Origin of the sequence: Pseudomonas sp. LLC-1 (genome assembly GCF_002992185.1) — a bacterium.
Lineage (GTDB): Bacteria > Pseudomonadota > Gammaproteobacteria > Pseudomonadales > Pseudomonadaceae > Aquipseudomonas > Aquipseudomonas monteilii.
In genome coordinates this window covers 284,604-341,179 of sequence record NZ_LUVY01000006.1, presented here as the reverse complement: position 1 = coordinate 341,179, position 56,576 = coordinate 284,604, and the positions used below count along the sequence as shown (strand labels likewise).

At 62.9% G+C, this 56,576-nt stretch carries 51 protein-coding genes and 1 tRNA gene (2 of these 52 cut by a window edge); 33 read left to right on the top strand and 19 right to left on the bottom strand.

Translation table 11 applies throughout. The annotated features are described in order from the left end of the window. Positions 1-917, top strand: partial view of a folate-binding protein YgfZ gene (locus A0O30_RS05365; protein WP_105945814.1) — the 3' portion only. Its footprint begins 25 nt before the window's first position; 917 of the gene's 942 nt are visible here — the last part of the coding sequence; the start codon falls outside the window, past its left edge; the stop codon is at positions 915-917. A 55-nt stretch (positions 918-972) separates the two neighbouring features. Next, entirely contained in the window at positions 973-1,779 is an 807-nt protein-coding gene (locus tag A0O30_RS05360; RefSeq protein WP_105945813.1) for an HDOD domain-containing protein, read from the top strand. 126 nt (positions 1,780-1,905) lie between these two features. Here A0O30_RS05360 and A0O30_RS05355 read toward each other — a convergent pair whose 3' ends face one another. Further along, positions 1,906-3,285 carry a sensor histidine kinase gene (locus A0O30_RS05355; protein ID WP_060497929.1) on the bottom strand — a complete coding sequence of 460 codons (1,380 nt, stop codon included), beginning with the start codon at positions 3,283-3,285 and terminating at the stop codon, positions 1,906-1,908. Continuing rightward, complete coding sequence (locus A0O30_RS05350) at positions 3,278-3,949, bottom strand: response regulator (RefSeq protein WP_016713688.1); 672 nt, start codon at positions 3,947-3,949, stop codon at positions 3,278-3,280. Before A0O30_RS05350 ends, A0O30_RS05355 begins: the two co-directional genes overlap by 8 nt. A gap of 201 nt (positions 3,950-4,150) precedes the next feature. Here A0O30_RS05350 and A0O30_RS05345 point away from each other — a divergent pair, with 201 nt between their 5' ends. From A0O30_RS05345 to A0O30_RS05325, 5 genes are all read left to right on the top strand, one after another. After that, positions 4,151-5,440 (top strand): OprD family porin, encoded by a 1,290-nt coding sequence (locus tag A0O30_RS05345; protein WP_016713687.1) that lies wholly within the window; start codon positions 4,151-4,153, stop codon positions 5,438-5,440. Between the two features lie 32 nt (positions 5,441-5,472). Then, positions 5,473-6,453 (top strand): tripartite tricarboxylate transporter substrate binding protein, encoded by a 981-nt coding sequence (locus A0O30_RS05340; protein ID WP_003252023.1) that lies wholly within the window; start codon positions 5,473-5,475, stop codon positions 6,451-6,453. Positions 6,454-6,630: 177 nt separating this feature from the next. Continuing rightward, positions 6,631-7,089 carry a tripartite tricarboxylate transporter TctB family protein gene (locus tag A0O30_RS05335; protein ID WP_060497932.1) on the top strand — a complete coding sequence of 153 codons (459 nt, stop codon included), beginning with the start codon at positions 6,631-6,633 and terminating at the stop codon, positions 7,087-7,089. A gap of 3 nt (positions 7,090-7,092) precedes the next feature. Next, positions 7,093-8,607, top strand: a complete 1,515-nt coding sequence (locus A0O30_RS05330) for a tripartite tricarboxylate transporter permease (RefSeq protein WP_105945812.1) — start codon at positions 7,093-7,095, stop codon at positions 8,605-8,607. Continuing rightward, the gene (locus A0O30_RS05325) at positions 8,600-9,631 is read left to right on the top strand and encodes an AbrB family transcriptional regulator (RefSeq protein ID WP_105945811.1); all 1,032 of its coding nucleotides are present in this window, start codon (positions 8,600-8,602) and stop codon (positions 9,629-9,631) included. Before A0O30_RS05330 ends, A0O30_RS05325 begins: the two co-directional genes overlap by 8 nt. 120 nt (positions 9,632-9,751) lie before the next feature. Here A0O30_RS05325 and ung read toward each other — a convergent pair whose 3' ends face one another. Continuing rightward, a complete protein-coding gene (gene ung, locus A0O30_RS05320; RefSeq protein ID WP_105945810.1) occupies positions 9,752-10,444 on the bottom strand; it encodes a uracil-DNA glycosylase in 693 nt (230 codons plus the stop codon). Positions 10,445-10,570: 126 nt separating this feature from the next. On the opposite strand from ung, the gene A0O30_RS05315 reads away from it, so the two are divergent. Further along, positions 10,571-11,677 (top strand): enoyl-CoA hydratase/isomerase family protein, encoded by a 1,107-nt coding sequence (locus A0O30_RS05315; protein WP_105945809.1) that lies wholly within the window; start codon positions 10,571-10,573, stop codon positions 11,675-11,677. A 129-nt stretch (positions 11,678-11,806) separates the two neighbouring features. Here A0O30_RS05315 and A0O30_RS05310 read toward each other — a convergent pair whose 3' ends face one another. Beyond that, positions 11,807-12,256, bottom strand: a complete 450-nt coding sequence (locus tag A0O30_RS05310; protein WP_105945808.1) for a hypothetical protein — start codon at positions 12,254-12,256, stop codon at positions 11,807-11,809. 212 nt (positions 12,257-12,468) lie between these two features. On the opposite strand from A0O30_RS05310, the gene A0O30_RS05305 reads away from it, so the two are divergent. The 8 genes from A0O30_RS05305 (at position 12,469) to A0O30_RS05265 (ending at position 19,810) form a co-directional block, all read left to right on the top strand. Next, complete coding sequence (locus A0O30_RS05305; protein WP_105945807.1) at positions 12,469-13,950, top strand: sensor domain-containing diguanylate cyclase; 1,482 nt, start codon at positions 12,469-12,471, stop codon at positions 13,948-13,950. Beyond that, positions 13,943-14,155 carry a cysteine-rich CWC family protein gene (locus A0O30_RS05300; protein WP_060497939.1) on the top strand — a complete coding sequence of 71 codons (213 nt, stop codon included), beginning with the start codon at positions 13,943-13,945 and terminating at the stop codon, positions 14,153-14,155. Before A0O30_RS05305 ends, A0O30_RS05300 begins: the two co-directional genes overlap by 8 nt. Before the next feature lie 9 nt (positions 14,156-14,164). Next, positions 14,165-14,857 (top strand): pseudouridine synthase, encoded by a 693-nt coding sequence (locus A0O30_RS05295; protein WP_105945806.1) that lies wholly within the window; start codon positions 14,165-14,167, stop codon positions 14,855-14,857. A 345-nt stretch (positions 14,858-15,202) separates the two neighbouring features. Then, positions 15,203-16,090: a (R)-3-hydroxydecanoyl-ACP:CoA transacylase gene (gene phaG / locus A0O30_RS05290; protein ID WP_105945805.1), complete on the top strand. Its 888-nt coding sequence runs from the start codon at positions 15,203-15,205 to the stop codon at positions 16,088-16,090. A 110-nt stretch (positions 16,091-16,200) separates the two neighbouring features. After that, a tRNA-Gly gene (locus tag A0O30_RS05285) sits at positions 16,201-16,274 on the top strand. A gap of 165 nt (positions 16,275-16,439) precedes the next feature. Beyond that, the gene (locus tag A0O30_RS05275) at positions 16,440-18,146 is read left to right on the top strand and encodes a SulP family inorganic anion transporter (protein ID WP_105945803.1); all 1,707 of its coding nucleotides are present in this window, start codon (positions 16,440-16,442) and stop codon (positions 18,144-18,146) included. Positions 18,147-18,432: 286 nt separating this feature from the next. Continuing rightward, positions 18,433-18,720: a NadS family protein gene (gene nadS, locus A0O30_RS05270; protein ID WP_025754594.1), complete on the top strand. Its 288-nt coding sequence runs from the start codon at positions 18,433-18,435 to the stop codon at positions 18,718-18,720. A 79-nt stretch (positions 18,721-18,799) separates the two neighbouring features. After that, positions 18,800-19,810, top strand: coding sequence for a DUF4917 family protein (locus A0O30_RS05265; protein ID WP_105945802.1), 1,011 nt, complete (start codon positions 18,800-18,802; stop codon positions 19,808-19,810). Positions 19,811-19,856: 46 nt separating this feature from the next. Here A0O30_RS05265 and A0O30_RS05260 read toward each other — a convergent pair whose 3' ends face one another. Continuing rightward, complete coding sequence (locus A0O30_RS05260) at positions 19,857-21,071, bottom strand: SAM-dependent methyltransferase (protein WP_105945801.1); 1,215 nt, start codon at positions 21,069-21,071, stop codon at positions 19,857-19,859. A gap of 56 nt (positions 21,072-21,127) precedes the next feature. Further along, on the bottom strand, positions 21,128-21,745 hold the full coding sequence (locus A0O30_RS05255; protein WP_105945800.1) for a TPM domain-containing protein: 618 nt from the start codon (positions 21,743-21,745) through the stop codon (positions 21,128-21,130). A 187-nt stretch (positions 21,746-21,932) separates the two neighbouring features. On the opposite strand from A0O30_RS05255, the gene bglX reads away from it, so the two are divergent. The 5 genes from bglX to A0O30_RS05230 all read left to right on the top strand — a co-directional run bounded on the left by bglX (position 21,933) and on the right by A0O30_RS05230 (position 30,304). Continuing rightward, positions 21,933-24,224, top strand: coding sequence for a beta-glucosidase BglX (gene bglX, locus A0O30_RS05250; RefSeq protein ID WP_105945799.1), 2,292 nt, complete (start codon positions 21,933-21,935; stop codon positions 24,222-24,224). An 87-nt stretch (positions 24,225-24,311) separates the two neighbouring features. Beyond that, complete coding sequence (locus A0O30_RS05245) at positions 24,312-26,069, top strand: ATP-binding protein (protein ID WP_105945798.1); 1,758 nt, start codon at positions 24,312-24,314, stop codon at positions 26,067-26,069. Next, complete coding sequence (locus A0O30_RS05240) at positions 26,063-27,397, top strand: sigma-54 dependent transcriptional regulator (protein WP_105945797.1); 1,335 nt, start codon at positions 26,063-26,065, stop codon at positions 27,395-27,397. The genes A0O30_RS05245 and A0O30_RS05240 overlap by 7 nt, the downstream gene beginning before the upstream one ends. A gap of 255 nt (positions 27,398-27,652) precedes the next feature. Then, positions 27,653-28,972, top strand: coding sequence for an MFS transporter (locus A0O30_RS05235; RefSeq protein WP_060498004.1), 1,320 nt, complete (start codon positions 27,653-27,655; stop codon positions 28,970-28,972). Positions 28,973-29,164: 192 nt separating this feature from the next. Further along, entirely contained in the window at positions 29,165-30,304 is a 1,140-nt protein-coding gene (locus tag A0O30_RS05230) for a Fic family protein (protein WP_105945796.1), read from the top strand. Here A0O30_RS05230 and A0O30_RS05225 read toward each other — a convergent pair. Next, positions 30,283-31,035, bottom strand: coding sequence for a membrane protein (locus tag A0O30_RS05225; RefSeq protein ID WP_019097251.1), 753 nt, complete (start codon positions 31,033-31,035; stop codon positions 30,283-30,285). The two genes, A0O30_RS05230 and A0O30_RS05225, sit on opposite strands and share 22 nt — an antisense overlap. Before the next feature lie 342 nt (positions 31,036-31,377). Here A0O30_RS05225 and A0O30_RS05220 point away from each other — a divergent pair, with 342 nt between their 5' ends. Together A0O30_RS05220 and A0O30_RS05215 are read left to right on the top strand one after the other, a co-directional pair. After that, positions 31,378-31,743 (top strand): hypothetical protein, encoded by a 366-nt coding sequence (locus A0O30_RS05220; protein WP_028698581.1) that lies wholly within the window; start codon positions 31,378-31,380, stop codon positions 31,741-31,743. Between the two features lie 117 nt (positions 31,744-31,860). After that, a complete protein-coding gene (locus tag A0O30_RS05215) occupies positions 31,861-32,466 on the top strand; it encodes a flavin reductase family protein (protein ID WP_016713656.1) in 606 nt (201 codons plus the stop codon). Here A0O30_RS05215 and A0O30_RS05210 read toward each other — a convergent pair whose 3' ends face one another. Then, positions 32,467-32,733, bottom strand: coding sequence for a hypothetical protein (locus A0O30_RS05210; protein ID WP_016713655.1), 267 nt, complete (start codon positions 32,731-32,733; stop codon positions 32,467-32,469). It abuts the gene before it with no gap. A 16-nt stretch (positions 32,734-32,749) separates the two neighbouring features. Continuing rightward, entirely contained in the window at positions 32,750-33,043 is a 294-nt protein-coding gene (locus A0O30_RS05205) for a putative quinol monooxygenase (protein ID WP_016713654.1), read from the bottom strand. 202 nt (positions 33,044-33,245) lie between these two features. On the opposite strand from A0O30_RS05205, the gene A0O30_RS05200 reads away from it, so the two are divergent. Then, positions 33,246-34,166 (top strand): AraC family transcriptional regulator, encoded by a 921-nt coding sequence (locus A0O30_RS05200; protein WP_105945795.1) that lies wholly within the window; start codon positions 33,246-33,248, stop codon positions 34,164-34,166. A 71-nt stretch (positions 34,167-34,237) separates the two neighbouring features. Here A0O30_RS05200 and A0O30_RS05195 read toward each other — a convergent pair whose 3' ends face one another. After that, positions 34,238-35,875 (bottom strand): 5-guanidino-2-oxopentanoate decarboxylase, encoded by a 1,638-nt coding sequence (locus tag A0O30_RS05195; protein ID WP_105945794.1) that lies wholly within the window; start codon positions 35,873-35,875, stop codon positions 34,238-34,240. Between the two features lie 114 nt (positions 35,876-35,989). Between A0O30_RS05195 and A0O30_RS05190 the strand changes: the two genes are divergently transcribed. Continuing rightward, positions 35,990-36,865: a LysR substrate-binding domain-containing protein gene (locus A0O30_RS05190; RefSeq protein ID WP_105945793.1), complete on the top strand. Its 876-nt coding sequence runs from the start codon at positions 35,990-35,992 to the stop codon at positions 36,863-36,865. A 36-nt stretch (positions 36,866-36,901) separates the two neighbouring features. Here the strand turns inward: A0O30_RS05190 and A0O30_RS05185 are convergent, their stop codons facing one another. Continuing rightward, a complete protein-coding gene (locus tag A0O30_RS05185) occupies positions 36,902-37,516 on the bottom strand; it encodes an NAD(P)-dependent oxidoreductase (RefSeq protein ID WP_105945792.1) in 615 nt (204 codons plus the stop codon). A 27-nt stretch (positions 37,517-37,543) separates the two neighbouring features. Beyond that, complete coding sequence (locus A0O30_RS05180) at positions 37,544-38,419, bottom strand: MBL fold metallo-hydrolase (protein WP_105945791.1); 876 nt, start codon at positions 38,417-38,419, stop codon at positions 37,544-37,546. A gap of 101 nt (positions 38,420-38,520) precedes the next feature. Between A0O30_RS05180 and A0O30_RS05175 the strand changes: the two genes are divergently transcribed. Further along, a complete protein-coding gene (locus A0O30_RS05175; RefSeq protein ID WP_105945790.1) occupies positions 38,521-39,426 on the top strand; it encodes a LysR family transcriptional regulator in 906 nt (301 codons plus the stop codon). Positions 39,427-39,683: 257 nt separating this feature from the next. Here A0O30_RS05175 and A0O30_RS05170 read toward each other — a convergent pair whose 3' ends face one another. After that, positions 39,684-40,553 carry an oxaloacetate decarboxylase gene (locus A0O30_RS05170; protein ID WP_016713647.1) on the bottom strand — a complete coding sequence of 290 codons (870 nt, stop codon included), beginning with the start codon at positions 40,551-40,553 and terminating at the stop codon, positions 39,684-39,686. A gap of 363 nt (positions 40,554-40,916) precedes the next feature. Between A0O30_RS05170 and A0O30_RS05165 the strand changes: the two genes are divergently transcribed. Beyond that, complete coding sequence (locus A0O30_RS05165) at positions 40,917-42,368, top strand: MDR family MFS transporter (protein ID WP_105945789.1); 1,452 nt, start codon at positions 40,917-40,919, stop codon at positions 42,366-42,368. 83 nt (positions 42,369-42,451) lie between these two features. Here the strand turns inward: A0O30_RS05165 and ttgR are convergent, their stop codons facing one another. Then, a complete protein-coding gene (ttgR, locus tag A0O30_RS05160; RefSeq protein ID WP_021785779.1) occupies positions 42,452-43,084 on the bottom strand; it encodes an efflux transport transcriptional regulator TtgR in 633 nt (210 codons plus the stop codon). Between the two features lie 257 nt (positions 43,085-43,341). Between ttgR and ttgA the strand changes: the two genes are divergently transcribed. The 6 genes from ttgA (at position 43,342) to A0O30_RS05125 (ending at position 52,327) form a co-directional block, all read left to right on the top strand. Continuing rightward, entirely contained in the window at positions 43,342-44,496 is a 1,155-nt protein-coding gene (gene ttgA, locus A0O30_RS05155; RefSeq protein ID WP_105945788.1) for a toluene efflux RND transporter periplasmic adaptor subunit TtgA, read from the top strand. Between the two features lie 3 nt (positions 44,497-44,499). Continuing rightward, positions 44,500-47,652 (top strand): multidrug efflux RND transporter permease subunit TtgB, encoded by a 3,153-nt coding sequence (ttgB, locus tag A0O30_RS05150; protein WP_060497965.1) that lies wholly within the window; start codon positions 44,500-44,502, stop codon positions 47,650-47,652. Next, positions 47,649-49,103: an AdeC/AdeK/OprM family multidrug efflux complex outer membrane factor gene (locus tag A0O30_RS05145; protein WP_105945787.1), complete on the top strand. Its 1,455-nt coding sequence runs from the start codon at positions 47,649-47,651 to the stop codon at positions 49,101-49,103. Before ttgB ends, A0O30_RS05145 begins: the two co-directional genes overlap by 4 nt. A 250-nt stretch (positions 49,104-49,353) precedes the next feature. Then, on the top strand, positions 49,354-50,607 hold the full coding sequence (locus tag A0O30_RS05140; protein ID WP_019097260.1) for an OprD family porin: 1,254 nt from the start codon (positions 49,354-49,356) through the stop codon (positions 50,605-50,607). A gap of 212 nt (positions 50,608-50,819) precedes the next feature. Then, a complete protein-coding gene (locus A0O30_RS05130) occupies positions 50,820-51,743 on the top strand; it encodes a LysR family transcriptional regulator (protein WP_105945785.1) in 924 nt (307 codons plus the stop codon). 74 nt (positions 51,744-51,817) lie between these two features. After that, positions 51,818-52,327, top strand: a complete 510-nt coding sequence (locus A0O30_RS05125; protein ID WP_060497969.1) for a DUF962 domain-containing protein — start codon at positions 51,818-51,820, stop codon at positions 52,325-52,327. Positions 52,328-52,330: 3 nt separating this feature from the next. Here the strand turns inward: A0O30_RS05125 and pcaC are convergent, their stop codons facing one another. From pcaC to pcaF, 5 genes are all read right to left on the bottom strand, one after another. After that, positions 52,331-52,723 (bottom strand): 4-carboxymuconolactone decarboxylase, encoded by a 393-nt coding sequence (pcaC, locus tag A0O30_RS05120; protein ID WP_003251949.1) that lies wholly within the window; start codon positions 52,721-52,723, stop codon positions 52,331-52,333. Between the two features lie 10 nt (positions 52,724-52,733). After that, entirely contained in the window at positions 52,734-53,525 is a 792-nt protein-coding gene (pcaD, locus tag A0O30_RS05115) for a 3-oxoadipate enol-lactonase (protein ID WP_105945784.1), read from the bottom strand. 11 nt (positions 53,526-53,536) lie between these two features. Then, complete coding sequence (locus A0O30_RS05110) at positions 53,537-54,889, bottom strand: 3-carboxy-cis,cis-muconate cycloisomerase (protein WP_016713637.1); 1,353 nt, start codon at positions 54,887-54,889, stop codon at positions 53,537-53,539. Between the two features lie 9 nt (positions 54,890-54,898). Continuing rightward, positions 54,899-56,188, bottom strand: a complete 1,290-nt coding sequence (locus A0O30_RS05105) for an MFS family transporter (protein ID WP_025753926.1) — start codon at positions 56,186-56,188, stop codon at positions 54,899-54,901. A 201-nt stretch (positions 56,189-56,389) separates the two neighbouring features. Then, on the bottom strand, positions 56,390-56,576 hold the 3' portion of the coding sequence (gene pcaF, locus A0O30_RS05100) for a 3-oxoadipyl-CoA thiolase (RefSeq protein ID WP_105945783.1). The gene runs 1,016 nt beyond the window's last position; the window shows 187 of its 1,203 coding nt (coding positions 1,017-1,203); its start codon lies beyond the right edge, outside the window; its stop codon occupies positions 56,390-56,392.

The window sequence follows — 56,576 nt, the reverse complement described above, 5'->3', positions numbered from 1 at the left end:
CCCTGTCCCACGAGGGCATCCTCGCCGTCCGCGGCTCCGATGCAGGCAAGTTCCTGCAAGGCCAGCTGACTTGCAACATCAACTACCTCAGCCAGGAACACGCCAGCCTCGGCGCCCGCTGCATGGTCAAGGGGCGCATGCAGTCCAGCTTCCGCATCCTGCCCGAAGGCAACGGCTACCTGCTGGCCATGGCCAGTGAACTGCTCGATGCGCAACTGGCCGACCTGAAGAAGTACGCCGTGTTCTCCAAGGCCACGCTGACCGACGAAAGCGCCGTCTGGGCACGCTTTGGCCTGCAAGGTGGTGACGCTGCGCTGCAGGCGCTAGGGCTCGACGTGCCCGCAGCTGCCGGCAGCACCGTGCGCCATGAGGGCCTGATTGCCATTGCCGTTTCTGCAGGCCGCGTAGAACTGTGGGTGCCGGCAGACAACGCCGATACCGTGCGCCAGGCCCTCGTCGGCGCCCTGCCCGAGGGCAGTCTCAACGACTGGCTGCTTGGGCAGGTTCGCGCCGGTATCGGCCAGGTCATGGGGCCGACCCGTGAGCTGTTCATCCCGCAGATGATCAACCTGCAAGCCGTCGATGGTGTCAGCTTCAAGAAAGGCTGCTACACCGGCCAGGAAATCGTCGCCCGCATGCAGTACCTGGGCAAGCTCAAGCGTCGCCAGTACCGCCTGGCACTGGACCAGCAGGCCATTCCGGCCCCGGGTGCCGAGATATTCTCGCCCACCCATGGTTCGTCGGTCGGTGAAGTGGTCATTGCTGCTGGCAACGGTGCAGGCTGTGAACTGCTTGCGGTGCTCAGCGCCGAGGCAGTGGAAGACGACAACCTGCACCTGGGCAGCCTGGAAGGCCCGCGCCTGCAAGTGCTGACCCTGCCTTACGAACTGGACCGCGACCGGGAAATCCAGCGCTGACCAGCCTGCCCCGCCGCTGTGGCGGGGCCGCACCACCACTGCGGTAGACACGCCCATGAACAAGCTGGCCGAGATGGTTCAAGCACAGTTGCTCGATGCCATCGAAAAGGATGACCTGGTCCTGCCGACCCTGCCCGAGGTTGCCTTGAGCATCCGTGAGGCTGCGGAAGACAGCGAGATCAGCGTAGCGGCCCTGAGCAAGGTGATCGGTCGCGACGCGGCCCTTTCAGCGCGCCTGATCAAGGTCGTCAACAGCCCGCTGCTGCGTGCAGCGGTCGAGGTCACCGACCTGCACACTGCCATCACGCGGTTGGGTATCAATTACAGCTGCAACCTGGCCATTGGCCTGGTGATCGAGCAGATTTTCCATGCCCGCGCGCCGGCCGTTGAACAAAAACTGCGCGACATCTGGGCCAATAGCCTGGAAGTTGCGGGTATCAGCTACGAAATCTGCAGGCGCTACACGCACCTCAAGCCCGACCAGGCTACCTTGGGTGGGCTGGTCAACCAGATTGGCGCACTGCCGGTACTCATCTACGCCGAAGAGCACAACGAACTGCTGTCCGACCCGGTTTGCCTGCATTACGTGATCGAGCAGATCCAGCCGGTGCTGGGGGACAAGATCCTCAAGGCCTGGGAGTTTCCGGAGCAACTGGTCAACCTGCCCAGCCAGGTTCAGGACCTGGACCGGCAGACTGACAAGGTCGATTACATCGATATCGTGCAGATCGCCCGCTGCATCAGCCAGCGCGGGCGCCATCGGCCATTGGCGGCGCTGCCGGCATACCGCCACCTGGGGTTGCCGTTTGGTACTGAACTGGAAGTGGATGAGCTGCTTGAAGCGCGGAGCATGTTGCGCTGACTTGCTTCAGCCTGTTCTGGCCCTATCGCCGGCATGCCAGCTCCCACAGGTGCTGCACAGGTCTCAAGGCCTGTGGTGATCTTGTGGGAGCCGGCTTGCCGGCGATAGGGCCAGAACAGCAACACATCAATCTGCGATAAAACTCACCCGCACCCGCAGCCCGCCGTTCTCGCCATCATGCAGGCTCACCTGCGCCAGGTGCGCCCGGCAGATCTCGCCGACAATCGCCAGCCCAAGCCCGCTCCCTTGCGCACTGCGCCGGTAGAACCGCTCGAACACCCGCTCACGCTCAGCCTCGGGAATGCCCGGCCCGTCGTCTTCCACCTCCAGCACCGCCGGCGCCACCACCCGCAAGATCACATTGCCACCTTCTGGCGTGTGCGCCAGGGCATTGTCCACCAGGTTGCTCAACAGCTCGTTGAGCAGCGTCGGCTCACCCTTCAGCCACACAGGTGCCTCGGCCTCCAGGGCCAGCGCAACGCCGCGTTTGTGTGCCAACGGGGCCATGGCCATGCCCAACTCACGGGCCAGCTGGCTCAGGTCCAGGCGCTGCGCACCGCCCTCGGCAATTGCCCGTGCTCCGTTCTCCACCCGTGCCAACGACAACAGCTGGTTAGCCAGGTGGGTCAGGCGGTCAGTGCCCTGCGCCGCAGATTCCAGCGTCTGCCGCCACTCTTGCGGCTCGGACGAGCGAAGGCCCAGCTCCACCCGCGCCTTCAAGGCAGCCAGCGGCGTACGCAATTCATGGGCGGCATCGGCAATGAACTGCGCCTGGCGCTCGAACTGGCCGCGCAGGCGCTCGGTAAAGTGGTTCAAGGCCCGCACCAGCGGGCCGAGCTCACGCTGCACCTGCACCACCGGCAAGGCCCGCAAGTCATCTGGCTGGCGCTCTTCCACCGCCGTGCGCAAGCGCTCCAGGGGCCGCAACGCCGCACTCACGGCAAACCACACCATCACCAACGCACCCAGCGCCAGCATACCCAGGCGCAGCAGGGTGTCGGCCATCAGCCCACGGGCCATGCGCACCCGTGCCTCCTCCGTCTCGGCCACGCGGATTTCCGCCATGCCGTTCATGTTCGGCTCGGTCACTGCCTTCAGTAGGCTGACCACCCGAACGTCCTGGCCCAGGTAGGTGGCGTTGTAGAACCGCGCAAGCGCCGGGTAATCGTCAGTGCGCGGCGTACCGGGCGGCGGCGGCGGCAGGTTCTCGTAGCCGGAAATCAGCCGCTGCTTGATGTCCAGCACCTGGTAGTAAATGCGCCCGGCGCTGTCGTAGGCGAACGTGTCCAAAGCCACGTAAGGCACATCCGCGCTCAGCGAGCCGTCACGCTGCGACAGGCCAGCGGCGATGGTGCGCGCCGAGGCCAGCAGGGTGCGGTCGTAGGCGGTATCGGCGGCCTCACGGCCATTCCAGTAGGCGCTCAGGCCGCTGGCCAGCATCAGCACCACCAGCAGCAGGGCCAGGTTGCCCAGCAGGCGCCCGCGCAAACTGCCGTTGTCACGCATCGCGGTGCTCTAGCAGGTAACCCAGCCCACGGAAGGTGACAATGGCCACTGGGTGGCCGTCGAGTTTTTTGCGCAGCCGGTGGATATAGATTTCGATGGCATCCGGGCTGGCTTCTTCATCCAGGCCGAACACCTGGGCAGCCAGTTGCTCCTTGCTCATCACCCGACCAGGGCGTGCGATCAGCGCTTCCAGCACGCTTTGCTCGCGCGACGTCAGGGTCAGGTTGTCGTCGCCAAGGGCAAAGCGCCGGGTATCCAGGTCGTAGACCAGCGGCCCGCAACGTTGCTGGCGCTCGCCACCGAGCACACTGCGGCGCAGCAACGCCTTTACCCGCGCTTCCAGCTCGGTCAGCTCGAACGGTTTGGCCAGGTAGTCGTCTGCCCCCAGGTTCAGGCCATGAACCCGGTCCTTGACGTCGCTGCGCGCGGTTAGCATCAGCACCGGGACAGTCTTGCCACGGCCGCGCAGGCGCGCCAGCACCTCGAAGCCATCCATGCGCGGCAAGCCGACATCCAGCACGGCCACGGCGTATTCCTCGCTGGCCAGGGCCAGGTCGGCAGCCACGCCGTCATGCAGCACATCCACGGTCAGGCCGTGGCTTTTCAAGGCCTGGGCCACGCTTTCGGCCAGTTGCAGATGGTCTTCGACCAGCAGCACACGCATCGGATTCTCCCTGCTCGGGTGGGGCGGTTGGCGCGGAGTGTACCGCTGTCGCCAAGCCTGTGAAGCCCCTCGTAACAAACCTTTCACGCTGAAAGGTTAGCGAAAGGTTCGTTACCTAGCATCGCACCACGGTCGCCCTTCGCGCCGAAAAAAGCACCAGCAAGGTGCAACGAATAAGAACAATAAACGGAGTCATCGACGATGCTGTCATCGCAGCCGCAGGCGTTCGCGCCTACCCGTTCCTTTGCCGCACGCCCCTCCGCCATCGCCAGCGCCCTTGCGCTTGCCGGTGTCGCCCCGATGAGCCAGGCCGCCTTCTTCGAAGACAGCACGGCCACCTTCGAAACCCGCAACATGTACTTCAACCGCGACTTCCGCGACGGCACCAGCGCGCAGCAATCCAAGCGCGACGAGTGGGCCCAGGGCTTCATCCTCAACTTCGAGTCCGGCTACACCGATGGCACCGTAGGCTTTGGCCTGGATGCACTGGGCATGCTCGGCATCAAGCTCGATTCCAGCCCCGACCGCACCGACACCGGCCTGTTGCCGACCCACGATGATGGCAAGGCCGCCGATGAATATTCCAAACTCGGCCTGACCGGCAAGGTGAAGATTTCCCAGACCGAACTGAAGATCGGCACCCTGATCCCCGAGCTGCCAACCCTGCAGCCCAACGACGGGCGCATCCTGCCGCAAACGTTCGAAGGCGGCCTGCTCACCTCGAAGGAAATCAAGGGCCTGACCTTCACTGGCGGTCGCCTGGACAAGGCCAAGGACCGCAACGACACCAACTGGGAAGACCTGGCGCTGAACAACAAGAACGGCCGCTTCGGTGGCAGCTTCAGCGCCGACAACCTGGCCCTGGGCGGGCTGGACTACCAGTTCACCGACCGCATCACCGGCAGCTATCACTTCGCCCAGCTCGACGACATCTACCGCCAGCACTTCATTGGCATGGTCGCCACCCAGCCGTGGGGCCCGGGCACCTTCGGCGCCGACCTGCGCCTGGCCGTGAGTGACGACGCCGGTGCGGCCAAGGCGGGCAACATCGACAACACCACCGTCAACGGCATGCTCAGCTACGCCTTGGGCGGGCACAAGGTCAGCGCCGCCTGGCAGCAGCTGTCTGGGGACAGCGCCTTCCCGTATGTCGATGGTGCCGACCCTTACCTGGTCAACTTCGTCCAGATCAACGACTTCGCCGGCGCCGACGAGCGCTCCTGGCAAGCGCGCTACGACTACAACTTCGCTGCACTCGGCGTGCCCGGCCTGACCTTCATGACCCGCTACATCAGCGGCGACAACGTCAGCCGCGCCGCCGGCGGCGAGGGCAAGGAGTGGGAACGCAACACCGAGCTCAAGTACGTGGTACAAAGCGGCCCGTTGAAGAACGTCGCCGTGCGCCTGCGCAACGCCACCTTCCGCTCCAACTTCGCCCGTGACGCGGACGAAGTGCGGCTGCTGGTGAGCTACAGCGTCGCCCTGTGGTAACCCAATAACAACAACGCTCACGGAGATAGACGATGACCTTTTCACTGCGCCGCCTCGTCCTCGCTACCGGCTGCCTGCTGTTGGCCGGCAATGCCCTCGCTGCCGAACCGAAACGCCCCGAATGCATCGCCCCCGCCTCGCCCGGCGGTGGCTTCGACCTGACCTGCAAACTGGTGCAAAGCGCCCTGGTGCAGGAAAAGATCCTCAGCAAGCCGATGCGCGTCACCTACATGCCCGGCGGTGTCGGCGCGGTGGCCTACAACGCCGTGGTCGCCCAGCGCCCGGCCGATGCCGGCACCCTGGTGGCCTGGTCCAGTGGTTCGCTGCTGAACCTGGCACAAGGCAAGTTCGGCCGCTTTGACGAGAACGCGGTGAAATGGCTGGCCGCTGTCGGTACCAGCTATGGCGCCATCGCGGTGAAAAGCGACTCCCCTTACAAAACCCTCGACGACCTGGTCGCCGCGCTGAAGAAAGACCCGAGCAAAGTGGTGATCGGCTCTGGCGGCACCGTGGGCAGCCAGGACTGGATGCAGACCGCCCTGATCGCCAAGGCTGCCGGCATCAACCCGCGTGACCTGCGCTACGTGGCCCTGGAAGGCGGTGGCGAAATTGCCACGGCGTTGCTGGGTGGCCATATCCAGGTTGGCTCGACCGACATCTCCGACTCCATGCCGCATATCCAGAGCGGCAACATGCGCATCCTTGCGGTGTTCTCGGAAAACCGCCTGGACGAACCCGAGATGAAAGACATCCCCACGGCCAAGGAACAGGGCTACGACATCGTCTGGCCGGTGGTACGCGGCTTCTACCTGGGGCCAAAGGTGAGCGACGAGGACTACGCCTGGTGGAAAGCGTCGTTCGACAAGATGCTGGCCTCGGAAGACTTCGCCAAGCTGCGTGACCAGCGCGAGCTGTTCCCGTTCGCCATGACCGGCGAAGAGCTGGACGGCTATGTGAAGAAGCAAGTGGCTGACTACAAGGCATTGGCCAAGGAATTTGGCCTGATTCAGTAAGCCTTAACACCATTCGCTTTTTGTAGGAGCGGCCTTGTGTCGCGAACGGGCTGCGCAGCAGCCCCGGCAATCTGTGCAGCGAAGCTGAAATCCTGGGGCCGCTTCGCGCCCCTTTCGCGACACAAGGCCGCTCCTACAAGGATCTGCGTCATGCTGACGAACAACGAGGATTCCCCAATGATCCTGCAACGCATCTTCGCCCTGGCCCTGCTGGCGGTGTGCGCCGCCCTGGCCGTGATGGCCTTGCCCTACCAGGCGGCGTTTTCCTATGAGCCGGTCGGCCCACGCGCCTACCCGCTGCTGATGCTCGGCCTGATGAGCCTTGGCCTGCTGTACCTGGTGTTTCGCCCTACGCCCATCGTGCGCAAGGACGACGAGCCGGAACTGGACCGCGAAACCCTGACCAAGATTGCCGCCTGTGTCGGCCTGCTGGTTGTTTTCGCCGCCACCTTCGAGCCTTTGGGCTTCATTCTCAGCGCCATGCTGGTCGGTGTGCCCATGGCCCGACTGTACGGCGGTCGCTGGCTGCACAGTGCCATCGTGGTGGTCGGCATGAGCGTCTTTCTCTACTGGCTGTTCGACCGCGTAATGGACGTGCCCCTGCCCCTTGGCCTGCTGAGCGTACTGGAGAACTGACACATGGATACCTTGAGCTACCTGGGCCAGGGCTTCGGCGTCGCCCTGTCCCCCTACAACCTGGTCACCGCCCTCTCCGGCACCCTGATCGGCACCGTGGTCGGCCTGCTGCCAGGCCTGGGCCCGATCAACGGCGTGGCCCTGCTGATTCCCATCGCCTTCGCCCTGGGCCTGCCACCGGAGTCGGCGCTGATCCTGCTGGCAGCGGTGTACCTGGGCTGCGAATACGGTGGGCGTATCAGCTCGATCCTGCTGAACATCCCGGGCGAGGCCTCGACCGTGATGACCACCCTCGACGGTTACCCGATGGCCCGCCAGGGCCTGGCCGGCGTGGCCCTGTCGCTGTCGGCCTGGAGCTCGTTCATCGGTGCCTTCATCGCCACTTGCGGCATGGTGCTGTTCGCCCCGTTGCTGGCGAAATGGGCCATTGCTTTCGGCCCGGCGGAGTACTTCGTGCTGATGGTGTTCGCCATCGTCGCCCTGGGCGGCATGGCCGGTGACAAGCCCCTGAAAACCTTCATTGCCGCCCTGATCGGCCTGTTCCTGTCGGCGGTCGGCATCGACGCCAACAGCGGCGTCTACCGCTTCACCGGTGACAGTGTGCACCTGGCCGATGGCATCCAGTTCGTGGTGCTGGTGCTGGGCCTGTTCTCCATCAGCGAAATCCTCCTGCTGCTGGAAAAGACCCACCATGGCCACCAGGCGGTCAAGGCTACCGGCCGCATGCTGTTCAACTTCAAGGAAGCGGCTTCGGTGTTCGTGGTGAACATTCGTTGCGGTCTGCTTGGTTTCATCATGGGTGTTCTGCCTGGCGCCGGCGCAACGTTGGCCAGTGCCGTGGCCTACATGACCGAGAAGCGCCTGGCGGGTGAAAGCGGCAAGTTCGGCAAGGGCGATGCCCGTGGCCTGGCCGCACCGGAAACCGCCATCGGTGCTTCGTGCTGTGGCGCCCTGGTGCCGATGCTGACCCTGGGTGTACCGGGCTCTGGCACCACCGCCGTGATGATCGGTGCCCTGACCCTGTACAACATCACCCCCGGCCCACTGCTGTTCGAACAGCAGCCAGACATCGTCTGGGGCCTGATCGCGTCGCTGTTCATCGCCAACATCATGCTGGTGATCCTCAACATTCCGATGATCCGCATTTTCACCCGCATCCTCGCCGTGCCGAACTGGGCGCTGGTGCCGGTGATCGCCATCATCACCGCCATCGGCGTGTACGCCGTGCATGCCACCACCTTCGACCTGTTCCTGATGGTCGGCATCGGCATCATGGGTTACATCCTGCGCAAGCTGGACTTCCCGCTGTCGCCAATCCTGCTCGGTTTCATTCTCGGCGGGCTGATGGAGCAGAACCTGCGCCGCGCACTTTCGATTTCCAACGGTGAGCTGGGCATCCTCTGGTCGAGCCCCATCAGCATGGGCGTGTGGGCGCTGGTGGCGCTGATGCTTGCCTTGCCGCTGCTGCGCATCTGGCGCAAACGCAGCCAGCAGCGCCGGGCCCTGGCCGATGCCTGATCGCGCGTTGCCGTTGTTTGTCGCAACCGGGCTGGTCGGCCTTGCTGGCGGTTACATCGCCAGCAAGGTCGGCTGGCCTTTGCCGTGGATGGTCGGCTCGCTGCTGGCCATCATCCTGGTGCGCTGCCTGACGCCCTGGCAACTGTCAGAGATACCCAACGGCCGCAAGTGCGGGCAGTGCATCATCGGCATCGGCATTGGCCTGCACTTTACCCCGGCAGTGATCGAGCAGGTGGGCAGCCATTTTGCGCTGATTTTCTTCGGCGCCCTGTTCACGACCCTGTCCAGCGTGATCAGCGTGTGGCTGTTGCGAAAGACCGGTGAAGACCGCGCCACGGCTTTTTTCGCCAGCATGCCTGGAGGCTCGGGGGAGATGGTCAACCTCGGCGCACGCAACGGCGCGGTACTGAGCCAGGTGGCTGCGGCGCAGAGCCTGCGGGTGCTGGCGGTGGTGCTGTGCGTACCGGCGCTGTTCAAGTTCTTGCTGGGTGACGGGGTACCGCTGAACCACGCCGGCAGCGTCAGTTGGAGCTGGCTGGCCTTGATCGCGCCGTTGGGCGTTGCCGTTGCGCTGCTCTGGCAACGCTTGCGCCAGCCCAATCCGTGGCTGTTCGGGCCATTGCTGGTAGCGGCCACGGTCAGCCTGGCCGGCAACCTGCAAATCGCACTGCCCAATGGTGCCAGCCAGATCGGCCAGTGGCTGATAGGCAGCGGCCTGGCTTGCCACTTCAACCGCGCCTTCTTCCGCCGCGCACCGTCGTTCCTGGGGCGCACGCTGTTAGCCACGGCGCTGTGCATGGCGATTGCCGGCAGTGCCGCGTGGGTGCTTAGCGTGATGACCGCGCTGGATTTGCGTTCGTTGACGCTGGGGATGATGCCGGGCGGGATTGCCGAAATGAGCCTGACGGCAGAAACCCTGCAACTGTCGGTACCGCTGGTGACGGCGTTGCAGGTGATGCGTTTGCTGTTTGTGCTGTTTCTGGCGGAGCCGTTGTTCCGCTTGTGGAACACAAATCCGGAATAATCGCGTTGCCTGCTTCGCGGGCTCGCCCGCTCCCACAGGGATAGCACCTGCCTTAAGGGCGTTGCAGTACCTGTGGGAGCGGGCGAGCCCGCGAAGAAGGCGCCGCGGTCTTTCAAGTGATCAGAGTGGCGGCAATGCCCAGTTGATCGGCGCCATGCCACGCTGCTCAAGGAAGCTGTTGGTACGGCTGAAATGCCCGCAGCCCAGGAACCCACGGTAAGCCGACAGTGGCGACGGATGCACCGACTTCAGCACTAGGTGCCTGGTCCCATCGATCAGTTTCTGTTTGCTCTGCGCATGCGCCCCCCACAGCAGGAACACCACATTCGGGCACTGCTCACTGACCACCTGGATAACCCGGTCGGTAAAGAACTCCCACCCCTTCTTGGCGTGCGACGCCGCATTGGCTCGCTCCACGGTCATGGTCGTGTTAAGCAGCAATACACCCTGCTCGGCCCAGCTTTGCAGGTAGCCATGGCTGGCAATCGGGATGTTCAGGTCGCGCTGCAGTTCCTTGTAGATGTTGACCAGCGACGGCGGCGTGGCCACGCCCGGTTGCACCGAGAAACACAGACCATGCGCCTGGCCCGGCCCGTGGTAAGGGTCCTGGCCAAGGATGACCACCTTCACCTGGTCCAGCGGTGTCGAGTTGAGTGCATTGAAGATCAGCGGCCCTGGCGGGTAGATCTCCTTGCCGGCGGCATATTCGCTGCGCAGGAACTCTCGCAGCTGATGCATGTAGGGCTGGTCGAATTCGGCGCGCAGTGCGGCCTTCCAGCCGGGTTCGAGTTTGATGCGATCGTCGTCAGTCATGGGGCCATCCGTAAACAATGGCGCGACACTAGGTAACCCCTCCCCGCTTGTCAAACGATCCGACCGACAACCGGCATGTTCAGCCAGGCAGGCCATACTTGTGCGATGACTTGAGCGAGGTAGTCCATGGCCATTCATTGCGAGGTACTCAACGGCGCCGATGGCGCCCGCATCGGCATTGCCACCCTGGATGCACCCAAGGCACTCAATGCCCTGAACCTGCCCATGATCGAAGTATTGGGCGAACAACTGCATGCCTGGGCCCGCGATCCGGGCGTAGTCTGCGTGCTGCTGCGCGGCAACGGCGCAAAAGCCTTCTGCGCCGGTGGCGATGTACGCGCACTGGTACAAGCCTGCCGCGACCACCCTGGCAGTGTGCCGCCCCTGGCTGCCACCTTCTTCGCCGCCGAGTACCGCCTGGACTTTGCCCTGCACACCTACCCCAAGCCGCTGCTGTGCTGGGGGCATGGGCATGTGCTAGGTGGCGGCATGGGGCTGTTGCAGGGGGCCAATGTGCGTATCGTCACACCCAGCAGCCGGCTGGCCATGCCGGAAATCAGCATTGGCCTGTACCCGGATGTGGGCGCGAGCTGGTTTCTGGCACGGCTGCCGGGCAAGCTGGGGTTGTTCCTGGGGCTGACGGGCGCACCGATCAACGCCCGCGATGCCCTTGACCTGGGCCTGGCCGACCGTTTTCTGGGCGAACACCAGCAAGAGGCGCTGATCGAAGAACTGCTGCAGTTGAACTGGCAAGAGCAGACCGCCCTGCAGCTGAACAGCCTGCTCAAGGCCGAACAGCACCGCGCCTGTGCCGAGTTGCCCGAAGCCCAGTGGTTGCCAAGGCGGCAGGTGATCGATGCGTTGCTCGACGTGGCCGATGCGGCGGCGGCCTGGCGTGCGCTGGAAGGGCTCAAGCACCATGATGACCCGCTGCTGGCCGATGCCGGCCAACGGTTGCATCAGGGTTGCCCACTGACGGCGCACCTGGTCTGGGAGCAAATCCGCAGGGCACGGCATCTGTCGCTGGCACAGGTGTTCCAGATGGAATACAGCATGAGCCTGAACTGTTGCCGTCACCCCGAGTTCAGCGAAGGCGTACGCGCCCGCCTGCTGGACAAGGACGACCAGCCGCGCTGGCACTGGCCCGATGTGGCGCAGGTACCGGCGGCAGTGGTCGAGGCTCATTTTGCCAAGGTATGGGAGGGGCGACACCCATTGGCAGATCTGGGTTAGGCTGAAGAAGGTGGGGCTGCTTTGCAGCCCATCGCCGGCAAGCCAGCTCCCACAAGAGGCCTTGTCGCAGAACCTGTGGGAGCTGGCTTGCCGGCGATGGGGCACAAAGCGCCCCCGCTTCACTTCACCTTACCGCTGCCAGTTACCTCCTTGCCCCTGCCCCCGCTGGCCATCCCAACGCCCGCCACCATTCCCCTGCCTGTTGGAATGCGAATCGCCACGCTGGTAGCGCTGGCTGCCATCACGATAGTCATGGCGATCCCGGTCTTGCCTGTAGTCTTGCCGTTGGCGATTGCCATAGTCGTAGCGCGGGTTGCCATGCCACCGGTTCATCCCCGGCTGCGGATACGGCCGGTATTGCGGCGCGGGAGCTGGCCGGTAGTAATAGCGGGGCGCCGGCTGGTAGTAATAGCGCGGTTGCGGCGTGACGTAGTAACGGTCATAGCGGTAATAACCCGGCGAGACGTAACGGTCGGTGGAGTAGTAGTCCGAACGGTAATAGCCCCCGCTCTCGTAGTACGGGGCGCAGGCGGAAGTCATCAGCCCCAGCAGGGCGATCAACAGGATTCGATAGGACATGGCGGCCTCCTGGACCGCTGGAGTGCCCGAACAGCGGCGCTGGCGAGCATCGATGCGTGATGCGTTCATCGACACTGAATAAGACAGCGACGCCGAGGTGCAGTGCCATTTCTGCAACAATTTGATACAGGTGCGATAGCCCCGAAAAACTTGCAGTCATTTATCGGTCATCTCACTAGAATGGGCGGCTCGGCACACATCATGGGAAGATCATGCCCTCACGTTCCGCTCTGTTCTCGCAGCGCTCGCTGATCGTTACCCTGCTGGTGCTGCTGGCCTGCGGCTTCCTTGCTACCTCGCTGCTCAGCTACTTCTCCTCGCGCAGCGCCATCCGCGACGGCATTATCAATACCGAATTGCCGCTGACCTCCGACACGGTCTACTCGGAAATCCAGAAAGACCTGATTCGCCCGGTGCTGATCGCCTCGATGATGGCCCAGGATACTTTTTTGCGTGACTGGGTACTGTCGGGCGAAAAGGACACCCAGCGCATGACACGCTACCTGGGCGAGGTAATGGGCAAGCAGGACACCTTCACCTCGTTCTTCGTCTCCGACCGCACCCTCACCTACTATCAAGCCAAGGGCGTGCTCAAGCATGTGCAAGCCGGCACATGGCGCGATGCCTGGTATTTCCGTCTGCGCGACCTCAAGGCCCCCTACGAGATCAACGTCGACCTGGACATGGCCAACCAGGACAGCCTGACCGTGTTCATCAACTACCAGGTGCACGACTACCAGCACCGTTTTATCGGTGCTGCCGGGGTGGGGCTGAGTGTGTCCTCGGTGGTCAAGCTGATCGATCAGTACCAGCGCCGCTACCAGCGGTCGGTCTTGTTTGTCGATGCCAAAGGCAAAGTGTTGCTGACCGGCTCCGAAGGTGGCCCGCACGGTTTGCGGGTCGGCCAGCCACTGAGCGACAACGCCGAACTGAGCGATGTGTTGGCCGAACAGCGGGTGCCCGGCGAAGGCAGCCACGAGTACCACGACAGCGACAACCACAGCCACTTCCTCAACGTGCGCCACTTGCCCGAGCTGGACTGGTACCTGTTGGTGGACAAGCGCGAAACCGGCGCCCTCGACCGCATTCGCCACTCCCTGTACCTGAACCTGGCCATCTGCGCGATGATCACCTTGGTGGTGCTGGCGCTGGTGCATGCCATGGTGCGCCGCCATCAGGCCAGCACCGAGGCACTGGCCACGCTCGACAGCCTTACCGGCCTGCCCAACCGGCGCAGCTTCGACTTGCTTGCCGCCCAGGCGTTGCACGAAGCCCAGCGCGACAGTGGGCCGCTGGTGGCGCTGCTGATCGACCTGGACCACTTCAAGGCGCTGAATGACACCCACGGCCACCTGGCAGGCGACGAAGTGCTGCGCCAGTTCGCCAATGTGCTGCAGGGCAGCCTGCGCCAATCGGATATACTCTGCCGCTGGGGCGGTGAGGAGTTCATCGTGCTACTACGTGAAGCCGAAGGTCGGCAGGCCATCGAGGTAGCGGAAAAGATCCGCCGCCGCACCGAACAGCTCACGTTCAGCTACGACGAACAACCCCTGCGCCTGACCACCAGCATCGGCCTGAGCAGCCTGCAACCGGAAGATACCCTGCACGCCCTGCTGACCCGCGCCGACCGAGCGCTCTATCGTGCCAAGCAGGCCGGCCGTAACCGCGTCTGCAGTGAAACCCAAGATGAATGACAGCCAACACTGCCCCGCTTGCGGTGCCCTCAACCAGTGCAGCCTGGCCGACCCACGCCGCGCCACCCAGGCCTGCTGGTGCTACAGCGTGAGTATCGACCCGGCCGTGCTCCAGGCCCTGCCCGCCGAATTACGCGACAAAGCCTGCCTGTGCCCACGCTGCGCGGCCGTTGAAGAACAACTTCGATCAACCACTTCTCACTGACCTGTTGCAATGCGCCTCGACCGCTTCCTTGCCAACCTGCCCAGCCTCAACCGCCAACAAACCCGCCTGATGCTGGTACAACGTCGTGTGCGGGTAGATGGACAGGTGGTCAGCGACCCGCTGACCGAGGTACGCGAATTCAGCCGCGTGGAACTGGACGACCAGGTGCTGCAGGCTGGACGACCGGCGCGCTACCTGATGCTGCACAAACCCACGGGTTGCGTCAGCGCCACCCAGGACCCGCAGCACCCTACCGTGCTCGACCTGCTGCCCGAAGCATTGCGAGGCGACCTGCACATAGCCGGGCGCCTGGACTTCAACACCACCGGGTTGATGATCCTGACCAACGATGGCCAGTGGTCACGGCGCCTGACCCAACCTGCCACCAAGCTGCCCAAGCACTACCTGGTGGACACCGAGGACGAGATTGGCGAGCACTATGAGGCCAAGTTTCGTGAGGGTTTCTACTTCGCCTTTGAAGACCTCACCACCCTGCCCGCCCAGCTGGACATCCTCGGCCCGCGCCAGGCGCGGCTGGCGATCGTCGAAGGGCGCTATCACCAGGTCAAGCGCATGTTCGGGTTCTTCGACAACAAGGTGGTGGGGTTGCACCGGGAAAGCATGGGCGCAATCCGCCTGGATCCTGATTTGGCTCCGGGGGCGTTTCGTGACCTGACGGCGGATGAAATCGCCACTGTCTAGGCTGCCCGTTCTGGCCCAAGGTGGTCATACGACCGCTCAGCGACAAAAGTCACAAAATCTCCCGAACGGCACTTGCAGGATCCCCGACCCACTGCTTGAATCCAAATCGTCAGTCTGCATGTGACTAACAAGTCACGCCCGCAGTCGAAGACGCCTTTTGCCGGCCACCCAGGGCCTCGATGCCTTGGGGCACGGCAAATTGCCCGCCAAAAACAATACCGTCGACGCATGTGCCAAGGATCGACACAGGGCCCCCCGGTTACTCTTCAGGCGAATGCCTACCTGTCATAAAGAACGTGCACCCTAGGTGACGCGAATACCCTTTTTGCGCCAGGAGTCGATGACATGAGGCCAGAAATCGCTGTACTTGATATCCAAGGTCAGTATCGGGTTTACACGGAGTTCTATCGCGCGGAAGCGGCCGAGAATACGATCATCCTGATCAATGGCTCGCTGGCCACCACGGCCTCGTTCGCCCAAACGGTACGTAACCTGCACCCGCAGTTCAACGTAGTGCTGTTCGACCAGCCGTATGCCGGCAAGTCCAAGCCACACAACCGCCAGGAACGGCTGATCAGCAAGGAGACCGAGGCGCACATCCTCCTTGAGCTGATCGAGCACTTCCAGGCCGACCATGTGATGTCGTTCTCATGGGGTGGCGCAAGTACGCTGCTGGCGCTGGCGCACCAGCCGCGGTGCGTGAAGAAGGCCGTAGTGAGCTCGTTCTCGCCGGTGATCAACGAACCGATGCGCGACTACCTGGACCGTGGCTGCCAGTACCTGGCCGCCTGCGATCGCTATCAGGTCGGCAACCTGGTCAACGACACCATCGGCAAGCACCTGCCATCACTGTTCAAGCGCTTCAACTACCGCCACGTCAGCAGCCTGGACAGCCACGAGTACGCGCAGATGCACTTCCACATCAACGAGGTGCTGCAACACGACCTGGAGCGGGCGCTGGATGGCGCACGCAATATCAACATTCCGGTACTGTTCATCAACGGCGACCGCGACGAGTACACCACGGTCGAAGATGCGCGGCAGTTCGGCAAGCACGTGGGCCGAAGCCAGTTCAGCGTGATCCGCGATGCGGGCCACTTCCTGGACATGGAAACCAAGGCCGCCTGCGAGGACACCCGCAATGTGATGCTGGGGTTCCTCAAACCAACTGTGCGTGAAACCCGTCAACGCTACCAGCCGGTACAACAGGGGCAGCATGCATTGGCCATCTGAGCGCATCGGCGCCCTGTGGCTGATCCCGCAGGCTGTAGGGTGCCGACAAGCTTTTTTATAACTTGGGCTTCTAATTCGTGGAGGGTTCTGGTAAAAAGTGCTGCGCAGACGCGGGTATAGTTTAGTGGTAAAACGAAAGCTTCCCAAGCTTTAGTTGAGGGTTCGATTCCCTCTACCCGCTCCACATTGCATCACCGCATGGCGTTCCAGCAACGTCATCGCTGTCAAAAGGAGCCTCGGCTCCTTTTTTCGTTTCTGCCCTCCCGGTTTGATCTGGCCCATGGCCAATTGCCTGCCGATCCGCTTCAATGCGTAGATGGTTACGTGAAGCATTTCGAAAGGACAACGCATGTTTCTCTCCCGCTGGCTACCGGGCCTTGCCAACCTGCTGCACTACCGCCGCGAATGGTTCCATGCCGATTTGCAGGCAGGCCTCTCGGTCGCGGCGATTCAGATACCCATCGCCATCGCTTACGCACAAATCGTAGGTTTGCCGCCACAGTACGGCCTGTACGCCTGCGTGCTGCCAATGATGGTCTACGCCCTGATCGGCAGCTCGCGCCAGCTGATGGTAGGCCCTGACGCCGCCACCTGCGCGATGATCGCCGGTGCCGTGGCGCCGCTGGCGATGGGTGACCCGCAACGCATCGCCGAACTGTCGGTGATCGTCACCGTGCTGGTCGGAGTGATGCTGATCGCTGCCGGCCTGGCACGAGCCGGGTTCATTGCCAGCTTCTTCTCGCGACCGATCCTGATCGGCTACCTCAACGGCATCGGCCTGAGCCTGATCGCCGGGCAGCTGTCCAAGGTGGTGGGGTTCAAGATCGAGGGCGACGGTTTTATCCTCAGCCTGATCAACTTTTTCCAGCGCCTGGGTGAGATCCACTGGATCACGTTGTTCATCGGCCTGGCCGCTCTGGGCCTGCTGATCTGGCTACCACGGCGTTTCCCACGCCTGCCGGCCGCACTGACCGTGGTGGCACTGTTCATGTTGCTGGTCGGCCTGTTTGGCCTCGACCGCTTCGGCGTCGCCATCCTCGGCCCGGTGCCGGCCGGCATCCCGCAGCTGGCCTGGCCGCACAGCAACCTGGCGGAAATGAAGAGCCTGCTGCGCGACGCCCTGGGTATCGCCACCGTCAGCTTCTGCAGCGCCATGCTCACCGCACGCAGCTTTGCCGCCCGCCACGGCTACGCGATCAACGCCAACCACGAATTCGTCGCCCTGGGCGTAAGCAACCTGGCGGCCGGGGTGTCCCAGGGCTTTGCCATCAGCGGCGCCGACTCGCGCACCGCCGTCAATGACATGGTGGGTGGCAAGAGCCAGCTGGTGGGCATCGTCGCCGCGCTGGTCATTGCCCTGATCCTGTTGTTCTTCACCGCGCCGATGGCGTGGATCCCGCAGGCAGCATTGGGCGCCGTGCTACTGATGGCCGGCTGGGGGCTGATCGACATCAAGTCGCTGGGGCTCATCCGCCGCCTGAGCCGCTTCGAGTTCTGGCTCTGCCTGCTGACCACGGCGGGTGTGCTGGGCCTGGGCGTGCTGCCCGGCATCGTGTTTGCTGTGACCCTGGCGATCCTGCGCCTGCTCTACAGCATCTACCAACCCACCGACGCCGTGCTCGGCTGGCTGCCGGGCACCGAAGGCCAGGTCGACATCCGCAAGCACAAGGACGCCCGCACCGTGCCGGGCCTGGTGGTGTACCGCTTCGACGACGCGATCCTGTTCTTCAACGCCGACTACTTCAAGATGCGCCTGCTCGAAGCGGTGCAGAGCCAGGACCAGCCCAAGGCCGTGCTGTTCGATGCCGAAGCCGTCACCAGCATCGACGTCAGCGGTATCGCCGCCTTGCGTGAAGTGCGCGACACCCTGGCCGCGCAAGGCATCTTCTTTGCCATCGCCCGCGCCCGGGGCACCTTCCTGCGCATGCTGGTGCGCTCGGGGATGGCACGGGAAATGGAAGACAAACTGCTGTTCGGCTCGGTGCGGGCGGGAATTCGGGCGTATCGGGTGTGGCGTAACCGCAACCGCAGCACGCTCATTACCGGAGCGGGATGAACAGAACGCTATCGCAACCCATTCGGCCCCTACAGAGAAAAGGACTACCCGCCCCCCGGAAAAGGATGATCGCCCAGTGAGGAGCGGATTCGCTAGCCTCGCTGACCCGATCCTGAATACGGCCGGGCAATCCTTCTCCGTGGCGCTGGACAACCAGCAGCTACGCCAATGGCGTACAACCTGTTATGCTTTTTACCGAAACAGCCTTGTTCACCAAGCGAGTCAAGGAACGCCTAGATCAGCAACGCAACGCGCTGAGGTCGATCATTGAACACTGGAGGCACGCATGAACCGCTTTTTTGACGAACTGCTGGAAAGCGTGCAACAAATGGACGACATCGTCCAAGGGAAGCAGGCGCCTTCTCGGGAATTCGAGATTGATGCACTCCTGGTGCGTAACATCCGCAAGGCAACGGGGCTCACGCAAGCACGCTTTGCCGAGATAATCGATGTTCAGGTAGCAACATTGAGGAATTGGGAACAAGGACGACGAGAACCTACCGGGCCTGCCAAGGCATTACTACGCGCAATACGTAATGATCCTGATCATGTATTAAAGGCCCTTGCGCACTGACAAGGGCCTGTAGGCGTCGCACGCCCTGCACGACATGCTAAAGTCGCCCCGCTCCCCGCTCCACCCAACGGACTCCAGCATGCCTGCACTTGACGCTACCCTCACCCCTTGGCCAGAACTCGCCGCCCGCCATCCCTGCGATGCCCTGCTACTGGGCAATGGCGCCAGCCGCGCAGTGTGGAAGCCGTTCGGCTATTTCTCGCTGTTCGAGGAAGCACAACGCGCAGGCCGCAAGAAAGGCCTGGCGGTCAGTGACCAGGCCCTGTTCAAGTCGTTGGGCACGGAACTGTTCGAGCCGGTGCTCAGCGCCCTCAACACCACCGTGCGCGCCAACGCCGCGCTGGCCATCAACTCCACCGCACCGCTGAACCGCTATTACTCGATCAAGGAAGCGTTGATTCACGCCGTGCGCACGGTACACCTGCCGTGGCCGCTGATGCCGCCAGCCACCCTCGCGGCCCTCAACCAGGCCCTGCGTGGCTACCGCAGCGTCTACACCAGCAACTACGACCTGCTGCTACCGTGGGCTGTACAGAGCGCCCCACACGGCTTCGCCGAACTGTTCGACGAACAAGGCTTCTTCGACGTGCGTCGCACCCGCAGCGAAGGCACGCGGGTGATGCACCTGCACGGCGGCCTGCACCTGCTGAAGCTGCCCGACGGCACCACCCGCCAACGCAGCGCCGACAGCGCCGAACTGCTTGATGGCTTTGCCGTGAACATCCCAGGTGAAGTGCCACTGTTCGTCAACGAAGACCGCAGTGACGAAAAACTGCGCGCCATCCGCCATTCGGATTACCTCAGCTGGTGCCTGGGGCAGCTGGCCCAGGAAAGCCAGGGGTTATGCCTGTTCGGTCAGCACCTGGACAGCAGTGACCAGCACCTGCTCGAAGCCATCCGCCTGGCCCGGCCGAAGCAGCTCTCGATTGCTATCCGGCCGGTGAGCGAAGCTTCGGTGATCAACCAGAAGCAGCATTTTGTTGATCGGCTTGGAGATTTGGCCGGGACGCAGGTGCATTTCTATGACGCCAGTACGCATCCGCTGGGGCTACCAGATTTGGCGATCGATCGACCAGCGGCTAGACGCTAGCACGCCCGCGGCACGAGCACGCCAGCAGGCTTGCTAGTGGTTGCTTTCAAAGCAACCCATCCGCCCGCAACAACGTCTCCAGGCAATGCTCCTGCACCCCATAAAACGCCTTGAGCTGGCCAATCTTCTCCAGCAACTCGCCGTTAGCCAACGGCTGCCGCCGCTTCACCGCAAGAATCATCTTGTTCTTGTTGGTGTGCTCCAGCGAGATGAACTCGAACACCTTGGTTTCGTAACCGCTGGCTTCCAGGTACAACGCGCGCAGGCTGTCGGTGAGCATTTCGGCCTGCTGGCCCAGGTGCAAGCCGTATTGCAGCATGGGTTGCAGCAACCCCGGGCTGTGCAGTTGCGGGCGGATCTGCTTGTGGCAGCACGGCGAGCACATGATGATCGCGGCGTTGCAGCGGATACCGGTGTGAATGGCGTAGTCGGTGGCGATATCGCACGCATGCAGGGCGATCATCACTTCGATGGCCTCGGGCACCACGCTACGTACATCACCGCACTGGAATTCCAGCCCCGGGTGCTCCAGGCGCGAAGCGGCGGCGTTGCACAAGTCGACCATGTCCTGGCGCAGCTCTACACCGGTGACCTGTGCCTCACGGCCCAGGCTGTTGCTCAGGTAGTCATGCATGGCAAAGGTCAGGTAGCCCTTGCCCGAGCCGAAGTCGGCCACCCGCAGCGCCTGCTCCGCAGGTACCGGCGCACTGGCCAGGGCGTGGTCGAAGACCTCGATGAACTTGTTGATCTGCTTCCACTTGCGCGACATGGACGGGATCAATGCACCTTGTGCGTCGGTCACGCCGAGGTCACGCAGGAACGGCCTCGACAAATCCAGGTAGCGCTTCTTCTCGCGGTCATGGCCGCTGCTCGCCGTGGCCTCGCGTGGAGCCTGCGCGCCGTGACGTTGCAACATCGGCTTGCCCTTCTTGCTGAAGGTCAGTTGCACTTCGCCATCTGCGTCGAACAGGTGGGCATTGCGGAAGCTGTCCGGCAGCAGCTCGGCTACCAGCGCCTGCGCCTGTTCCAGCGACAGGTTGCGGGTAATGTCGCGGGTCTGGTGGCGGTAGACCAGCGACAGGCATGGCTGGCCCTTGACCTGCAGCGGCTTGGCGATGATCCGTTGCAAGGTCTGGTCGGCACCGACATGGCGCGCCAGCACCAGTTTGACCAAGGTGTTGCCGTGCAAGGCTGCATTCAGAAGGCCGAGAAACCGGGCGCGTGCATCTGACGCAGAGGGGGCGGAAGAACTGGCGGACATGGAGAAACGGTGCCTCGAATAGCGGGAACCGCATTCTACACCCTGCAGGTTCCAAGTCAGTCCAGGATCACCAACCGGTTGGGCAACTCGTTGCGCGCATGGGTAGGCGGCACATGCTCGCTAAGCAGCTCTCCGCACGCATCGATGCACTCGACAAACCCCTGCAAGGTCCGCCCCTGACGCACCTGCTCGGCAAAGCGGGCGACGATGGCCGCCCGCGCGTTGGCATCCAGATGATGCTCGATACCGCGGTCGACCAGGATCTCCACGTGCCTCTCCGCCTCGCTGACGAAGATCAGCACGCCCGTGGCAGCTGCGGTGCGCTGCAGGTTTTGTTCGCGAAACTGCTGGCGGGCCAGCCGCGAAGCGCGCCAGCGGCGCAAGGCACGGGGAATTAGCCAACCGGCCAGGCGCGGGTTGCGCAGCAACAGGCACAACCCGACGAACAGCAGCACGTTGGCCACCAGCAGACCGCGCATGCCAGGCCAGCCCAGCAGCCACTGCAGCAGCCCCGGCACGGCCAGCGCCAGCACGGCAGCCCAGAACAACGGCCAATAGGCGTAATCGTCAGCACGGCGCGCCAGTACCGTCACCAGTTCGGCATCGGTTCGCTTTTCAGCACGGGCAATGGCTTCGGCAATCTGCCGTTGATGGTATTCGTCGAAAGGGGTCATGCCGTCGGTCTCTTGAGCGTTCTTATAGTTGTTGTCCCGGCATTCGGGGCTTCGTCCCCAGGCGACATATTCAGGCATAATCCGCCGCTGGAAAACGAGCGTGTCAATCGTACAACAATAGCCGCCTGAAAACTTCGGCCGCGCACGTATCACCGCTGGATACGGCAGAGGCCCCACAACGGAATTGATGATGAAATTGTCTTTGCTGGGCCTGGCCATGGGCCTTGCCAGTCAGGCGGCCCTCGCCGCCCCCACCGCCCCGCCCCTACAGGACAAGCAGGCGTTCATCGACCATCTGATCAGCCAGATGACCGAAGCCGAGAAAATCGGCCAGTTGCGCCTGATCAGCATCGGCCCGGAAATGCCACACGAAAAGATCCGCGAGGAAATCGCCGCTGGCCGTATCGGTGGCACCTTCAACTCACGCACCGCGCCCGAAAACCGCCCGATGCAGGACGCGGCCATGCGCAGCCGTCTGAAGATCCCGATGTTCTTCGCCTACGACACCGTCCACGGCGAGCGCACCATCTTCCCGATCGGCCTGGGCATGGCCGCCACCTGGGACATGGACGCCGTGGCCAAGGTTGGCCGCACCGCCGCCATCGAAGCCTCGGCCGACGCCCTGGACATGACCTTCGCACCCATGGTCGATATTGCCCGCGACCCACGTTGGGGCCGTACCAGTGAAGGCTTTGGTGAAGACACCTACCTGACCTCGAAGATTGGCCAGGTGATGGTGCGCTCGTTCCAGGGCAGCAGCCCGGCCAACCCCGACAGCATCATGGCCATCGTCAAGCACTTCGCCCTGTACGGTGCCGTGGAAGGCGGGCGCGACTACAACACGGTCGATATGAGCCTGCCGAAGATGTACAACGACTACCTGCCGCCCTACCGCGCCGCCCTCGACGCCGGTGCCGGCGGGGTGATGGTGGCACTGAACTCGATCAACGGCGTGCCGGCCACCTCCAACACCTGGCTGATGAACGACCTGCTGCGCAAGGAGTGGGGCTTCAAGGGTGTGACCATCAGCGACCATGGCGCCATCCAGGAGCTGATCCGCCACGGTGTCGCCCGCGACGGTCGCGAAGCCGCCAAGCTGGCGATCAAGGCCGGCATCGACATGAGCATGAACGACACCCTGTACGGCGAAGAGCTGCCAGGCCTGCTGAAGTCCGGTGAAGTGACCCAGGGCGAGCTGGACCAGGCGGTGCGCGAAGTACTCGGAGCCAAGTACGACATGGGCCTGTTCAAGGACCCGTACGTGCGCATCGGCAAGGCCGAAACCGACCTGAAAGACTACTACGGCAACGACCGCCTGCACCGCGAAGCCGCGCGTGATGTGGCCCGCCGCAGCCTGGTACTGCTGGAAAACCACAACCAGACCCTGCCGCTGAAAAAAGCCGGCACCATCGCCCTGGTCGGCCCGCTGGCCGATGCACCGATCGACATGATGGGCAGCTGGGCCGCCGACGGCAAGCCCGTGCACTCGGTGACAGTGCGTGAAGGCTTGCGCCGCGCCGTAGAAGGCAAAGCCAAGCTGGTCTACGCCAAAGGCTCCAACGTCACCGGCGACAAGGCGATATTCGATTACCTGAACTTCCTCAACTTCGACGCACCGGAAATCGTCGACGACCCGCGCCCGCCTGCGGTGCTGATCGACGAAGCCGTAAAGGCTGCCAAGCAGTCCGACGTGGTCGTAGCGGTTGTCGGCGAGTCGCGTGGCATGTCCCACGAGTCGTCCAGCCGCACCACCCTGGAAATTCCAGCCAGCCAGCGTGAGCTGATCAAGGCCTTGAAGGCGACCGGCAAGCCGCTGGTGCTGGTGCTGATGAACGGCCGGCCGCTGTCGATCGGCTGGGAACGCGAGCAGGCCGACGCCATCCTCGAAACCTGGTTCGCCGGTACCGAGGGCGGCAATGCCATCGCCGACGTGCTGTTTGGCGACTACAACCCATCTGGCAAGCTGGCCATCACCTTCCCGCGTTCGGTCGGGCAGATCCCGATGTATTACAACCACACGCGCATTGGCCGGCCGTTCACGCCGGGTAAGCCGGGTAACTACACGTCGCAGTACTTCGAAGAGCCTAACGGCCCGCTGTACCCGTTCGGCTATGGCCTGAGCTACAGCAGCTTCGAGCTGTCCGGCCTGAAGCTGTCGCACAAGGACCTCAAGCGCGGTGACAACCTGGAGGCCAAGGTGACGGTGAAGAATACCGGCAAGGTGGCCGGCGAGACCGTGGTGCAGCTGTACCTTCAAGATGTGTCGGCCTCAATGAGCCGCCCGGTCAAGGAACTGAAAAACTTCCAGAAGCTGATGCTCAAGCCGGGTGAGTCGCGGACCTTGACCTTCCGCATCAACGAGGATGACCTGAAGTTCTACAATGGCCAGCTGCAGCGGGTTGCCGAGCCAGGTGAGTTCAATGTCCAGGTAGGGCTGGACTCCCAGGCGGTGCAACAGCAGAGCTTTGAACTGCTGTAACTGAAACCGGCCGCCTGTACCGGCCCTTTCGCCGTTAGACCTGCGAAAGGGCCGGCCCCGATCCCCAAATATTCCGGATCCGCCCCAATGCCCTTTTCCTTTCGCGCCCTGCGTCTGGGGCTGATCACCTTGCTCATCCTGCTGGGCACCGCCCTCAGTGCCGGCTGGGCCATGCACCAGGCCAAGCGCCAGGCCATGGAAGACGACGCCCGGCGTGCCAGTCAGCAACTGGGGCTGTACGCCAATGCCCTGCACACCCTGATCGACCGCTACCGCGCCCTGCCCGCCGTACTGGCGCTGGACCCGGAACTGATCGCCGCCCTGCGCGGCCCGGTCAATGAACAGGTGCAGGACGCCCTGAACCGCAAGCTGGAGCGCATCAATGGCGCGGCCAATTCCTCCACCCTCGAGCTGCTCGACCGCACCGGCCTGGCCATTGCCGCCAGCAACTGGCGGCTGCCCAGTAGCTACGTCGGCTCCAACTACGGTTTCCGCCCCTATTTCAAGCAAACCCGCAGCCAAGGCAGTGGCCGCTTCTACGCCGTGGGCGTAACCAGTGGCGTACCGGGCTACTTCCTCGCCAGCGCGGTAAATGACGAGCATGGCCGCTTTCTCGGAGCCATGGTGGTCAAGCTGGAATTCCCCGAGCTGGAACGCGAATGGCGCCAGGGCAGCGATATCCTGCTGGTCAGTGACGCCCGTGGCATCACCTTCATCGCCAACCAGGATGGCTGGCGCTACCGCGAGCTCCAGCCGCTGAGTGGTGCCGACCGTGCCGAGCTGGCTGAAACACGCCAGTACGACAAACAGCCGCTGGTGCCCCTGCAGCATCAGGTGCTGACCCGTTTTGCCGAGTACAGCACCCTTAGCCGCGTGCAAGGCCCGCAGGGCAGTGCCGAGTACCTGTGGGAAAGCCTGCCGCTGGAAGGTGACCACTGGACCTTGCACCTGTTGCGCAAGCCACAGGTGGCCGCCGATGGCCGCAATGCCGCCCTGGGCGCCGCAGCCGTGTGGCTGAGCCTGGTGTTCGCCGCCCTGTTCGTCAGCCAGCGCCTGCGCCTGGCCCGCCTGCGCCAGCGCAGCCGGCTAGAGCTCAAACGCCAGGTCGAAGAACGCACCCGTGAGTTGCGCACCGCCCAGGAGGGCCTGGTGCAGTCGGCCAAACTGGCCGCCCTCGGGCAGATGTCGGCCGCCATGGCCCACGAAATCAACCAGCCGCTGACCACACAGCGCATGCAACTGGAAACCCTGCGGCTGCTGCTGGACCACGGCCGTTACGACGAAGCGCGCCAGGCCCTGGAACCGCTGGAACAAATGCTCACACGCATGGCCGCACTGACCAGCCACCTGAAAACCTTTGCCCGCAACAGCCCCGTCGGCCTGCGCGAGCGCCTCGATCTGGCCACCGTGGTCGACCAGGCCTTGCACCTGCTGGAAACCCGCATCCGTAGTGACGAGGTCGAGGTGGCCTTGTACCTGGCACGCCCGGCCTGGGTACGCGGCGATGCCATTCGCCTGGAGCAAGTGCTGATCAACCTGCTGCGCAATGCCCTCGACGCCATGGCCGACAAGCGCTACAAACGCCTGGAGGTGCGCATCGAGCCAGATGGCGAGCTGTGGCGCCTGAGCGTGCTGGATTCGGGCGGAGGCATCACCGAGGCCGACCTGGCCAAGGTGTTCGACCCGTTCTTCACCACCAAGCCGGTGGGTGAAGGGCTGGGCCTGGGCCTGGCCATTTCCTACGGTATCGTCCACGAGGCCGGTGGCCAACTGCTGGCCGAAAACGTACCTGGTGGCGCACGCCTGAGCCTTACCCTGCCCCGTGACCTGGAGCCTGTATGTTGAATTCAGTGATCGTCGTCGATGATGAAGCCAGCATCCGTACTGCCGTCGAGCAATGGCTGAGCCTGTCCGGTTTCACTGTGCAGTTGTTCGCTCGCGCTGATGAATGCCTGGCACACCTGCCACGGCACTTCCCGGGGGTGATCATCAGCGATGTGCGCATGCCAGGCATGGACGGCCTGCAATTGCTCGCGCGCCTGCAGGCGGACGACCCCGACCTGCCCGTGATCCTGCTGACCGGCCACGGTGATGTGCCCATGGCAGTAGAAGCCATGCGCAACGGGGCCTATGACTTCCTGGAAAAACCCTTCACCCCGCAGCACCTGCTGGGTAGCCTGCGCCGGGCACTGGAAAAGCGCCAGCTGGTCCTTGAAAACCGTCGGCTGCACGAACAGGCTGACCTCAAGTCACGCCTGGAAGGCACACTGCTGGGGATGTCCCAGGGCCTGCAGCAACTGCGCAGGCAGGTGCTGGACCTGGCCGGCCTGCCAGTCAACGTGCTGATTCGTGGTGAAACCGGCAGCGGCAAGGAGCGGGTCGCCCGTTGCCTGCACGATTTTGGCCCGCGCGCCGGCAAACCATTCGTTGCCCTCAACTGCGCGGCCATCCCCGAAGCGCTGTTCGAAGCCGAACTGTTCGGCCATGAAAGCGGTGCCTTCACCGGCGCCCAAGGCAAGCGCATCGGCAAACTGGAGTACGCTAACGGTGGCACGGTGTTCCTCGACGAAATCGAGAGCATGCCACTGGCGCAACAGGCCAAGCTGCTAAGGGTGATCCAGGAGCAGAAACTGGAGCGTTTGGGGGCTAACCAGAGCATCAGCATCGACTTGCGAATCATTGCCGCGACCAAGCCCGACCTGCTCGACGAGGCCCGTGCCGGGCGTTTTCGCGAAGACCTGGCCTACCGCCTGAACGTGGCCGAACTGCGCCTGGCGCCGTTGCGTGAGCGGCGCGAGGACATTCCACTGCTGTTCGAACACTTTGCCCGTGCAGCAGGCGAAAAGCTTGGACGCTGCGCACCGCCGCTGTCGGGGGCACAGCTGGCGCAACTGCTGTCGCATGACTGGCCAGGTAACGTTCGCGAGCTGGCCAATGCGGCGGAGCGGCACGCGTTGGGGCTAGGTTCGCCAAACATCGAGGTAGCGCCTGCCGGGCAATCGCTGGGCGAGCAGATGGAGGCGTTCGAGGCGCAATGCCTGCGCGCAGCGTTGCGACAGCATGGGGGCGAGATCAAGGCGGTAATGGAGACCTTGCAGCTGCCGCGGCGCACGCTTAATGAAAAGATGCAGCGGCACGGGTTGGTGCGCGAGGATTTTGTCGGGCGAGAATGAGCGGAAATCCGCTTATGACCAGGATTTAGTAGGCGAGATTCCGCTTATCAACTCAATATTTTGGGGCTGCTTTGCAGCCCATCGCGACACAAGGCCGCTCCTACAAGGGCCGTGCAAGGCTTGCTATTACGGGGTTCGCGGAGCTCGCAACGCCCCCAAATGAATCACCCTGCACCCATTTGGCACACCTTCTGCAATTGCCTTGGCAAGCTGCGCCACGGCGCGCTCCACAAAAACAACGAGAAGGTATCCCTGATGGATAACGCCACCTCCCTGCCCGCCGGGGCGGCCACTGCGCCCGCCGCGGAAAAAACCACCGCCAGCCGCCTGAAGTCGATCTTCAGCGGGTCCATCGGCAACATGGTCGAATGGTACGACTGGTACGTCTACGCCGCATTCTCGCTGTACTTCGCCAAGGCCTTCTTCCCGGCCGGCGACTCCACCGCACAATTGCTCAACACCGCCGCGATCTTCGCCGTGGGCTTCCTGATGCGCCCGATCGGTGGCTGGTTGATGGGCCTGTACGCCGACCGCAAGGGCCGCAAAGCTGCATTGATGGCCTCGGTACTGCTGATGTGTGCAGGCTCGCTGGTCATCGCCCTGACCCCGGGCTACGAAACCATCGGTGTTGCCGCACCGATCCTGCTGGTGATTGCGCGCCTGATGCAGGGCCTGTCGGTGGGTGGTGAATACGGCACCTCGGCCACCTACCTCAGCGAGATGGCCAGCAAGGACCGCCGTGGTTTCTTCTCCAGCTTCCAGTACGTGACCCTGATCTCCGGCCAGCTCATCGCCCTGGCAGTACTGATCATCCTGCAGCAGACCCTGACCACCGAGCAGCTGTACGCCTGGGGCTGGCGCGTGCCGTTCGTGATCGGTGCGCTGTGCGCCGTGGTGGCCCTGTACCTGCGTCGCGGCATGGAAGAAACCGCCTCCTTCACCAAGAAGGAAAAGGCCAAGGAAAGCCTGATGCGCACCCTGATGCGCCACCCCAAAGAGCTGATGACCGTGGTCGGCCTGACCATGGGCGGCACCCTGGCCTTCTACACCTACACCACCTACATGCAGAAGTACCTGGTCAACACAGTGGGCATGAGCATCAGCGACTCGACCACCATCTCGGCCGCCACGCTGTTCCTGTTCATGTGCCTGCAGCCGGTGATTGGTGGGCTGTCCGACAAGATCGGCCGTCGCCCGATCCTGATCGCCTTCGGTGTGCTCGGCACCCTGTTCACCGTCCCGATCCTCAGCACCTTGCACACCATCCAGACCTGGTGGGGCGCGTTCTTCCTGATCATGGCCGCGCTGATCATCGTCAGCGGCTACACCTCGATCAACGCAGTGGTCAAGGCAGAGCTGTTCCCGACGGAAATCCGCGCCCTGGGCGTGGGCCTGCCATACGCCCTGACCGTGTCCATCTTCGGCGGCACCGCCGAATACGTGGCCCTGTGGTTCAAGAGCGCTGGCATGGAAAGCGGCTTCTACTGGTACGTCACCGCCTGCATCGCCTGTTCGCTGCTGGTATACGCAACCATGAAGGACACCAAGCAGCACTCGCGGATTACTACTGAGTAATGCTGGCCTGGCAGTACTGACAAAGGGCGCCTTATTGCATAGGGCGCCCTTTTTTCATTCACGAACGGCACCCGTGAGCCGATTAACAAACCTATTCGGCTCACAAGTTGAGCCGAATAGCGCTATTATTCGGCTCACTTAATGAGCCGAATAGCCGGCTTATTTGGCTCACGGGATGGATCGGCAACAATTATGAACAGCCCTTCGTGGATCTGGCAGCAACCTGCCTGGCCTCAATTTACCTGGCAAAACGAAGCCATCGCCCCACTGCTGCGAAACTGCATCGACATGCAAGGCCGCCTGCTGGGCAAGATGGGCAACGTCGACGCGCTCAGCGAATGCCAGAACATGCTGGACACGCTGCTTCAGAACATCGTCACATCCTCGGCAATCGAAGGTGAAAAGCTGAATGATGGCGAAGTCCGCTCTTCCCTCGCTCGCCGACTGGGCATTGAAGAACAGGGCGCCACCAATGCTCGCAGTGAAGGACTAGCGGAGTTGATGCTGGATGCAACGCAAGGGTATGACCGACCGCTGACCCTGCAACGCCTGTTCATTTGGCACCAGTGGCTGTTCCCGGTGACGCAAGGTACCTTGAGCAAAGCGGTACTGGTTGGCCAGTTACGGGATGAATTGCCCATGCAAGTGATCTCTGGCCGCCTCGACAAGCCCACCGTGCATTTCCAGGCACCACCGCGCGATGGCCTTGAAGCTCAGCTCGCCGAATTTCTCGACTGGTTTGCCAACAGCCTCGACACTGCCAGCCTGGACCCACTGCTGCGCGCCGGTATCGCCCACTTCTGGTTCGTTACACTGCACCCATTCGACGATGGCAATGGTCGCCTGACCCGAGCAATTACCGACCTGGCGCTGGCGCAAGGTGAGCGCCAGGCCATTCGCTTCTATGCCATGTCCGCCAGTATTCTCGAAGACAGGGCCGGCTATTACCAGGTGCTGGAGCGCAGCCAGAAGGGCGGTCTGGATATCACCCTGTGGCTAAGCTGGTTTCTTGCCACACTGCTGCGTAGCCTCGAACAGGCACTGGCCAACATCGACCGGACATTGGCCAAGGCCAGGTTCTGGCAGGCGCATCGCGCAGATGGTTTGCTGCCAGAACAGGTAAAGGTACTCAACAGGTTGCTTGATGGTGGCCCCCGCGGTTTCGAGGAAGGCATCAGCGCCACTCAATATCAGGCAGTGGCGAAGGTGTCCAAGGCCACTGCGACCCGCCACCTAGCCGACCTGCTCGACAAGGCCTGCCTCGTTCGCTTGCCAGGCGGGGGCCGTAGTACGCGCTACCGCATCAATACTCAAGACATCTCCAACGCCTGACGCGGCTCACGGCGCTGGTACCAGCTGGCCATCAGCACCAGCACCAGCAACACCCCGCCCAGCACAGCCGAAGAGCCGACCGTGCCAAAGTCCAGGCCGCCCTTTTCATGGGGTTTGGTCAGGACATCGCCCAGCGTGGCGCCAAACGGACGGGTAAGCACGAACGCCACCCAGAACAGCACAACGCCTGGAATACGCGTCCAGTAGCGGGCCACCACTACCAAGGCAATGGCACTGCCGATCAGCAACGCGCCGCCAGCAAAACCGAGCCCCGAATCATCGGCCAGGTAATCGCCCAGGGCAGTGCCAAGCGTGTTGGAAAACAGGATCGCCACCCAGTAGAACAGCTCGCCCGTGCGGTTCTTGATACGGGTGACATCCAGTGGGTTGCCGCTCAGGCGCCACACCAGGAAGGTCAGCAGCAGGATGCCGATGAGCAAGGCCGACCCCGTGGCATAACCCAGGCCCAGGGTGCGATCCATGAAGTCGGACATGGTGGTGCCGGCGGTACTGGTGGAGAGGATCACCAGCCAATACAGCATCGGGTGGTAGCGGCGCGAGTAGAGTTGGCCAAGCAAGGTCAGCAGGAACACGCTGATCAGCAGCAGCGAGCTGACGGCATAGCCAACGTTCAGCGTCATCGACAGCAAGTCGCCCGCCGTTTCGCCAAGGGTGGTAGCGCAGATCTTCATGACCCAGAAGGCCAAGGTGATTTGCGGGAGTTTGTTCATTGTTGTGCCGCTCCAGTTTGAGGTGCGGCGATGGTGCTGATCGATGCCTGAAAAATCGGTTGGTGATGCATGAAAAAAGCGTTGATAGATCTTTGAAACAAGATATTTCGTTCTTAACGTCCCATTAATTCCCACCCTTCAAGCTGAAATAGCTGACAGAACGACGACGCGCGGGCATGCGGCTCTTGGGTGATGCCACAGCCTGACTCACGCGAAGCGTTCCCATATACATCGAATAATTAGATTTTTAATCGCTATTTTTTGCGCTTTTTAATCAAATTAATCGGCGTAGGATTAAACCCATAGAAACAAACAACCCCTGTAACCCTTGGAGCAACGACCATGAAAAACAAACTGATCCTTACCCTGGCCCTCTCGGTTTTCGCAGCTGGCGCTTACGCCGAAGATGGCTTCGACCGTACCAACGCCCACACGTTTGCAGCGGTACAGAGCCAGTCCGCTACCTACGCTGAAGATGGTTTCGACCGCACCGGTGGCCAACGCTTCGCCGAAGACGGCTTCGACCGCACTGGCGGCCAACGCTTCGCCGAAGACGGCTTCGACCGCACTGGTGGCCAACGCTTCGCCGAAGACGGCTTCGACCGCACTGGTGGCCAACGCTTCGCCGAAGACGGTTTCGACCGCACTGGCGGCCAACGCTTCGCCGAAGACGGCTTCGACCGCACCAACGCCCACCGCATCAGCTGATCCCTGATGCGTGCACCCAGCCCGGCTTTGGCCGGGCTTGATCATTTGCAGACGGGCACAGGCTTGGCACACTAGGCACCTCGCAACCCAGGAGGTGGGCCAGCAAGCCCAGCACAGATGTATTACTACGAACCCGCCAAAGGCCACGGCCTGCCCCACGACCCGTTCAACGCCATCGTCGGCCCCCGCCCCATCGGCTGGATCTCCTCGCAAGACCGTGAAGGCCGCCTGAACCTGGCGCCCTACAGCTTTTTCAACGCGTTCAACTACATCCCGCCGATCATCGGTTTCTGCAGCGTCGGGCGCAAAGACAGCCTGAACAACATCGAACAGACCGGCGAATTTGTCTGGAACCTGGCCACCCGCCCGCTGGCTGAGCAGATGAACCAGAGCTGCGCACCGGTTGCGGCCGAAGTAAACGAATTTGAATTGAGCGGCCTCACTGCCACGCCGTCGAGCATCGTCAACGTACCGCGCGTGGGGGAAACCCCCGTGGCCTTCGAGTGCAAGGTCAGCCAGATCGTGCAGCTCAAGCGGGCAGACCAGGCGCTGGTGCCCAGCTGGCTGATCCTGGGTGAAGTGGTGGCGGTGCACATTGCCGAGCACCTGCTGAAAAACGGCATCTACGACACCGCTGCCGCCGAACCGATCCTGCGTGGCGGTGGCCCGGCGGACTACTTCGAGCTGGGCAACCTGTTCAAGATGGCCCGCCCGCCGGCCTGATCACCAGATCAGCTCACCCTCTTCGCTGACGCCTTGCAGGCGTTGCAGCTCGGCCGTAGCCGCTTCGTCGGCGGCCACGGCCCCCTTGAACACCTGCCCGTCCAGTACCTTGTGAAAACGCGGCGCGCCGCCCATGCCCAAGGCCTTGACCGCGATGGCCGCGTTGTAGCCGCCCCCCTCGACCGGGACCATTGCCGAAACCGCTTCAAAATGCGGGAATTCCCTACGTGCCATGTTGCTATCCACTTGGTTGAACAAGGCCGTCATTTTACCCCATCACTGATCAATCGAAGGTATGCAGGTCCAAGCTGCTGACCACCTGTGCCTGCACCAGCTCGCCAAACACCTCCAACGTTGGCGAAGCGAAGTAGCCACTCATCGCCTGCTGGTCCTGCCAGCTACCGCTGAGCAACCAAAGGTCGGCATCCGCCTGGGAGCGCTGAACCGTGAAACTCAGGCAGCCCGGCGCCCGCAGCGAGGGTTCGAGCAGGTCACGCAGTCGCGCACCCAACTCGGCCGAGCGCCCGCTGCTGGCACGGATGAAAGCAAGGTGGGTGACCGGTTGTTTTGAGGTCATTGCACAATCTCCTTGAAGCAGGCGGACGGAAAAGCCAGGCTGCCAAGGTTAGGGGCTACCTCGCGCGACGCGTTAGGCCATTACTGCATGCCGATTGCCTAATCCTGCAGCGCGGCAGGATCAGGCAATCGACGTGCAGCTTTCGACTAGCGCCCGCCATTGCCCAAACCTATGCTGCGTCGGTCAGCAGAGGAAATCCACCATGACCACACCGACACCCATCGACCCGCCCCTGGAATTGCAGCGCCAGGAGCTTGCGGAACTGATCCGCCGCCATGCCGGCGAGCCCCACGGCCCGGCCTCGGCCATCGATGGCCTGTTCCTGGTGCGCTACACCGAGAACGTGCGCTCGGTGCCGACCCTCGCTCAACCCGCGCTGTGCATCCTGGCCCAAGGCAGCAAAAGCCTGTTCCTCGGTGACGAACAATATGCCTACGACCCGCTGCACTACATGGTGGTTTCGGTAACCTTGCCACTGAGCGGCGTAAAGCTCGACGCCAGCCCCGAACACCCCAGCCTTGGGTTGCGCATAGACCTGGACCCGGCAGAGATCAGCCAGCTGATTGCCGAGAGCGGGCCGATGCTGGTGCCCAACCGGCCTTCCGGCCGCGGTTTGTATGTGGACAAAACCGATGCGCCATTGCTTGATGCCCTGCTGAGGCTGATCCGACTGCTGGACACGCCGCGCGATATCGCGATGCTGGCACCGTTGTTCCGCCGCGAGATTCTTTACCGTTTGTTGCGCGGGCCTCAGGGTTATCGGCTGTACGAAATTGCCTTGGCCAACAGCCAGACGCACCGGGTTTGCCAGGCCATTACCTGGCTCAACAACAACTATCAACAGCCGCTGCGTATCGAGGACCTGGCCCGGGAGGTCAACCTCAGCACCTCGACCCTGCACCACCGCTTCAAGGCCGTGACGTCGATGAGCCCGTTGCAGTACCAGAAGCAGCTGCGCCTGCAGGAGGCGCGGAGGTTGATGCTCAATGACGGGCTGGAGGCGGCGGTGGCGGCTTATCGGGTGGGGTATGAAAGCCCGTCGCAGTTCAGCCGGGAGTACAGCAGGCTGTATGGAGCGCCACCGATTCGGGATGTGGCCAGGTTGCGGGCAACAGCCGGTTGAGCTCAGTTTTTCCTGTACCGGCCTCTTCGCGGGTAAACCTGCGAAGAGGCCGGTACAGGTCAAGCACTACATTATCCCTGCACTGTTTCTTGCCACTGGTTCTGATCTACCTGAATCAAGGTCGGCCCCTTGCGTTCCACCGCCTGCCCCAGCGCCGCCTGCAACTGCGCCACATCCGCCACATTCTCCGCCGCCGCGCCCAACGCCCGCGCCACGCCGATGAAGTCCGGCGTATGAATATCCACACCAACCGGCTCGATCGCCCGGTTGACCATGTACTTCTTGATTTCCTCGTACCCTTGGTTATTCCACAGCAGCACGATCAGCGGCACCTGCGCCTCCACCGCGCTGGCCAGCTCCGGCAGGGTGAATTGCATACCACCATCGCCAATCAGGCACACCGCAGGCGCACGCTGGCCGATTTGCTCCGCACTCCCGAGCCAGGCGCCCATGGCCGCAGGTAGCGCATAACCCAGGGTGCCGTAGCCGGTCGAGGCATTGAACCAGCGACGTGGCTGATCCATGTCCAGGGTCAGGTTGCCGGTGTACACCGGCTGGGTCGAATCGCCCACCAGAATGGCATTGGGCAGTCGCTCAAGAATGGCGCTCAGCAAACGCGTCTGGCTCAGTGTCGGCTGGTCCCAGCCTGCCGCCAGAGCCTCGCGCAGGTTGGCCACCCGGGCCACACCCCAGGTGCTTTCACGCACGGGTTGCGGCTGAGTCTGCAAAGCACCGAGCAGCGCTTCGGCGGCCAATTCGGCATCAGCCACCAGCGCCAGCTCCGGCAGGTAATTGCGCACGGTCTGGTCCGGGTCGATATCGATGCGCAGCAGGCTTCCCGGGATCTCGAAGCCACCCTTGAACGTCACGTCATAATCGGTTTCAGCCAGTTCGGTACCGATCGCCAGCACCACGTCGGCCTCGGCGACGAGCGCCCGCGTGGCAGGCAACGACTGGGTCGAACCGATTTGCAGCGGGTGGCTGGCCGGCAGCAAACCCTTTGCATTGATGGTGAGCGCCACCGGTGCCTGAAGGTGTTCGGCCAGACGTGCCAAGGCAGCACCGGCTGCCAACGCGCCCCCCCCTGCCAGAATCAACGGCCGCTTTGCACCGGCCAGGCGCTCGGCCATCTGTGTTACAGCTTGCGGGGCAGCCCCCGCACGGCTACCGCGCACGGGCCGGCCCGGCAGCAGGAAATCGGCCGGTTCGACCAGCACGTCGAGCGGGATTTCGATATGCACCGGGCGTGGTCGGGCGCTGTCGAACACGGCAAATGCCCGGGCCAACACCTGCGGCAGGTCTGCTGCACTCATCAAGGTGTGGGAAAACGCAGCCACGCCCGACACCAGCGCCGCCTGGTTGGGCAGCTCGTGCAGCTTGCCACGGCCACCGCCCAACTGGTCACGGGACTGCACGCTGGAAATCACCAGCATCGGGATCGAATCGGCATAGGCCTGGCCCATCGCCGTGGTGATGTTGGTCATGCCCGGGCCGGTGATGATGAAGCACACTCCGGGTTTACCACGGGTGCGCGCATAGCCGTCAGCCATGAACCCGGCACCCTGCTCGTGGCGCGGAGTGATGTGGCGAATGGACGAACCCGCCAGGCCGCGATAGAGCTCCACGGTATGTACACCGGGAATGCCGAAGACATGGTCCACGCCATAGCCTTCAAGGAGTTTGACCAGTACTTCGCCGCACGTTGCCATCAGGGTTCACCATGAATCTGGTTGGGTTATGTGCTTATTGGACCCAACCCACGACTACCACCACAATGCAAAAAAACACATACTAGCCATGTCCTGTAATCATGGCTTATCGCAATGAAACGCCTACCGCCCTTACCCGCCCTGCACACCTTTCTGGTGACCGCCCAGCACTGCAACTTCACCCGTGCCGGGCAACAGCTGCACATCACGCAAGGCGCCGTCAGTCGCCAGATCGCGGCCCTTGAGGAGCACCTGGGGTATGCGTTGTTCCAGCGCCAGGCCCGTGGGCTGAGCCTGACCCGTGAAGGCCAGGACTGGCTGCCACGGGTGCAGCAGGTGTTCGCACTGATCGAACAAGGCGTGAATGAGGTGGGCGGACGCAGCACGACCTTGCAGCTCAAGGCACCCACCTGCGTGATGCGCTGGTTACTGCCACGCCTGATGGAGTGGCAAGCACTGCGCCCGGATGTGCCGGTGGAGCTGACGACCACGGTGCAGCACGGGGTGGACTTTCGCCGGGAGGGCTTCGATGCGGCAGTGGTCTATGGCGACACGCCGAACCACGGGTTACAGGTGCGCAAGTTGTTCGATGAACAGCTGACGCCGGTGTGTGCGCCGTCGCTATGCGACGGGCCAGTACCCTTGCGGCAGGTGGATGACCTGTCGCGGCACATGTTGCTGCACCCATCGCGGGACGAGCATGACTGGCGGTTGTGGTTGCAGGCGGCCGGGGTGACGCTGGCCGCTCATGGGCCCAAGCAGCACTTCGAGACGCTGGACATGGCAATGGCCATGGCCTCGCAGGGGACCGGGGTGGCAATTGGCGACTGGTCGCTGATTGGTGATGATCTGCGCGGGGGGCGGCTGTGCATGCCGTTTGCGCTGAAGGTGATGACTGGTAAGGGGTACTACCTGGTGAGCCAGGCCAGGAGCTTGCCGCCGGGGTTGGTGGAATTGCTGGACTGGCTGGAGAGCCAGGCCAGCCTATGAAGGCCTCTTCGCGGGCGTGCCCGCGAAGAGGGCGAATCAATACCCGACGGTAAACCGCTGGCGCGAATGCGCCGGCTTTTCCAGCTCATCGATCAAGGCAATCGCAAAGTCGGCGAAGGTGATCCAGCTTTTGCCGTCTGCACCAATCAGCAGATGATCCTTGCCCAGCGTGTACCGCCCGCTGCGCTCACCTTCAACGAACTCCGCCGATGGCGACAGGAAGGTCCAGTCCAGGTTCGGCTCCCGCTGCAGCGCCTCCAAAAAGCGCACGCCAGCCGTGGCCTCGGCCTTGTAGGCTTCCGGGAAGTCCGGGCTGTCGATCACCCGGTGCCCCGACGGCAACAGCAGGCTGCCCGCACCGCCCACCACCAGCAAGCGCTTGACCCCGGCCCGCTTGACCGGCTCGATGATCGCGTGCGGCTCGATGGTCGAGAAATGCGCAGCGCTCAGCACGGCATCCACGCCCGCGACCGCAGCTTGCAGGGCCGCGCTGTCCTTGGCATCCAGCGCCTTGACGGTCACTCCCGCCCGGCCCTCCAGTTTCGAAGGGTCACGGGCGATGGCCAGTACACTGTGGCCACGGCGCAGGGCCTCCTCCAGCAACTGGCTGCCAGCACGGCCAGTGGCACCGATGATTGCGATCTTGCTCATGGGATACTCTCCATCAATTGAACGGAATTACCACTTCATCTCGCCCTTGGCGACCTTGGCACCCAGCTCCAGGGAGCTTTCATCGGCCAGGCCCGGGTAACGTTGCTTCATCGCCTCGATCAAGGCACCCGCGTCTTTTGCCTTGGCCGCTTGGGCATCGAAGTCACGAATGTAGTTCGCCGTGAAACGCACAGCTTCCAGCGAGCGGCTGCTGTCCCCCAGGTAATGGCCCGGGATGACCGTACGCGGCGCCAGCGCTTCGATGTGCGCCAGGGTGCCGAGCCAGTCGGCATGCGACTGGGCCGTCTGGGTATCGGCCATCCACACATGAATGTGCTCGGACACCACCACGCCGCCGACCACCGCCTTGATCGACGGGATCCACACAAAGCTGCGGTCTGGTTGCGGACCGTCAAGGCCAACCACCTCAAGGGCCTGCCCTTCCAGCGTCAATCGGTTGCCTTCCAGTACCTGTGGCAGCACCAGCCGTGCCGGTTTGTCTGCCCCCATCTGCGGGCCCCAGTACGCCAGCTTGGCGTCCATGGTCTGACGGATATGCGCGACAGTGGCGGCCGAGGCCAGCACCTTGGCGTCGGGGAAAGCGTTTGTCAGGGTGTCCAGGCCGAAGTAGTAATCCGGGTCACCGTGGCTGATATAGATGGTAGTCAGGTGCTTGCCTCCAGCTCGCAGGCGCTGCACCAGTTGCTGGGCCTGGGCCTTACCGAGCTGGGCATCGACCAGCACGGCATCGTGCTTGCCACTGACAATCACCGAACTGACCGGGAAGATGGCCTCATGCCCGGGGTTGTAGACTTCCAGCTTCAAGGGTTCTGCGGCCAGCGCCGGGCCGGCCAGGGTCACGCAGGCCAGCAGCAGGCCACGCAAGGGAGTGAACAGGGACATTGGCAACGCCTTCCAGATAACGATGGCAACAGCTTAGTTGCCCGATCCATGACAAAAAATGCGATGCTCAAACATAGTTTGTTTCTGAAACCGGGCAAATCATGGACCGTCTCAACGCCATGCGCGTTTTCGTCACCGTCGTCGACCTGGGCAGCCAGTCGGCAGCGGCGGATCATTTGCAGCTATCGCGGCCGGTGGTGTCGCGCTATCTGGCAGAGCTGGAAGACTGGGTGGGCGCGCGCCTGATGCAGCGCACCACACGCAAGCTCAGCCTCACCGCCGCCGGCCAGGAAACCCTGCCACGCTGTCGGCAGTTGCTGGAGTTGGCCGGTGACCTGCAGGCTGCCGTGCAACAGCCGGATGACGCGCCCAAGGGCGCATTGCGCATCAGCGTCAGTACGTCCTTTGGCCAGGCGCAGCTGGTGGATGCGGTGGCTGCCTATGTGCGGCGCTATCCAGGCGTGAAGGTGGAACTGCAGATGCTCGACCGTACCGTCAACCTGGTGGACGAGCGTATCGACCTGGCCATCCGCACCAGCAACGACCTGGACCCCAACCTGATCGCCCGGCGCCTGAGCATATGCCGCTCGGTGGTGTGTGCGTCCCCCGCTTACCTGCTTGAGCATGGCACCCCACAGCGGGTCGAAGAACTGAGCCGGCATAACTGCCTGACCCATGCCTATTTCGGCCATAGCCTGTGGCATTTCGAGGTGGGCGGCCAACAGATCGCCGTGCCGGTGACGGGGAACATCAGTGCCAACGAAGCCATGACATTGCAAAAGGCCGCGCTGGCTGGCGCGGGTATCGCCATGCTGCCAACCTACCAGGCCGCCGACGCCCTGCGCCGGGGCGAACTGGTGCGCCTGCTGCCCGAGGCAAAGCCCCGCGAACTGAACCTGAATGCGGTGTACACGTCACGCAAGCACATGCCGGCCACCTTGCGCAGCATGCTGGATTTTCTGGTGCAGCGGTTCAAGGACGAGCCCGAGTGGGACCGGGATCTCTGATGTAACGTGAGAAATGACCTACGCTTAACGGTATCACCTGTCGCTGTAACAGGAGGTGAGTACCATGGGCATCAAATCAAGAAGAGTCGCCCTTGTCATGGCCCTGACTGCTGTCGCAGGGCTGTACGGCTCAGCCTGTTGGCGCGCCGAGCTGCTACGCAGCCAGCCCAGTGCCGCCAACAGCTGCGAGCAGGCACATTGCGTGCCTCACACCGCAACCTTGAGCGCCGTCCGTTGAGTTGACGGCGCGCCGCCGGTCACTCTTCCACGCTCATGTATTCCTTGGCCCAGCGGATGTAGTCCTCGGGCTGGGTGTAGGTGTGCGAGAGTTCGGTCGCGCTGAGGTTTTCCGACTTGTTCTGCTGGCCGCGTTGCAGGCGCAGGCAGTCGTAGGTGGCCTTGATCGCAGCAAAGTAGGCCGCGTGGCCATCGACCACGATACGTACGCCCAGGCGCGCCAGGCGCTCGTCATCGCGCAGGTTCGGGTTGCCATAGGTAACCAGCATCAGCGGCACGGTCAGGTGCTCGGCAATTTGCTCAAGCTGCTCGAAGTCCTTCACCCCCACCATGCAGATGCCATCGGCACCGGCTTTCTGGTAGCTCTGGGTGCGCACGATGATTTCTTCGGTGGTGAGCACGCCTGCGTTGGTGCGGGCAATGATCGACAACGACGAATCGACCCGTGCCTCCAGCGCCGCACGAATCTTGCCAACGCCCTCCTCGACCGGAATCAGGTCGGTGGACTTGCGCCCGAACTGGGCAGGCAGCAGGGTGTCCTCGATGGTCAACGCAGCCACGCCGGCGCGCTCCAGTTCGATCACCGTGCGCATCACGTTCAGCGCGTTGCCATAGCCATGGTCGGCGTCAGCCAGGAACGGCAGCTGCGCTACCCGGCCAATACGGGTGGCCTGCTCGACGAACTCGCTGAGGGTAATGAGGGCAAAGTCCGGCGCGGCCAATACCTGCAACGAAGCAACGGAACCACCGAGGATACCGACCTCGAAGCCGAGGTCTGCGGCAATGCGCGCCGACATCGGGTCGAACACCGATGCAGTGTGGTAACAGGAACCTGAAGCGAGCAGCTCGCGGAAGGCAAAACGCAGATCTTGATGGGAAGCCTTGGGCATGATCACTCCGCAATTTAAGTTGAAATTTGAACGGTAACTACCGACCCCTGTAATCGGGTCTACCTGACCTGTTCCAACCGTCGCCATCTGGGCGGTCATGCTCGACATGCAGGCAGAGGAATAAAAGGTGTGGGAGACAGCACACTGAAAAACCTGCGGCAGAATGTTGCACCAAGCTGGTGCAGGCCGCGAATTTCAGCCTCTGTGGCATACCAACGATATCACGCAGCCATGCAGCACTGGATGAATGCGCCAATGCCGATTCGGCATAGGGGATGCAGATAGTACATAGGAAGCTACCTAACTCAGGTTACAATCCGACTTGCCCACAAAGAGGCCGTAACAGACAGACAAGGTATTCCCGTGACCGCCGCCCTGCCCCCCACCACCCTGCGCAACGTGCTCACCGCTCTCATGCTGGCCATTTTCCTCGGCGCACTGGACCAGACCATCGTCGCCGTCTCGCTGCCGGCAATCTCGGCCCAGTTCAACGATGTCGGCCTGCTGGCCTGGGTGATCTCCGGCTACATGGTGGCGATGACCGTGGCCGTGCCGATCTACGGCAAACTGGGTGATCTGTACGGGCGGCGGCGGATGATCCTGACCGGTATCAGCCTGTTCACCCTGGCCTCCATCGCGTGCGCCATGGCCCAGGACATGCAACAGCTGGTGCTGGCCCGTGTACTGCAGGGCATTGGCGCGGGCGGCATGGTCTCGGTCAGCCAGGCGATCATCGGCGATTTCGTGCCGCCGCGTGAGCGCGGCCGCTACCAGGGTTATTTCAGCAGCATGTACGCCGTGGCCAGCGTCGCCGGGCCAGTGCTGGGCGGCTGGCTGACCGAGTACTTGTCGTGGCGCTGGGTATTCTGGATCAACCTGCCGCTGGGGCTGGTTGCCTTGTGGGCGATCCGCCGTGCCCTCGGTGGCATGCCGGCGCAGCGACGCGAGGCCCAGGTGGATTACCTCGGCGCCGTGCTGCTGATACTCGGCCTGGGCAGCTTGTTGCTGGGCATCACCTTGGTCGGTCAGGGCCACGCCTGGATTGATCCTGCCGTACTGGCCCTTTTCGCCTGCGCTGTACTGGGCCTGGCGTTGTTCATCGCCCATGAGCGGCGCTGCCCGGAGCCGCTATTGCCCTTGGACCTGTTCAGCAATCGGGTGGCGGTGCTGTGCTGGGGGGTGATCTTCTTCGCCAGCTTCCAGTCGATTTCCCTGACGATGCTCATGCCGTTACGCTACCAGGGCATCACGGGTGCTGGCGCCGACAGCGCCGCGCTGCACCTGTTGCCACTGGCCATGGGCCTGCCCCTTGGCGCCTTCACCGGCGGTCGCATGACCAGCCGCACGGGGCGCTACAAGCCGCAGATCCTGGCCGGTGCGTTGTTGATGCCCGTGGCCATTTTCGCCATGGCGCTGACGCCGCCACAATCGGCTTTGCTCAGCGCGCTGTTCATGCTGCTGACCGGCATCGCCTGCGGGCTGCAGTTCCCGACATCGCTGGTGGGCACGCAAAGCGCGGTGGAAAGCAAAGACATTGGTGTGGCCACCAGCACCACCAACCTGTTCCGTTCGCTGGGCGGGGCCATGGGCGTGGCGTGCATGTCCAGCCTGTTACTGGCGCTGCTGCATCAGGGCGGATTTGAAATGCTGGGTAACCCGTTGCTGGGGAGCCTGAAGGCCGGTGAAGTGGACCTGGTGACACAGGCGCGCCTGACTGAAACATTCCGTCATTTGCTGATGGGAAGTGCCCTGATTGCGGTGCTCGGGCTAGTAGCCGCAGTGGCAATGCCCGACCGGCAACTGCGGGGGCGCTGAAGCGCGGGGCCACCCGCCGGCCCCGCCTTTAATCCCCGCTTAATACAAAGGGGAAACACTCCCTCACAATCCTTAACAAAGTGTCATTTGCGCAGCGCCGGGCTCAAGCGCAGCATATCCAACCCGGTGTCGACCCATTTTTCGACATCACCCAACAGATCGACACTGTCAGGCAGCAACAGCCAGCGCCCGATCAGGCCATCGACATAGGCAAACATGGCCACCGCCGCGCGCTCGACATCCAGCTCGCCAGGCAACTGGCCCCGGCGCACGGCATTGGCCAGCGCCAGGGTGATGCCCTTGTGGCAATCCAGCACCGCGCCCTGGCGCTGCTGGCGAATTTCACACATGTCATCGGTGAACTCGCACTTGTGATGCAGGATTTCATTGATACGCCGGGTTCGGGCATCGAGCACCAGCTCGTTGAACACCTGCAACAACAGCTTGCGCATGCAGCCAAGCGGGTCGACTTCGTCCTCGCTTTCGCTGGCCCGCGCCAAATGGTCATGGGTCTCGTGCAGGCTGTCGAGCAGCGCCTGCACCAGTTCGGCCTTGTTGTTGAAGTGCCAGTAGATCGCCCCGCGCGTCACACCCGCCAGTTCGGCGATGTCGGCCAGGGTGGTTCGCGCAACCCCGCGCTTGTAGAAGGCCTTTTCCGCCGCCTCGATGATCTGGGCGCGGGTTTCCTGGGCTTCCTCTTTGGTTCGACGGACCATGGCAGTACAACCTCATCTGGCCCGAACGCGCAGCGCGTACGGGGAACGCTCCGGGGGCACCTCTGCAGGGGGCCTCGCGGATGAGCTAATCAAGGGCTGTGGCGGTACCTAAGTACAACTCAGCGGTATTTACAAACAACCATGAATGTAAGTATATTCCTTAGCAAGCTATTTATCCACCGGATAGCATCTTTTCCAGATCAAGACACTTCCACTACTCTTGAGCGTCTCCCTGCTCCAGCGACCCGAGGATCCTCATGCAATTCAAGCCAGCCGTTACCGCTCTGGTTTCCGCCGTCGCCCTGGCAACCCTGCTCAGTGGCTGTAAGAAAGAAGAAGCAGCGCCAGCGGCGCAGGCTCCTCAGGTCGGCGTCGTGACCATCCAGCCCCAAGCCTTCACCCTGACCTCGGAATTGCCGGGGCGTACCAGTGCCTACCGCGTCGCCGAAGTGCGCCCGCAGGTCAACGGCATTATCCTCAAGCGCCTGTTCAAGGAAGGCAGTGAGGTCAAGGAAGGCCAGCAGCTCTACCAGATCGATCCTTCCGTGTACGAAGCCACCCTGGCCAATGCCCAGGCCAACCTGCAGGCTACCCGCTCGCTGGCCGAGCGCTACAAGCAACTGATCGACGAGCAAGCCGTTTCCAAACAGGAATACGACGACGCCAATGCCAAACGATTGCAGGCCGAGGCTTCGCTGAAAAGCGCCCAGATCGACCTGCGCTACACCAAGGTGCTGGCACCGATCAGTGGCCGTATCGGCCGTTCTTCGGTCACCGAAGGTGCGCTGGTGAGCAATGGCCAGAGCAACGCCATGGCCACCATCCAGCAGCTCGACCCGATCTACGTCGACGTCACCCAGTCCACCGCCGAGCTGCTCAAGCTGCGCCGTGACCTGGAAAGCGGCCAGTTGCAGAAGGCCGGCGACAACACCGCCTCGGTACAGCTGGTGCTGGAAGACGGCAGCCTGTTCAAGCAGGAAGGTCGCCTGGAGTTCTCCGAAGTCGCGGTCGACGAGACCACCGGCTCGGTCACCCTGCGCGCCATCTTCCCCAACCCCGACCACACCCTGCTGCCTGGCATGTTCGTGCATGCGCGGCTGAAGGCAGGTGTCAACGCCAACGCCATCCTGGCGCCGCAACAGGGCGTGACCCGCGACCTCAAAGGCGCGCCGACCGCGCTGGTGGTCAACCAGGAGAACAAGGTCGAGCTGCGCCAGCTCAAGGCCAACCGTACCCTGGGCAGCGACTGGCTGATCGAGGAAGGCCTCAACCCGGGTGACCGCCTGATCACCGAAGGGCTGCAGTACGTGCGCCCGGGCGTCGAAGTGAAGGTCAGCGAAGCCACCAACGTCAAGAAGCCGGCCAGCCCTGATCAGGCCAACGCGGCGAAAGCAGACGCCAAAGCGGAGTAAACCATGTCGAAGTTCTTTATCGATCGCCCGATCTTCGCCTGGGTGATCGCCTTGGTGATCATGCTGGTCGGCGCCTTGTCGATCCTGAAGTTGCCGATCAACCAGTACCCCAGCATCGCGCCGCCGGCCATCGCCATCGCCGTGACCTACCCGGGCGCCTCGGCGCAAACCGTGCAGGACACCGTGGTACAGGTGATCGAGCAGCAGCTCAACGGTATCGACAACCTGCGTTATGTGTCGTCGGAGAGTAACTCCGACGGCAGCATGACCATTACCGCTACCTTCGAGCAAGGCACCAACGCCGACACTGCGCAGGTGCAGGTACAGAACAAGCTGAACCTGGCCACCCCGCTGCTGCCGCAAGAAGTGCAGCAGCAAGGTATCCGCGTTACCAAGGCAGTTAAAAACTTCCTGCTGGTGATCGGCCTGGTGTCCGAAGACGGCAGCATGACCAAGGACGACCTGGCCAACTACATCGTCTCCAACATGCAGGACCCGATCTCGCGTACTGCAGGCGTGGGTGACTTCCAGGTGTTCGGTGCCCAGTACGCCATGCGTATCTGGCTCGATCCGGCCAAGCTGAACAAGTTCCAGCTGACCCCGGTCGACGTCAAGACCGCCGTGGCCGCGCAGAACGTGCAGGTGTCTTCCGGTCAGCTCGGCGGCCTGCCAGCGTTGCCGGGTACCCAGCTGAACGCCACCATCATCGGCAAGACCCGTCTGCAGACTGCCGAGCAGTTCGAAAAGATCCTGCTCAAGGTCAACAGCGACGGTTCGCAGGTGCGTCTGGGTGATGTCGCCCAGGTAGGCCTGGGCGGTGAAAACTACGCGGTCAGCGCCCAGTTCAACGGCAAGCCGGCTTCCGGCCTGGCGGTAAAACTGGCAACCGGCGCCAACGCCCTGGACACCGCCAAGGCGCTGCGCCAGACCATCTCCGACCTGGAACCGTTCTTCCCGCCAGGGGTGAAAGCCGTATTCCCGTATGACACCACCCCGGTGGTCACCGAATCGATCAGCGGTGTGATCCACACCCTGATCGAAGCCGTGGTCCTGGTATTCCTGGTGATGTACCTGTTCCTGCAGAACTTCCGCGCCACCATCATCACCACCATGACCGTTCCGGTGGTGTTGCTGGGTACCTTCGGCATCCTGGCCGCTGCGGGCTTCAGCATCAACACCCTGACCATGTTCGCCATGGTCCTGGCCATCGGCTTGCTGGTGGACGACGCCATCGTCGTGGTGGAGAACGTCGAGCGGGTAATGTCCGAGGAAGGCCTGCCGCCCAAGGAAGCGACCAAGCGCTCGATGGAGCAGATCCAGGGTGCCCTGGTGGGTATTGCCCTGGTGCTGTCGGCGGTACTGCTGCCCATGGCGTTCTTCGGTGGCTCCACGGGTGTGATCTACCGGCAGTTCTCCATCACCATCGTCTCGGCCATGGGCCTGTCGGTGCTGGTGGCGCTTATCTTCACCCCGGCCCTGTGCGCCACCATGCTCAAGCCGCTGAAGAAGGGCGAGCACCATGTGGCCAAGCGTGGCTTCTTTGGCTGGTTCAACCGCAACTTCGACCGCAGCGTAACCGGCTACGAACGCAGCGTCGGTACCATCCTGCGCAACAAGGTGCCGTTCCTGCTGGCCTATGCACTGATCGTGGTTGGCATGATCTGGCTGTTCGCCCGTATTCCTACCGCCTTCCTGCCTGAGGAAGACCAAGGCGTACTGTTCGCCCAGGTACAGACCCCGGCCGGTTCCAGTGCCGAGCGCACCCAGGTGGTGGTCGACCAGATGCGTGAGTATCTGCTGAAGGAAGAAGCCGACACCGTGGCCTCCGTGTTCACCGTCAACGGCTTCAACTTCGCCGGTCGCGGCCAGAGCTCGGGTATGGCGTTCATCATGCTCAAGCCTTGGGATGAGCGTTCCAAGGAGAACAGCGTGTTCGCCCTGGCCCAGCGTGCCCAGCAGCACTTCTTCACCTTCCGCGATGCCATGGTGTTCGCCTTCGCCCCGCCAGCAGTGCTCGAACTGGGTAACGCCACCGGCTTCGACGTGTTCCTGCAGGACCGCGGCGGTGTCGGCCATGAGAAGCTGATGGAAGCGCGCAACCAGTTCCTGGCCAAGGCTGCACAAAGCAAGATCCTCAGTGCCGTGCGCCCCAACGGCCTGAACGACGAGCCGCAGTACCAGCTGACCATCGATGACGAACGTGCCAGCGCCCTGGGCGTGACCATCGCCGACATCAACAACACCCTGTCGATTGCCTTGGGTGCCAGCTACGTCAACGACTTCATCGACCGTGGCCGGGTCAAGAAGGTGTACATCCAGGGCGAACCAAACTCCCGGATGAGCCCGGAAGACCTGCAGAAGTGGTACGTGCGCAATGGCGCTGGCGAGATGGTGCCGTTCTCTTCCTTCGCCAAGGGCGAGTGGACCTACGGTTCGCCGAAGCTGTCGCGCTACAACGGTGTCGAGGCAATGGAAATTCTGGGTGCGCCAGCGCCGGGTTACAGTACCGGTGAAGCCATGGCCGAGGTCGAGCGCATTGCTGGCGAACTGCCAAGCGGCATTGGCTTCTCCTGGACCGGCATGTCCTACGAGGAAAAACTCTCCGGCTCGCAAATGCCGGCGCTGTTCGCCCTCTCGGTACTGTTCGTGTTCCTGTGCCTGGCAGCCCTGTACGAAAGCTGGTCGATCCCGATCGCCGTAGTGCTGGTAGTACCGCTGGGTATCATCGGTGCCCTGATCGCCACCAGCCTGCGCGGCTTGTCCAACGACGTGTACTTCCTGGTCGGCCTGTTGACCACCATCGGCCTGGCGGCGAAGAACGCCATCCTGATCGTCGAGTTCGCCAAGGAGCTGCACGAGCAAGGCCGCAGCCTGTACGACGCGGCGATCGAAGCGTGCCGCATGCGTCTGCGCCCGATCATCATGACCTCGCTGGCGTTCATCCTCGGCGTGGTACCGTTGACCATCGCCAGTGGCGCCGGCGCCGGCAGCCAGCACGCCATTGGTACCGGCGTGATCGGCGGCATGATCAGTGCGACCGTGCTGGCTATCTTCTGGGTACCGCTATTCTTCGTCGCAGTGTCGTCGCTGTTCGGCAGCAAAGAGCCGGAAAAAGACGTCACCCCTGAAACTCCACGTTATGAGGCTGGGCAATGACCAAGTCTTTGTTGTCCCTGGCGGTAACCGCTTTCATTCTTGGCGGCTGCTCGCTGATCCCCGACTACCAGACCCCGGAATCGCCGGTGGCAGCGCAGTGGCCGCAAGGCCCTGCGTACTCGCCGACCCAGTCGGCAGACGTTGCCGCCGCCGAACAGGGCTGGCGCCAGTTCTTCCACGACCCGGCACTGCAGCAGCTGATCCAGACCTCGCTGGTCAACAACCGCGACCTGCGCGTCGCCGCGTTGAACATCGACGCCTACCGCGCGCAATACCGCATCCAGCGTGCCGACCTGTTCCCCGCGGTTTCGGCCACTGGCAGCGGCAGCCGCCAGCGCTTGCCGGCAAACATGTCGACCTCCGGTGAGTCGAGCATCAGCAGCCAGTACTCGGCCACCCTGGGCGTCAGCGCCTACGAGCTGGACCTGTTCGGCCGTGTGCGCAGCCTGACCGAGCAGGCGTTGGAAACCTACCTGTCCAGCGAGCAGGCGCGCCGCTCCACGCAGATCGCCCTGGTGGCCAGCGTGGCCAACGCCTATTACACCTGGCAGGCCGATCAGGCGCTGTTCAAGCTGACCGAAGAAACGCTGAAGACCTACGAGGAAAGCTACAACCTCACCCGTCGCAGCAACGAAGTCGGCGTGGCTTCGGCACTGGATGTCAGCCAGGCGCGCACCGCCGTGGAAGGCGCCCGGGTCAAATACTCGCAGTACCAGCGCCTGGTCGCCCAGGACGTCAACAGCCTGACCGTGTTGCTGGGCACCGGTATTCCGGCCGACCTGGCCAAGCCGCTGCAGCTCGATGCCGACCAACTGGCCGAAGTGCCAGCCGGCCTGCCGTCGGACATCCTCCAGCGTCGCCCGGACATCCAGGAAGCCGAACACCTGCTCAAGGCCGCCAACGCCAATATTGGCGCCGCCCGCGCAGCGTTCTTCCCGAGCATCAGCCTGACGGCCAACGCTGGCAGCCTGAGCCCCGACATGGGCCACCTGTTCTCGGGCGGCCAGGGCACCTGGCTGTTCCAGCCGCAGATCAACCTGCCGATCTTCAACGCCGGCAGCCTGAAGGCCAGCCTGGACTACTCGAAGATCCAGAAGGACATCAACGTCGCCAAGTACGAAAAAACCATCCAGACCGCCTTCCAGGAAGTCTCCGATGGCCTGGCGGCGCGAAAAACCTTCGAAGAGCAACTGCAGGCCCAGCGTGACCTGGTGCAGGCGAACCAGGACTACTACCGCCTGGCCGAACGCCGCTACCGCATCGGGATCGACAGCAACCTGACCTTCCTCGATGCCCAGCGCAACCTGTTCAGCGCCCAACAATCGCTGATCACCGACCGCCTGTCGCAGCTGACCAGCGAGGTCAACCTGTACAAAGCACTTGGTGGTGGCTGGTATGAGCAGACCGGGCAGGCCAACCAGCAGGCATCGGTAGACGTACCGAAAAGCTGACTCATGATGTAACAGCATCAGGCCCACCCTTGCGGTGGGCCTTTTGTTTGCCGGAGGAAATTAATTAACCAACCGGAACATTCCGTTCGATTATCGCCCCATTCCGTTTGCGGCGAATTGCCTCACCCCCGCACAACCCCGCACCATCCCCTCACGCAACGTTGCCCAAGTTCATCCAAAAGACCCGCACCTGCAGGCTCGATCCAGCAGTGCACCGGCTCGCCCCATAAAAACAAGAGATCCACGACAGATGAGCACTTTGCAACCCGCACGCCAGCTGCTGCCCGGCCTGTTGGCCATGTCCTGCGCCTTCCCGCTGTTCGCCGCCGAAGGCGGTTTCATGGAGGACGCCAAGGCCACCCTCAACCTGCGCAACTTCTACATCAACCGCAACTTCGTCGACCCCGCCCACCCGCAGGCCAAGGCCGAAGAATGGACACAAAGCTTCATTCTCGACGCCCGCTCCGGCTTCACCCAAGGCACCGTCGGTTTCGGCGTGGACGTCCTGGGCATGTACTCGGTCAAGCTCGACGGCGGCAAAGGCACCACCAACACGCACCTGCTGCCCGTGCATGATGACGGCCGCCCGGCTGATGACTTCGGCCGACTGGGTGTGGCGCTGAAAGCCAAGCTCTCCGAAACCGAGCTGAAAGTCGGTGAATGGATGCCGGTACTGCCCATCCTGCGCTCGGACGATGGGCGCTCGCTGCCACAGACCTTCCGCGGCGGCCAGCTGACCTCGAAGGAAATCGCCGGCCTGACCTTGTACGCCGGCCAGTTCCGCGGCAACAGCCCGCGTAACGATGCCAGCATGGAAGACATGTCGATGAACGGCAAAGGCGCGTTCACCTCTGACCGTTTCAACTTCGGCGGCGGTGAGTACACCTTCAACGACAAGCGCACCATGATTGGCCTGTGGGATGCCCAGCTCAAGGACATCTACCGCCAGCAATACCTCAACCTGACGCACAGCCAACCGCTGGGCGACTGGACCCTGGGTGCCAACCTGGGCTACTTCATCGGCAAGGAAGACGGTGCCGAACGCGCCGGCAAACTGGACAACCGCACCGCCTCGGCCATGCTTTCGGCACGCTACCAAGGCCACACCTTCTACGTCGGCCTGCAAAAGGTCAGCGGCGACGATGCCTGGATGCGGGTCAACGGCACCAGTGGCGGCACCTTGGCCAACGACAGCTACAACTCCAGCTTCGACAATGCCAAGGAACGCTCCTGGCAGGTGCGCCATGACTTCAACTTCGCCACCGTTGGCGTGCCTGGGTTGACGTTGATGAACCGCTACATCAAGGGTGACAACGTCACCGTGGGCAGCGTGGATGATGGCAAGGAGTGGGCACGGGAGACCGAACTGGCGTACGTGGTGCAGTCGGGCAGCTTCAAGGACCTGTCGGTGAAATGGCGCAACTCCACCATGCGCCGGGACTTCAGCACCAACGCGTTCGATGAGAACCGGTTGATTGTGAGTTACCCGCTGAATTTGCTGTGATCTGAACTGGCCCTATCGCCGGCAAGCCAGCTCCCACAGGTACTGCACACGCGTCATGGCCTGTGCAGTACCTGTGGGAGCTGGCTTGCCGGCGATAGGGCCAGTAGCAACTATAAATAACCAAAATGAATAAAATAAAAAATAATCCTTCTTTGACGACATAAGCTGTAACAGCTTGAATAGGCCCCTGATCCCCGCCCCAGAGCCGTGACATGGACCTCCGCCAGCTGCGCTACTTCATCGCCCTTACCGAATACCGCAGTTTCGTCCGTGCCGCCGAGGCCATGGGCATCACCCAACCCGCCTTCAGCCGTGCCATCCAAGGCCTGGAACACACCTTCGGCTGCCCGTTGGTCGACCGCGCCAGCAAAGCCCTGCCGCCTACACCCGAAGGTCTGGTGGTACTGCAACATGCCCGCCGGTTGGTTCAAGGCGCTGCGCAGCTGAGCAACGAAGTGCTGCAGATGACCAAGCTCGACGCCGGCGAGTTGCACTTCGGCAGCGGCCCGGCCCTGGCCGTGCGCCTGGTGCCCGATGCCCTGCGCCACTTCATCGAGCGCCATCCCGGTATCCGCACGTCCCTGCTGGTGGACAACAGCGAACGCCTCGGTCAGGCCTTGCGCCGCGAACAGATCGAGTTTTTCGTCGATGATATCCGCCCGTTCGAAGCCGACCCCAATTTCCACACCGAGCCCCTGTCACCACGCCCCGGCCTGTTCTTCTGCCGCCCCGGCCATCCGTTGCTGGCCAAGGACAGCCTGTCGACCAACGACCTGTTCAGTTACCCACTGGCCAGCGCCCTGCTCGCCCCCGGTGTGCGCAAGCGCCTGGCCAACCTGAGCGGGCGCAGCGATTTCACCCCGCATTTGCAAACTGAGCACCTGGCGGTGCTACGCAGCGTGGTACAGGCCAGCGATGCCATTGGTACCGCCAGCGAAGAGGCGGTGGCCGAAGATTTGGCCGCAGGCACACTGGTGCGCCTGCACTGGCGCAACTTACCGCCTGCACTGGAAGTGTTGAGCGTGCGCTGTGGGGTGGTCAGCCGCAGTGGCTATCGATTGTCGCCGGCTGCGCGGGCGATGATCGAGACACTGGTGGGGCTGGATATGCCAGTGCGGGCTGCTGCCATTCGCTGAGCTGATGATAGTGGTGGCTGCGGGCTATCCTGTTCACTATCAGGCAAAACAACGCTGAACAGGGAGGCACAACAATGAAAAACCTCGTCGACCACCTGAGCCAGTACGCCAGCTATCACCGCGACCCACGCAACATCGCCACCCACTTCGTCGGCATCCCCATGATCGTGCTGGCCGTCACCATCTTGCTATCGCGCCCTGGCTGGGAGGTGGCCGGCATGTGGCTATCCCCGGCCCTGCTGGCCGCAGCGGCCTCGGTATGGTTCTACCTGCGCCTGGACCTGCGCTTCGGGCTGGTGATGGGGCTGCTGTTGGGGTTGTGCCTGTGGGTAGGCCAGGTGCTGGCAATGCAGACCACAATGCTGTGGCTAAGCGCCGGGCTGGGGGCATTCGTGCTGGGCTGGATCATCCAGTTCGTCGGCCATTACTACGAAGGCCGTAAACCGGCCTTTGTCGACGATGTCAGCGGCCTGATCATCGGGCCGCTGTTCGTGGTGGCAGAAGCTGCGTTCATGCTGGGCCTGTGCCCGGCCCTGAAGTCGGCCGTGGAAACCTCTGCAGGGCCGGTCAGGCTTCAGCAATAACGCTTACTGGCGCGATTCTACACCCAGCTCATCCCACACCGACTCAGCCATGTGGAACGTGGCGTTGGCCGCCGGGATGCCGCAGTAGATCGCGCTTTGCATCAGCACTTCCTTGATCTCGTCGCGGGTCACGCCGTTGTTGGCTGCCGCACGCAGGTGCAGTTTCAGCTCGTCGTTGCGGTTCATGCCGATCAGCATGGCGATGGTGATCAGGCTGCGGGTATGGCGCGGCAGGCCCGGGCGGGTCCAGATATCACCCCAGGCATGGCGGGTGATCATCTCCTGGAACTCGCCGTTGAAGTCGTTGAGCTTTTCCAGGCTGCGGTCCACATGGGCATCGCCCAGCACCGCGCGGCGCACTTGCATGCCGGCGTCGTAACGTTGTTTCTCGTCCATGGCGTTGTCCTCAGTGAGCCAGCAGGAAGTCGAGCACGCGGCGGCTGAAGGCCTCACCGATTTCGACGTTCGACAGGTGTGCGGCCGGGAAGTCGACGTACTCGGCACCGTTGATACCGGCCTGCATGAAGCGGCCATGCTCAGGGGTGGTCACCACGTCTTCGGTACCGGCAACGATCAGCGCCGGCACCTCGATGCGGCCCAGTTGCTCACGGTAATCGGCATCACGCACCGCTGCACAGTTGCCGGCATAGCCTTGCGGGCTGGTTTGCGCCAGCATCTGGCAGATGCGCTGGGCCTGCGCGGGCTGGGCCTGGGCAAAGCCTGGGGTGAACCAACGGGCGATGGACGCATCGCGCAGGTCGACCATGGCCTGCTGGCCGCCTTTGAGCACGGTGTCGATACGGGTGTTCCACACCTCGTCGTTGGCAATCTTGGCGGCAGTGTTGCACAGGGTCAGGCTGTGCAGGCGATCACCGGCGTTGATGCCCAGCCACTGGCCGATCAAGCCGCCCATCGACAGGCCGACGAAGTGCGCTTTCTGAATGTCCAGGCCATCGAGCAGGGCCAGCACGTCCCGCCCCAGTTGCTCGATGCTGTAGGGGCCTTCAGTGACCAGCGAGGCACCGTGGCCACGGGTGTCGTAGCGCAGCACCCGGAAGTGCTGGCTCCACAGTGGAATCTGGGTGTCCCACATGCCCAGGTCAGTGCCCAGCGAGTTGGACAGGACGAGTACGGGGGCGTTTTCCGGGCCATCGATCTGGTAGTTCAAAACGCCATCGGCCAGTTGCAAGTGCGCCACAGCGGTCTCCTTCAGGCAGTGAAATGTTGATGTTCGGTCACGGCGCGCGCCACCCAGACGCGCGCCTGGCCCAGGTAGTGGGCAGGGTCGAGCAGGCGATCAAGTTCTTCGGCAGACAGTTCGGCACTGACCTGCGGTTCGTCACCCAGCACGGCACGCAGGTGACGCTGTTCTGCCACGGCGCGCTGGCAGCATTGCTCCAGCAGGTGGTGGGCACGGTCGCGGCCAAGGCGCTGGGCCAGCACGATGCTCACCGCTTCGGCCAGCACCAGGCCTTGGGTAAGGTCGAGGTTACGGCGCATGCGCGCTGCATCCACTTCCATGCCCTCGGCAATGACCTGGGCCTGGCGCAGCGCGCCGGAAACCAGGCAGCAGATATCCGGCAGGGTTTCCCACTCGGCATGCCACAGGCCCAGGCTGCGCTCGTGCTCCTGGGGCATGGCGGCGAACAGCGTCGACACCAGGCCCGGCACACGGGTGGCGGCGCCGATCAGCACGGCAGCGCCCACCGGGTTGCGCTTGTGCGGCATGGTGGAAGAACCGCCCTTGCCCGGCGCGGAAGGCTCGAACACCTCCCCCGCCTCGGTCTGCATCAGCAAGCTGACATCGCGGCCGAACTTGCCCAGGCTGCCGGCCACCAGGCCCAGCACCGAGGCAAACTCCACCAGGCGGTCGCGCTGGGTGTGCCAGGGTTGCTCCGGCAGCGTCAGCTTCAACTGTTCCGCCAGGGCCTCGGCCACCGGCATCGCCTTGCTGCCCAAGGCCGCCAGGCTGCCCGAGGCACCGCCGAACTGCAGCACCAGCAGGCGCGGGCGCAGTTCCTGCAGGCGCTGGCGGTGGCGGGTCAAGGCGCCTAACACGCCAGCCAGTTTCATGCCCAGGGTCACCGGGGTGGCATGCTGCAACCAAGTGCGGCCTACCAGTGGGGTATCAGCATGCTTCAAGGCTTGCTGCGACAGGGTGTCGGCCAGCTTGCCAAGGTCGGCTTCGATCAGGTCGAGGGCATTGCGCAGCTGCAAGATCAGCCCGGTGTCCATCGCATCCTGGCTGGTGGCGCCCAGGTGCACATAGCGCTCGGCCTCGGGCACGCCGCTGGCAATCACCTTGCCCAACGCCTTCACCAGCGGGATTGCCGAGTTACCCGCGGTGGCGATGGCATTGGCCAGCGCGCCAACGTCATAGCGCTCGGCCTGGCAAGCGGCCTCGATGGCGGCCACGGCGCTGTGCGGCACCAGCCCGGCAGCGGCTTCGGCACGGGCCAGCGCAGCTTCGAAATCCAGCATGCCCTGCAAGCGGCCACGGTCGGAGAAGATCTCGCGCATGGCCGGCGCGGTGAAATAGGCGTCGAACAGTTGGTTGGTCATGCCACGTCCTTAATCATCGTGATGCAGGTACGCCGCCTGCTTCGGCAGGCGCAGGCTGAACAGGAAGGCAATCGCCATCATGGCCGTCACGTACCAGTAGAAAGTGTTTTCCATACCCAGGGTCTTCAGGCCCAGGGCCACGTACTCGGCAGAGCCGCCGAATGCCGCGTTGGCCACTGCATAGGCCAGGCCCACGCCCAGCGCACGCACCTGCGGCGGGAACATCTCGGCCTTCACCAGGCCGCTGATCGAGGTGTAGAAACTGACGATACACAACGCCAGGCTGATCAGTACAAAGGCCATGAACGGGCTGGTCACCGTTTTCAGCGCCATCAGCAGCGGCACGGTGCACAGGGTACCGAGCGCCCCGAACAGCAGCATCGAATTACGCCGGCCGATGCGATCGGACAGCATGCCGAAGAACGGCTGCAGCACCATGAACAGGAACAACGCACCGGTCATCACGTAGCTGGCGTTTTTTGCCGTCATGCCGGCCGTGTTCACCAGGTACTTCTGCATGTAAGTGGTGAAGGTGTAGAAGATCAGCGAGCCACCCGCGGTATAGCCAAGCACGGTCACAAAGGCCGCGGCGTGATTGCGGAACAGGCCCTTGATGGTGCCGGCGTCCTTGTCCTGACGGGTTTCGGCGCTGCTGGTTTCGTGCAGCGAGCGGCGCAGCATCAGCGAGATCAGCGCGGCGATGGCGCCAACCACGAACGGAATACGCCAGCCCCAGGCACGCAGCTCATCTTCTGTGAGCAACTGTTGCAGGATCACCACCACCAGCACCGCCAGCAACTGGCCGCCGATCAGGGTGACGTACTGGAACGAAGCAAAAAAGCCGCGCTGACCGCGCAACGCCACTTCACTCATGTAGGTGGCAGTGGTGCCGTATTCGCCGCCCACCGACAGGCCCTGGATCAGGCGGGCCAGCAACAGCAGCGCTGGCGCCCAGGTACCGATGCTGGCGTAAGTGGGCAGGCAGGCGATCATCAGGGAGCCGAAGCACATCATCAGCACCGAGATCATCAGGGAATTCTTGCGACCATGGCGGTCAGCGAGGCGGCCGAAGATCCAGCCACCGATGGGGCGCATCAAAAAGCCTGCGGCGAAAACACCTGCCGTGTTCAACAACTGCACGGTAGGGTCGTCGGAAGGGAAGAAAGCCGGGGCAAAGTAGATCGCGCAGAACGCGTAGACGTAGAAGTCGAACCATTCCACCAGGTTGCCTGATGAGGCACCGACAATAGCGAAGATGCGCTTGCTGCGTTCTTCGCCGGTGTAATAGGTTGAGGTCATGACGGTTTTACTCCTAGAGGGTCCCAGGTAAGTCTAGACATACCTGGTAACACACTCGTTCCGCTTTCTGGCTGGCAATTGGCCTTGTGTCTAACAAGACCGGCCTCTTCGCGGGCAAGCCCGCTCCCACAGGTTTTCGTTGTGCAGTGGGCAACAATCATCCTGTGGGAGCGGGCTTGCCCGCGAAGAGGCCGGTACAGGTCAAACCCGCTCGATGGCCAAAGCCAGACCCTGGCCAACCCCTACACACATGGTTGCCAGGCCCTTGCGCCCACCACTCTTCTCCAGCTGGTGCAGTGCCGTCAGCACCAGGCGCGCACCGCTCATGCCCAGCGGGTGGCCCAGGGCGATTGCACCGCCATTAGGGTTCACCTGCGGCGCATCATCG

Excerpts from the sequence above, each read along its gene's own strand:
- A0O30_RS05195 (WP_105945794.1), bottom strand. The coding sequence starts at position 35,875 with ATGGCAACGTGCGGCGAAGTACTGGTCAAACTCCTTGAAGGCTATGGC.
- A0O30_RS05220 (WP_028698581.1), top strand. The coding sequence starts at position 31,378 with ATGAAAAACAAACTGATCCTTACCCTGGCCCTCTCGGTTTTCGCAGCT.
- A0O30_RS05205 (WP_016713654.1), bottom strand. The coding sequence starts at position 33,043 with ATGACCTCAAAACAACCGGTCACCCACCTTGCTTTCATCCGTGCCAGC.
- nadS (WP_025754594.1), top strand. The coding sequence starts at position 18,433 with ATGAACCGCTTTTTTGACGAACTGCTGGAAAGCGTGCAACAAATGGAC.
- A0O30_RS05225 (WP_019097251.1), bottom strand. The coding sequence starts at position 31,035 with ATGAACAAACTCCCGCAAATCACCTTGGCCTTCTGGGTCATGAAGATC.
- pcaC (WP_003251949.1), bottom strand. The coding sequence starts at position 52,723 with ATGGACGAGAAACAACGTTACGACGCCGGCATGCAAGTGCGCCGCGCG.
- A0O30_RS05360 (WP_105945813.1), top strand. The coding sequence starts at position 973 with ATGAACAAGCTGGCCGAGATGGTTCAAGCACAGTTGCTCGATGCCATC.
- A0O30_RS05185 (WP_105945792.1), bottom strand. The coding sequence starts at position 37,516 with ATGAGCAAGATCGCAATCATCGGTGCCACTGGCCGTGCTGGCAGCCAG.
- A0O30_RS05140 (WP_019097260.1), top strand. The coding sequence starts at position 49,354 with ATGAGCACTTTGCAACCCGCACGCCAGCTGCTGCCCGGCCTGTTGGCC.
- A0O30_RS05305 (WP_105945807.1), top strand. The coding sequence starts at position 12,469 with ATGCCCTCACGTTCCGCTCTGTTCTCGCAGCGCTCGCTGATCGTTACC.
- A0O30_RS05190 (WP_105945793.1), top strand. The coding sequence starts at position 35,990 with ATGAAACGCCTACCGCCCTTACCCGCCCTGCACACCTTTCTGGTGACC.
- ttgB (WP_060497965.1), top strand. The coding sequence starts at position 44,500 with ATGTCGAAGTTCTTTATCGATCGCCCGATCTTCGCCTGGGTGATCGCC.
- A0O30_RS05170 (WP_016713647.1), bottom strand. The coding sequence starts at position 40,553 with ATGCCCAAGGCTTCCCATCAAGATCTGCGTTTTGCCTTCCGCGAGCTG.
- A0O30_RS05265 (WP_105945802.1), top strand. The coding sequence starts at position 18,800 with ATGCCTGCACTTGACGCTACCCTCACCCCTTGGCCAGAACTCGCCGCC.
- A0O30_RS05340 (WP_003252023.1), top strand. The coding sequence starts at position 5,473 with ATGACCTTTTCACTGCGCCGCCTCGTCCTCGCTACCGGCTGCCTGCTG.
- A0O30_RS05130 (WP_105945785.1), top strand. The coding sequence starts at position 50,820 with ATGGACCTCCGCCAGCTGCGCTACTTCATCGCCCTTACCGAATACCGC.
- A0O30_RS05200 (WP_105945795.1), top strand. The coding sequence starts at position 33,246 with ATGACCACACCGACACCCATCGACCCGCCCCTGGAATTGCAGCGCCAG.
- A0O30_RS05335 (WP_060497932.1), top strand. The coding sequence starts at position 6,631 with ATGATCCTGCAACGCATCTTCGCCCTGGCCCTGCTGGCGGTGTGCGCC.
- phaG (WP_105945805.1), top strand. The coding sequence starts at position 15,203 with ATGAGGCCAGAAATCGCTGTACTTGATATCCAAGGTCAGTATCGGGTT.
- bglX (WP_105945799.1), top strand. The coding sequence starts at position 21,933 with ATGATGAAATTGTCTTTGCTGGGCCTGGCCATGGGCCTTGCCAGTCAG.
- A0O30_RS05230 (WP_105945796.1), top strand. The coding sequence starts at position 29,165 with ATGAACAGCCCTTCGTGGATCTGGCAGCAACCTGCCTGGCCTCAATTT.
- A0O30_RS05240 (WP_105945797.1), top strand. The coding sequence starts at position 26,063 with ATGTTGAATTCAGTGATCGTCGTCGATGATGAAGCCAGCATCCGTACT.
- A0O30_RS05275 (WP_105945803.1), top strand. The coding sequence starts at position 16,440 with ATGTTTCTCTCCCGCTGGCTACCGGGCCTTGCCAACCTGCTGCACTAC.
- A0O30_RS05255 (WP_105945800.1), bottom strand. The coding sequence starts at position 21,745 with ATGACCCCTTTCGACGAATACCATCAACGGCAGATTGCCGAAGCCATT.
- A0O30_RS05210 (WP_016713655.1), bottom strand. The coding sequence starts at position 32,733 with ATGACGGCCTTGTTCAACCAAGTGGATAGCAACATGGCACGTAGGGAA.
- ttgA (WP_105945788.1), top strand. The coding sequence starts at position 43,342 with ATGCAATTCAAGCCAGCCGTTACCGCTCTGGTTTCCGCCGTCGCCCTG.
- ttgR (WP_021785779.1), bottom strand. The coding sequence starts at position 43,084 with ATGGTCCGTCGAACCAAAGAGGAAGCCCAGGAAACCCGCGCCCAGATC.
- A0O30_RS05310 (WP_105945808.1), bottom strand. The coding sequence starts at position 12,256 with ATGTCCTATCGAATCCTGTTGATCGCCCTGCTGGGGCTGATGACTTCC.
- A0O30_RS05300 (WP_060497939.1), top strand. The coding sequence starts at position 13,943 with ATGAATGACAGCCAACACTGCCCCGCTTGCGGTGCCCTCAACCAGTGC.
- A0O30_RS05295 (WP_105945806.1), top strand. The coding sequence starts at position 14,165 with ATGCGCCTCGACCGCTTCCTTGCCAACCTGCCCAGCCTCAACCGCCAA.
- A0O30_RS05345 (WP_016713687.1), top strand. The coding sequence starts at position 4,151 with ATGCTGTCATCGCAGCCGCAGGCGTTCGCGCCTACCCGTTCCTTTGCC.
- A0O30_RS05235 (WP_060498004.1), top strand. The coding sequence starts at position 27,653 with ATGGATAACGCCACCTCCCTGCCCGCCGGGGCGGCCACTGCGCCCGCC.
- A0O30_RS05125 (WP_060497969.1), top strand. The coding sequence starts at position 51,818 with ATGAAAAACCTCGTCGACCACCTGAGCCAGTACGCCAGCTATCACCGC.
- A0O30_RS05260 (WP_105945801.1), bottom strand. The coding sequence starts at position 21,071 with ATGTCCGCCAGTTCTTCCGCCCCCTCTGCGTCAGATGCACGCGCCCGG.
- A0O30_RS05175 (WP_105945790.1), top strand. The coding sequence starts at position 38,521 with ATGGACCGTCTCAACGCCATGCGCGTTTTCGTCACCGTCGTCGACCTG.
- A0O30_RS05110 (WP_016713637.1), bottom strand. The coding sequence starts at position 54,889 with ATGACCAACCAACTGTTCGACGCCTATTTCACCGCGCCGGCCATGCGC.
- A0O30_RS05350 (WP_016713688.1), bottom strand. The coding sequence starts at position 3,949 with ATGCGTGTGCTGCTGGTCGAAGACCATCTGCAACTGGCCGAAAGCGTG.
- A0O30_RS05245 (WP_105945798.1), top strand. The coding sequence starts at position 24,312 with ATGCCCTTTTCCTTTCGCGCCCTGCGTCTGGGGCTGATCACCTTGCTC.
- A0O30_RS05145 (WP_105945787.1), top strand. The coding sequence starts at position 47,649 with ATGACCAAGTCTTTGTTGTCCCTGGCGGTAACCGCTTTCATTCTTGGC.
- A0O30_RS05105 (WP_025753926.1), bottom strand. The coding sequence starts at position 56,188 with ATGACCTCAACCTATTACACCGGCGAAGAACGCAGCAAGCGCATCTTC.
- A0O30_RS05215 (WP_016713656.1), top strand. The coding sequence starts at position 31,861 with ATGTATTACTACGAACCCGCCAAAGGCCACGGCCTGCCCCACGACCCG.
- A0O30_RS05180 (WP_105945791.1), bottom strand. The coding sequence starts at position 38,419 with ATGTCCCTGTTCACTCCCTTGCGTGGCCTGCTGCTGGCCTGCGTGACC.
- A0O30_RS05325 (WP_105945811.1), top strand. The coding sequence starts at position 8,600 with ATGCCTGATCGCGCGTTGCCGTTGTTTGTCGCAACCGGGCTGGTCGGC.
- A0O30_RS05330 (WP_105945812.1), top strand. The coding sequence starts at position 7,093 with ATGGATACCTTGAGCTACCTGGGCCAGGGCTTCGGCGTCGCCCTGTCC.
- A0O30_RS05355 (WP_060497929.1), bottom strand. The coding sequence starts at position 3,285 with ATGCGTGACAACGGCAGTTTGCGCGGGCGCCTGCTGGGCAACCTGGCC.
- ung (WP_105945810.1), bottom strand. The coding sequence starts at position 10,444 with ATGACTGACGACGATCGCATCAAACTCGAACCCGGCTGGAAGGCCGCA.
- A0O30_RS05315 (WP_105945809.1), top strand. The coding sequence starts at position 10,571 with ATGGCCATTCATTGCGAGGTACTCAACGGCGCCGATGGCGCCCGCATC.